The 57671-nt window shown below is 39.3% G+C and carries 53 protein-coding genes and 1 pseudogene (1 of these 54 cut by a window edge); 18 read left to right on the top strand and 36 right to left on the bottom strand.

The features are described from left to right. The 5 genes from COE25_RS15640 to COE25_RS15620 all read right to left on the bottom strand — a co-directional run. Positions 1-1603, bottom strand: the 5' portion of a protein-coding gene (locus COE25_RS15640; RefSeq protein ID WP_098933255.1) for a glycoside hydrolase family 3 protein. Its footprint begins 422 nt before the window's first position; only the first 1603 of its 2025 coding nucleotides appear in the window; it begins with the start codon at positions 1601-1603; its stop codon lies beyond the left edge, outside the window. Positions 1604-2142: 539 nt separating this feature from the next. Beyond that, positions 2143-3093, bottom strand: a complete 951-nt coding sequence (locus COE25_RS15635) for a sugar ABC transporter substrate-binding protein (RefSeq protein WP_098933254.1) — start codon at positions 3091-3093, stop codon at positions 2143-2145. A gap of 39 nt (positions 3094-3132) precedes the next feature. Then, positions 3133-5196: a PAS domain S-box protein gene (locus COE25_RS15630; RefSeq protein ID WP_180247511.1), complete on the bottom strand. Its 2064-nt coding sequence runs from the start codon at positions 5194-5196 to the stop codon at positions 3133-3135. After that, a complete protein-coding gene (locus tag COE25_RS15625) occupies positions 5138-5983 on the bottom strand; it encodes a CheR family methyltransferase (RefSeq protein ID WP_256942423.1) in 846 nt (281 codons plus the stop codon). Before COE25_RS15625 ends, COE25_RS15630 begins: the two co-directional genes overlap by 59 nt. Positions 5984-5988: 5 nt before the next feature. After that, positions 5989-8727 carry an ATP-binding protein gene (locus COE25_RS15620; protein WP_088088282.1) on the bottom strand — a complete coding sequence of 913 codons (2739 nt, stop codon included), beginning with the start codon at positions 8725-8727 and terminating at the stop codon, positions 5989-5991. 536 nt (positions 8728-9263) lie between these two features. On the opposite strand from COE25_RS15620, the gene ilvB reads away from it, so the two are divergent. Then, positions 9264-10934: a biosynthetic-type acetolactate synthase large subunit gene (gene ilvB / locus COE25_RS15615; RefSeq protein ID WP_098933253.1), complete on the top strand. Its 1671-nt coding sequence runs from the start codon at positions 9264-9266 to the stop codon at positions 10932-10934. 219 nt (positions 10935-11153) lie between these two features. On the opposite strand, the gene menC is transcribed toward ilvB, so the two are convergent. The 5 genes from menC to COE25_RS15590 form a co-directional block, all read right to left on the bottom strand. Then, positions 11154-12263 carry an o-succinylbenzoate synthase gene (gene menC, locus COE25_RS15610; RefSeq protein ID WP_088088284.1) on the bottom strand — a complete coding sequence of 370 codons (1110 nt, stop codon included), beginning with the start codon at positions 12261-12263 and terminating at the stop codon, positions 11154-11156. A gap of 20 nt (positions 12264-12283) precedes the next feature. Beyond that, on the bottom strand, positions 12284-13111 hold the full coding sequence (locus tag COE25_RS15605; protein WP_098933252.1) for a GNAT family N-acetyltransferase: 828 nt from the start codon (positions 13109-13111) through the stop codon (positions 12284-12286). Between the two features lie 135 nt (positions 13112-13246). After that, positions 13247-14398 (bottom strand): amidohydrolase, encoded by a 1152-nt coding sequence (locus tag COE25_RS15600; RefSeq protein WP_098933251.1) that lies wholly within the window; start codon positions 14396-14398, stop codon positions 13247-13249. Between the two features lie 24 nt (positions 14399-14422). Continuing rightward, complete coding sequence (locus COE25_RS15595; RefSeq protein ID WP_098933250.1) at positions 14423-15274, bottom strand: MurR/RpiR family transcriptional regulator; 852 nt, start codon at positions 15272-15274, stop codon at positions 14423-14425. 434 nt (positions 15275-15708) lie between these two features. After that, a complete protein-coding gene (locus COE25_RS15590; RefSeq protein ID WP_098933249.1) occupies positions 15709-15894 on the bottom strand; it encodes a Fur-regulated basic protein FbpA in 186 nt (61 codons plus the stop codon). Positions 15895-16185: 291 nt separating this feature from the next. On the opposite strand from COE25_RS15590, the gene COE25_RS15585 reads away from it, so the two are divergent. Both COE25_RS15585 and COE25_RS15580 read left to right on the top strand, forming a co-directional pair. After that, entirely contained in the window at positions 16186-16701 is a 516-nt protein-coding gene (locus tag COE25_RS15585; RefSeq protein ID WP_088088289.1) for a J domain-containing protein, read from the top strand. A gap of 213 nt (positions 16702-16914) precedes the next feature. Next, positions 16915-17100: a hypothetical protein gene (locus COE25_RS15580; protein ID WP_088088290.1), complete on the top strand. Its 186-nt coding sequence runs from the start codon at positions 16915-16917 to the stop codon at positions 17098-17100. A gap of 141 nt (positions 17101-17241) precedes the next feature. Here COE25_RS15580 and COE25_RS15575 read toward each other — a convergent pair whose 3' ends face one another. After that, entirely contained in the window at positions 17242-18312 is a 1071-nt protein-coding gene (locus COE25_RS15575) for a pyruvate kinase (RefSeq protein WP_098933248.1), read from the bottom strand. Between the two features lie 301 nt (positions 18313-18613). On the opposite strand from COE25_RS15575, the gene COE25_RS15570 reads away from it, so the two are divergent. Then, positions 18614-18829 carry a DUF1540 domain-containing protein gene (locus COE25_RS15570; RefSeq protein ID WP_088088292.1) on the top strand — a complete coding sequence of 72 codons (216 nt, stop codon included), beginning with the start codon at positions 18614-18616 and terminating at the stop codon, positions 18827-18829. Positions 18830-19012: 183 nt separating this feature from the next. Here COE25_RS15570 and COE25_RS15565 read toward each other — a convergent pair whose 3' ends face one another. The 5 genes from COE25_RS15565 to COE25_RS15545 all read right to left on the bottom strand — a co-directional run bounded on the left by COE25_RS15565 (position 19013) and on the right by COE25_RS15545 (position 23600). Next, positions 19013-19675 (bottom strand): amino acid ABC transporter permease, encoded by a 663-nt coding sequence (locus COE25_RS15565; protein WP_098933247.1) that lies wholly within the window; start codon positions 19673-19675, stop codon positions 19013-19015. Positions 19676-19687: 12 nt separating this feature from the next. After that, positions 19688-20326: an amino acid ABC transporter permease gene (locus tag COE25_RS15560; RefSeq protein ID WP_098933246.1), complete on the bottom strand. Its 639-nt coding sequence runs from the start codon at positions 20324-20326 to the stop codon at positions 19688-19690. Between the two features lie 90 nt (positions 20327-20416). Then, positions 20417-21223 carry a transporter substrate-binding domain-containing protein gene (locus COE25_RS15555; RefSeq protein ID WP_098933245.1) on the bottom strand — a complete coding sequence of 269 codons (807 nt, stop codon included), beginning with the start codon at positions 21221-21223 and terminating at the stop codon, positions 20417-20419. A 15-nt stretch (positions 21224-21238) separates the two neighbouring features. Continuing rightward, the gene (locus tag COE25_RS15550) at positions 21239-21967 is read right to left on the bottom strand and encodes an amino acid ABC transporter ATP-binding protein (RefSeq protein WP_098933244.1); all 729 of its coding nucleotides are present in this window, start codon (positions 21965-21967) and stop codon (positions 21239-21241) included. Positions 21968-22241: 274 nt separating this feature from the next. Beyond that, complete coding sequence (locus COE25_RS15545) at positions 22242-23600, bottom strand: amino acid permease (protein ID WP_098933269.1); 1359 nt, start codon at positions 23598-23600, stop codon at positions 22242-22244. A gap of 313 nt (positions 23601-23913) precedes the next feature. On the opposite strand from COE25_RS15545, the gene COE25_RS15540 reads away from it, so the two are divergent. After that, complete coding sequence (locus COE25_RS15540) at positions 23914-24591, top strand: cell wall hydrolase (RefSeq protein WP_098933243.1); 678 nt, start codon at positions 23914-23916, stop codon at positions 24589-24591. Between the two features lie 74 nt (positions 24592-24665). Here COE25_RS15540 and ypfJ read toward each other — a convergent pair whose 3' ends face one another. After that, positions 24666-25505 (bottom strand): KPN_02809 family neutral zinc metallopeptidase, encoded by an 840-nt coding sequence (gene ypfJ, locus COE25_RS15535; RefSeq protein WP_088088298.1) that lies wholly within the window; start codon positions 25503-25505, stop codon positions 24666-24668. A 205-nt stretch (positions 25506-25710) separates the two neighbouring features. Between ypfJ and COE25_RS15530 the strand changes: the two genes are divergently transcribed. From COE25_RS15530 to COE25_RS15515, 4 genes are read left to right on the top strand one after another with little or no spacing between them, the layout of a single operon-like run. Next, positions 25711-26751, top strand: coding sequence for a LacI family DNA-binding transcriptional regulator (locus tag COE25_RS15530; RefSeq protein WP_098933242.1), 1041 nt, complete (start codon positions 25711-25713; stop codon positions 26749-26751). Between the two features lie 58 nt (positions 26752-26809). Next, positions 26810-27970 carry a Gfo/Idh/MocA family protein gene (locus tag COE25_RS15525; protein ID WP_098933241.1) on the top strand — a complete coding sequence of 387 codons (1161 nt, stop codon included), beginning with the start codon at positions 26810-26812 and terminating at the stop codon, positions 27968-27970. A gap of 30 nt (positions 27971-28000) precedes the next feature. Further along, complete coding sequence (locus tag COE25_RS15520; RefSeq protein WP_098933240.1) at positions 28001-28738, top strand: ThuA domain-containing protein; 738 nt, start codon at positions 28001-28003, stop codon at positions 28736-28738. 49 nt (positions 28739-28787) lie between these two features. Next, positions 28788-29885, top strand: coding sequence for a Gfo/Idh/MocA family protein (locus COE25_RS15515; protein WP_180247510.1), 1098 nt, complete (start codon positions 28788-28790; stop codon positions 29883-29885). Between the two features lie 234 nt (positions 29886-30119). On the opposite strand, the gene COE25_RS15510 is transcribed toward COE25_RS15515, so the two are convergent. From COE25_RS15510 to COE25_RS15490, 5 genes are all read right to left on the bottom strand, one after another. Then, a complete protein-coding gene (locus COE25_RS15510) occupies positions 30120-31919 on the bottom strand; it encodes a S9 family peptidase (protein ID WP_098933239.1) in 1800 nt (599 codons plus the stop codon). A 331-nt stretch (positions 31920-32250) separates the two neighbouring features. Continuing rightward, positions 32251-33828 (bottom strand): SagB family peptide dehydrogenase, encoded by a 1578-nt coding sequence (locus COE25_RS15505; protein ID WP_098933238.1) that lies wholly within the window; start codon positions 33826-33828, stop codon positions 32251-32253. Positions 33829-33852: 24 nt separating this feature from the next. Then, on the bottom strand, positions 33853-35799 hold the full coding sequence (locus tag COE25_RS15500) for a TOMM precursor leader peptide-binding protein (protein ID WP_098933237.1): 1947 nt from the start codon (positions 35797-35799) through the stop codon (positions 33853-33855). Then, positions 35796-37760 carry a putative thiazole-containing bacteriocin maturation protein gene (locus tag COE25_RS15495; protein ID WP_098933236.1) on the bottom strand — a complete coding sequence of 655 codons (1965 nt, stop codon included), beginning with the start codon at positions 37758-37760 and terminating at the stop codon, positions 35796-35798. The genes COE25_RS15500 and COE25_RS15495 overlap by 4 nt, the downstream gene beginning before the upstream one ends. Before the next feature lie 175 nt (positions 37761-37935). Next, positions 37936-38235, bottom strand: coding sequence for a heterocycloanthracin/sonorensin family bacteriocin (locus COE25_RS15490; protein WP_257208849.1), 300 nt, complete (start codon positions 38233-38235; stop codon positions 37936-37938). Between the two features lie 387 nt (positions 38236-38622). On the opposite strand from COE25_RS15490, the gene COE25_RS15485 reads away from it, so the two are divergent. Next, complete coding sequence (locus COE25_RS15485) at positions 38623-38880, top strand: HPr family phosphocarrier protein (protein WP_098933234.1); 258 nt, start codon at positions 38623-38625, stop codon at positions 38878-38880. 82 nt (positions 38881-38962) lie between these two features. On the opposite strand, the gene COE25_RS15480 is transcribed toward COE25_RS15485, so the two are convergent. Together COE25_RS15480 and COE25_RS15475 are read right to left on the bottom strand one after the other, a co-directional pair. Next, positions 38963-39658 carry a YoaK family protein gene (locus tag COE25_RS15480; protein WP_098933233.1) on the bottom strand — a complete coding sequence of 232 codons (696 nt, stop codon included), beginning with the start codon at positions 39656-39658 and terminating at the stop codon, positions 38963-38965. A gap of 401 nt (positions 39659-40059) precedes the next feature. Continuing rightward, positions 40060-40365: a hypothetical protein gene (locus COE25_RS15475; protein ID WP_088088308.1), complete on the bottom strand. Its 306-nt coding sequence runs from the start codon at positions 40363-40365 to the stop codon at positions 40060-40062. 143 nt (positions 40366-40508) lie between these two features. On the opposite strand from COE25_RS15475, the gene COE25_RS15470 reads away from it, so the two are divergent. Next, on the top strand, positions 40509-40769 hold the full coding sequence (locus COE25_RS15470) for a hypothetical protein (protein ID WP_098933232.1): 261 nt from the start codon (positions 40509-40511) through the stop codon (positions 40767-40769). A gap of 72 nt (positions 40770-40841) precedes the next feature. Here COE25_RS15470 and COE25_RS15465 read toward each other — a convergent pair whose 3' ends face one another. The 3 genes from COE25_RS15465 to COE25_RS15455 all read right to left on the bottom strand — a co-directional run bounded on the left by COE25_RS15465 (position 40842) and on the right by COE25_RS15455 (position 43485). Then, positions 40842-41081 carry a hypothetical protein gene (locus tag COE25_RS15465; protein WP_098933231.1) on the bottom strand — a complete coding sequence of 80 codons (240 nt, stop codon included), beginning with the start codon at positions 41079-41081 and terminating at the stop codon, positions 40842-40844. A 236-nt stretch (positions 41082-41317) separates the two neighbouring features. Further along, on the bottom strand, positions 41318-42307 hold the full coding sequence (locus tag COE25_RS15460; RefSeq protein WP_098933230.1) for a Gfo/Idh/MocA family protein: 990 nt from the start codon (positions 42305-42307) through the stop codon (positions 41318-41320). 14 nt (positions 42308-42321) lie between these two features. Next, positions 42322-43485, bottom strand: coding sequence for an SEC-C metal-binding domain-containing protein (locus COE25_RS15455; protein ID WP_098933229.1), 1164 nt, complete (start codon positions 43483-43485; stop codon positions 42322-42324). Positions 43486-43740: 255 nt separating this feature from the next. Between COE25_RS15455 and COE25_RS15450 the strand changes: the two genes are divergently transcribed. Both COE25_RS15450 and COE25_RS15445 read left to right on the top strand, forming a co-directional pair. Next, a complete protein-coding gene (locus COE25_RS15450; protein WP_098933228.1) occupies positions 43741-44265 on the top strand; it encodes a YsnF/AvaK domain-containing protein in 525 nt (174 codons plus the stop codon). Positions 44266-44490: 225 nt separating this feature from the next. Further along, a complete protein-coding gene (locus COE25_RS15445; protein ID WP_180247509.1) occupies positions 44491-44895 on the top strand; it encodes a YsnF/AvaK domain-containing protein in 405 nt (134 codons plus the stop codon). 169 nt (positions 44896-45064) lie between these two features. Here the strand turns inward: COE25_RS15445 and COE25_RS15440 are convergent, their stop codons facing one another. The 6 genes and pseudogenes from COE25_RS15440 to COE25_RS15415 form a co-directional block, all read right to left on the bottom strand. After that, positions 45065-47188, bottom strand: a complete 2124-nt coding sequence (locus COE25_RS15440; protein ID WP_098933226.1) for a glycoside hydrolase family 3 protein — start codon at positions 47186-47188, stop codon at positions 45065-45067. A gap of 219 nt (positions 47189-47407) precedes the next feature. Next, positions 47408-48631, bottom strand: a complete 1224-nt coding sequence (locus tag COE25_RS15435; RefSeq protein ID WP_098933225.1) for an AraC family transcriptional regulator — start codon at positions 48629-48631, stop codon at positions 47408-47410. Positions 48632-49029: 398 nt separating this feature from the next. After that, the gene (fsa, locus tag COE25_RS15430) at positions 49030-49692 is read right to left on the bottom strand and encodes a fructose-6-phosphate aldolase (RefSeq protein WP_088088317.1); all 663 of its coding nucleotides are present in this window, start codon (positions 49690-49692) and stop codon (positions 49030-49032) included. A gap of 39 nt (positions 49693-49731) precedes the next feature. Continuing rightward, a pseudogene (locus COE25_RS15425) lies at positions 49732-49932 on the bottom strand (phosphogluconate dehydrogenase (NAD(+)-dependent, decarboxylating)); the annotation flags it as partial. A gap of 72 nt (positions 49933-50004) precedes the next feature. After that, a complete protein-coding gene (locus COE25_RS15420) occupies positions 50005-51168 on the bottom strand; it encodes an iron-containing alcohol dehydrogenase (RefSeq protein ID WP_098933224.1) in 1164 nt (387 codons plus the stop codon). Positions 51169-51276: 108 nt separating this feature from the next. Next, positions 51277-51846, bottom strand: a complete 570-nt coding sequence (locus COE25_RS15415; protein WP_098933223.1) for a class I SAM-dependent methyltransferase — start codon at positions 51844-51846, stop codon at positions 51277-51279. Positions 51847-52077: 231 nt separating this feature from the next. Between COE25_RS15415 and COE25_RS15410 the strand changes: the two genes are divergently transcribed. The 5 genes from COE25_RS15410 (at position 52078) to COE25_RS15390 (ending at position 55327) form a co-directional block, all read left to right on the top strand. Continuing rightward, positions 52078-52269 (top strand): hypothetical protein, encoded by a 192-nt coding sequence (locus COE25_RS15410; RefSeq protein WP_088088320.1) that lies wholly within the window; start codon positions 52078-52080, stop codon positions 52267-52269. A gap of 127 nt (positions 52270-52396) precedes the next feature. After that, positions 52397-52678: a hypothetical protein gene (locus tag COE25_RS15405; RefSeq protein ID WP_088088321.1), complete on the top strand. Its 282-nt coding sequence runs from the start codon at positions 52397-52399 to the stop codon at positions 52676-52678. A gap of 182 nt (positions 52679-52860) precedes the next feature. Continuing rightward, complete coding sequence (locus COE25_RS15400) at positions 52861-53541, top strand: zinc metallopeptidase (RefSeq protein ID WP_098933222.1); 681 nt, start codon at positions 52861-52863, stop codon at positions 53539-53541. 401 nt (positions 53542-53942) lie between these two features. Beyond that, positions 53943-54722 carry a Cof-type HAD-IIB family hydrolase gene (locus COE25_RS15395; RefSeq protein ID WP_088088323.1) on the top strand — a complete coding sequence of 260 codons (780 nt, stop codon included), beginning with the start codon at positions 53943-53945 and terminating at the stop codon, positions 54720-54722. Between the two features lie 74 nt (positions 54723-54796). Beyond that, positions 54797-55327 carry a GNAT family N-acetyltransferase gene (locus COE25_RS15390; protein WP_088088324.1) on the top strand — a complete coding sequence of 177 codons (531 nt, stop codon included), beginning with the start codon at positions 54797-54799 and terminating at the stop codon, positions 55325-55327. A gap of 220 nt (positions 55328-55547) precedes the next feature. Here COE25_RS15390 and COE25_RS15385 read toward each other — a convergent pair whose 3' ends face one another. The 3 genes from COE25_RS15385 to COE25_RS31595 form a co-directional block, all read right to left on the bottom strand. Beyond that, positions 55548-56330: a putative protein N(5)-glutamine methyltransferase gene (locus COE25_RS15385; protein ID WP_098933267.1), complete on the bottom strand. Its 783-nt coding sequence runs from the start codon at positions 56328-56330 to the stop codon at positions 55548-55550. A gap of 62 nt (positions 56331-56392) precedes the next feature. After that, positions 56393-56503 carry a DinB family protein gene (locus tag COE25_RS15380; RefSeq protein ID WP_088090489.1) on the bottom strand — a complete coding sequence of 37 codons (111 nt, stop codon included), beginning with the start codon at positions 56501-56503 and terminating at the stop codon, positions 56393-56395. A 523-nt stretch (positions 56504-57026) separates the two neighbouring features. After that, the coding region (locus tag COE25_RS31595) for a transposase (protein WP_257208848.1) at positions 57027-57671 on the bottom strand (645 nt) is incomplete at its 5' end.

Raw genomic sequence — 57671 nt, 5'->3', positions numbered from 1 at the left:
CACCAAGTGTGTCAACGATCGTTACTGTTGGGTCTTCCTTCGCAATCATCTTCTTCATTGCCTCTGTACGACTGGCACTGTTGGAACCGCTAAACACTTCTACGTATAGCTTTGTATGTGCGATTTTTTCATCAGTCAGCGGCAGCATTCCCTGATTGTTGCGGAGAAGCGTAACGGACTTAAGATGCGCTTCGTCTGCTCTGGCCTGTGATTTTTCTGAGCTGGCAATGGCCTGAGCTTCTGCAGGGTCGGTATATGGATCCTCGAAAAGTCCAAGGTTGAATATTTCAGTAAGTAGCTGGGACACGGAAGGACCTAGGTCCTTCTCTTTAATTAAGCCTTTATTTACAGCAGAGATAAGGCCGCTTGGGTCGTTGTTGTCAGAGAAAATGTTTGTTCCTGCATCGATTGCCTTCGCAAATTTCTCTTCAATCGTTAGGTTATGCACGCCCCAGTCGCGGTTGGTCAGCACACCGCTATCGCTGTTGACGTATCCTTTAAAGCCCATCCGGTCACGGAGCAGGTCAGTGAGGAGGGTCTTGTTGTAAGCACCGGCTACCTCTTCGAACTGCTGTGTCTCCGATTGCCAAAGCTCACGTGGAAGCTGTGCAGCGCTGCCCTCATTTTTAGGGACATTGTAGTATGACATGACCGAGCTCACTCCAGCATCGATGGCAGCTTGGAACGGAGGCAGCTGGTATTTGTAAAGGCTGCCAGGCGTTGGATAGGTCGCAAACTGACCAGCCTCATTGTGCGGGTCGAGGCCACGGACGACAGCTCCGTCACCAGGGAAATGCTTAACGGTCTGGGCGACAGACTTGCTGCTGAGCTCCTCACCTTGGAAACCAAGGACGAGTTCTTTTGCAATTTTTGCGTTCAACGTTGGGTCTTCCCCAAAGGTACCGGAAATGCGGCGCCAGCGTGGTTCAGTCGCAGTTTCAATCTGGTATCCGTAATTCTTTTGGATGCCGGCAGCGCGCCACTCGTCGGCTGCAATCTCGGCGAAGTCGCGAATGAGGCTGAGGTCACGCGTTGCCGCAAGACCCAGGGTTCCAGGCCAGGTGGAGAATTGACCGGAGGCCTCGCTGATGCCGAACTCGTTCTGTTCATTTATGTTATTCCTCGGATTAGAGGTGAAAACGATCGGAATACCCAGTGGTGAAGCCTCGGCAATCTCCTGATATTGGTTCGCTCGTTCAGCTAGTGCTGCAGCTGAAGGATTATCTCGGATGATAAGGTAGCGAATGTGGCGTTTATTGATGTAATCGTTGATAGCGGTAGTGCTAAGTGATGTGATTTGCATGATGCCTGCTTTCTCCTCCATGCTCATTCGCGGCAGGAGATCGGCTACACGCTTTTCGGTGGACAAGCGCCAGTCCTCGTAAGGATCAAGCTTGCCATTAGCATTGAGATCTTTGAATAGACGTTGACCAATCTTAATAGTGGGCTTAACATGTGCTTCAACCGATGGCGCCTTTTTCCCACCAGCATTTGAATGGTCCAGTGGTGAGGCAAATGCCCCGCCAGCAAGTGTGGCAGCCGCCACACTTGTGATAAGAGAAGACATAACCATTTTTCTTAACCGTTTCGATTTTTTTGCCAATTTTGCTACCCCCTTGAAATTTTGTTAAGAGTGAATCATAAAAGCGTTTGCATAAAAATATCTATATTTTCCCTCCTTTGCCCCCAAGAGCTTGACGTTCAATATTTGTAACCGGATACAAAATGGGACAATTTAATTATACGAAAATTAAGATAATTAACCGTTGTATTAATTTTAGGTTTTTTTGTGTTATTTTTATTTTTTATCTTCATAGTTAAATTCCGGTGACACACGGGCTTTTTTATAACGACCTTTTATGACTATTAATCACTGTAACGGGCCTTATGAACGGTTTATAACGACCTTTTCCTCTTATTTATCTCTGAAACGGGCTTTATGAAATGGTTTTCTTCCCAATGTTCACTTGCATCATTGCTAAAAAACCTATTAAGCCATTTCTTTTCCTCTTCCAATAAGGAATTAAAAGGACATGGTCAGGAACAAGAAATTATTAATATTTCGTGATCATCAAAAAAAGTGTCAGGCACCATCCAATTATCTGGTTGGTGCCTGACACTCATTTATTCGTTACCTATTATTCATTTTAACAATGTATTCAGGAAGTCTAGTCTCTGTTTTGCATTCTCTTTAATAATGATATCTACACCCGTATCAACAACTTTTTCAACATTTTCTCCCTTTGTTACTTTCAATGCTGTTTCAACGCTTAAATATCCCATATCATAAGGATTTTGTGCTACTGTACTAGATATCGTTCCATCCTTGATTAACTTCAGCATATCAGGAATTCCGTCTGCTCCGATGACTGGTATCGTAACACCTTGTTCCTCCAATACCTTAATTACAAGTAAAGCAGAAATGTCATTTGTAGCAAAGACTCCCTTAATATCCTGATGATCACGCAATATCTTTGTCATTTCTTTCTTTACTGTTTTGGGATCATCCGATATCCCTATTTTTTCAGCCGCCAAGATGATCCCCGCATCTTTTAAAGCCATTTTAGCGCCATTCATCCGTTCTCTAAATACTGAAATGGACAAATCGCCACCGATAATGGCCACTTTATTTCCAGGTTGAAGCTGCGAGGCTAGAAGTGAGCCTGCTTTTTTTCCTAAATCCACGTTATCGGTACCGATATAAGAAGTTTTATTTTCCAATGGAAAATCATTATCTACTAGTAATACAGGAGTTTTTTTGATATCAGTAAACTTTTCCAGTAAAGGAAGAACCGTTGAATCCGTCGGTGCGACAATTAATACATCTGGATTTTCTTGATAGGTCTTCTCTAATAATCTACGTTGTTCTTCAGCAGATTCATTACGTGGTGCGATAACCTTCCCATCGATGCCAAAATCACTGAACCCTTTTTCAGCGCCTGCTTTAATGATTTTCCAATATTGTATGTCTAAACTTTTTAAAACAACGACCACTTTCGGTTTTTCATCTACAAATGAATTAGAAATAAAACTTATAATGATGACAGAAATAACCGCTCCTACAAAATAAACTAGTTTTCTATTTTTTAACAATACATCCTCCCCTCTCTCTTATTTTAAGAATAGTAACGATCAGTTATTAAGAATGGGATTTAATTGAAAGCAAATCGAGAAAATGGTCCCCTCATCCCCCGTTGTTATATCAATTTCAGCGTGGTGTCGTTTTGCTACACTGTAGCAAATAGCCAAACCTAATCCTGTTCCCGTTTCCTTCGTTGTAAAGAAAGGTGTTCCTAATTTTTGGAGAACGTCCGGGCTGATGCCATGACCCTGATCTTTTATTTCTAAAATGACGGCTTGGTTTTTTGTATATGTTTTTATCGTAAGTTTTCCATTCGACGACATGGCATCGAGTCCATTAAGGGCGATATTTAAGATTAGCTGACGGATTTCTTTTTGATCGAGATAAATATCCGGACACTTATTTAAATCAAGCTTAACTTGTTTATTTGACCGAAAAGCCTCCGCTTGAATTAGGGGAGATAATGCTTCTAGTATCGTATTTAAGTTTTGCTTTTTCTTCACACTGACCTTGTTTTTGGCTAAATTAAGAAATTCAGTAATAATCGCGTTCGCCCTACGTAATTCATCTAACATCAAATCAATAATCTCTGCTGATAAATTAGCACTGTTATTCCTTGATAATTGTAAAAACCCTTGAACAGTTGTCATCGGATTTCTAATTTCATGGGCAATTCCTGCTGCCATCTCACCGATTAAATTCAACCGATCTAATCGTGACATCTCCTTCTCCAGGTGAACGGTATCGGTAATATCTGTTAAAACAATTAGCGTACATGGTTCTGGATCGATATCAATCATTTCAGTCGATAATAATCCGTCTCGAATATCTCCGTTTTTCGTTTTATAGCTAATTTTCTTATTACGAATTTTCCGATCAAGATTAATAGGTTTCCCCGTTGATTCATCGACAAAATTCTTCAAATTTATTTTGTGTTTTTCCAACTCATCTTGCCTATAACCAGTAAATTTTATCCAACTAGTATTTACTTCAATAAAGGTTAAGTTCTTCTGCGAAAAAATCGCCATTAGGCAGGGACTAGATTCAAAAATTTTACGAAATCTTTCTTGGGAACGGTAGAGATGATTGGCGATTCTTTCTCGTTCCTCTATCTCTTCTTGTAGTTTCTCGTTAGCCCTTATCAGTTCTAGTGTGCGTTCTTCAACTATTTGTTCCATATTATTGAATTGGAGTTTTTTAATTTCTTCTATCTGCTTTCTTTCTGTAACGTCTCGAATCGAACAAACAAAAAGCTGTTGATTTTCAACTGTGGTTTCACCAATTAGAATGTCCGCATGAAAGTGACTTTCATCTTTCCGAATAGCGACCGATTCTATCACCTTTCCGACAGATTGCTTGATTGAGGAAAAGAATGAAAACGAAGAATCCTGGACGTCGTTACCCATCCATTTTAGAAAAAGCATTACCACATGTTTACCGATTAATTCCTCAGCCTTGTAACCAAACATGCTTTTTATAGCTGGATTCACTGATAGAATAGAACATTGATCGTCAAACGTAAGGATCGTGTCGACAATGGTTTCACCAATAACTTTGGATAATGCCTCTGTCCGCCGTAAATTTAACGTTGTTCTATCTAACTTTTTATTCACTTTATTCAGTTCAACCTTCCGTTCTCGATCGGATTGAATGATATTTTCATTGTGATTTTGATATATCTTAACAAATTGTTCGATTTTCTGCTTCAATGTTTTTGGATTAAAGGGTTTAAAAATATAATCAATGGCCCCTACTGCATACCCTTGATGCACATGTTCCATATCTTGACTTATGGCTGTGATAAAAATGATCGGGATGTGTCTTGTTTTTTCTCGAGCCTTAATAAGCTTCGCCGTTTCAAATCCATTTAGACCAGGCATCTGTACGTCCAGTAAAATTACAGCAAAATCTTGTTTTAACATACATTTTAACGCTTCTTTTCCTGAATTCGCACTTACTAAGTGATAATTGGGTGAAGTAAGTACAGCTCTCAATGCTAATAGATTTTCGGGATGATCATCCACCATTAAAATATTTACCTTTTTGGAATGGGGACTATTTAACTTTTCGATAGATTTTTTCTGATGCGTCAAATTCTCCGTAACAGTGTTCATAACTAGTAAATTTTATCCCCTCTCTTTTACCCAACCCAAGAAAACCTGAAGGGCTTAGGCTATTATATAATAACGTATGGACATGATTTTGAAGATCCTTATTAAAATAGATAAATACATTTCGGCATATAATGATATCAAACTCGTTAAATGATTGATCCGTTACTAAATCATGCTGGGCAAACACAACATTTTTTTGCAAAAAGGGATGGAAAAAAACCTTATCATCCACTGCCTTATAGTATTCTGAAAAGGCCCTCTTACCGCCTGCCTCGATATAGTTTTTGGTAAAGAGCTGCATCCGATCTAATGGAAAGGTACCTTGCTTTGCCTTTTCTAGAACACCTTTGTTTATATCGGTGGCAAACATTCTCGTTTTATCGTAAATCCCTTCTTCATGTAAGAGAATAGACATAGAATAGACCTCTTCCCCTGAAGAGCAGCCAACATGCCAAATTCGAATTTCAGGATAATCTCTTACTAAAGGGATGACCTTGGTTCGGAATGACTTAAAAAATGAAGGATCCCGGAACATCTCTGTCACATTAATCGAGAATTCAGAAAGCAATTCCCCCATGACTACTGAATCGCGTAGTACCTTTTCTTGAAGAGCCGAAATACTTGTAAGATTCTCCTTACAAACACGATGGCGAATTCTCCTTTGGATAAACGGAAAGGCGTAGTTTCGAAAATCATAACCATAATAACGAAATACGGCCTCTAGCAGTAATTCTATTTCAATTCTTTCTATCTCTTCTGACTGTAGAATATCAGGTGTCTTTATCAAATTTTCTAGCCCTCCTTACTATACAGCCATACTTGCATTAAGGAAAATAACTGGTCTAAGTTAATCGGCTTACTGATATAATCCGTTGCTCCAGCATCTAAACATTCTTCTCTACTGCGTTTCATTGCCTTGGCTGTAAGGGCGATGATTGGTACTGCTTGAAATTCTGTTATTTGGCGAATTTGTCGCATGGCTTCAAACCCATCCATCTCCGGCATCATAATGTCCATTAAAATTAAGTCTGTATCTGGGTTGTCCTTTAATACCTCAATCCCTTCACGGCCATTTTCTGCTATAATAATATTCATTTCATATTTTTCAAGCGCAATTGTTAAGGCATAGACATTCCGTATATCATCATCTACAATGAGTATTTTCTTGTTTTTCAAAGAAGAAATGCCGTATTGAATTTCTTGATCTTTTATATCATTAAGTGGATCATCCTCATAAAGACTTATGGCTACTTCTTCCAAAGCGGTATTTCCTACTGTTTTGTTGATCGTTTGAAAGTATGGCAAGTATAAAGTGAAGGTGCTTCCTTTCCCTTTCTTACTCGTTACCTCTATAAATCCACCTAGTAACTGAGCCATTTCTCGACTAATGGAAAGTCCTAATCCAGTGCCGCCATATTGACGACTTGTCGTTCCATCTGCTTGTTTAAAGGCATCAAATATCGTTTCTTGTTTGTCTTTATCAATGCCAATTCCCGTATCGATAACGGAAAATTCAAGCATCGATTGCTCTCGAATTCCTCCTACAAACAGGTTGCCACTGACATCTTTTATAACCTTCCGAACCTTTAATGACACACTACCACGTTCAGTAAACTTAAACGCATTTGAAAGGAGATTTTTTAAAATTTGCTGTAAACGCTGTTCATCTGTATTGAATGACCCTGATAAACTTTCTTCCATTTTGATAGTGAACTGTACATTTTTTTGAATCGAAATCGGAGTAAATTGTCGTTCGATAAAATCATGTATATCCTGTAGCTCTACCTCTGTAGGGTTTACATCTAATTTCCCTGACTCCACTTTGGCTATATCTAAAACATCGTTTATTAAATGAAGTAAATCATTACCTGATGAGTAAATCGTCTGAATATACTCTTCCTGGTCAGCGGTAAGATTTCCATCCCCGTTTTCAGCGAGTATTTGTGCTAAAATTAGTAAACTATTAAGTGGTGTTCTTAACTCATGGGACATATTCGCTAGAAACTCCGTTTTATATTGAGAGCTAAGCTCCAATTGTTGAGCTTTCTCTTCAAGCGCCTCCCTAACCTTTTCGATTTCCTTGTTCTTTTGTTCAGAGGCTATATACTGCTCTTCTAGTTTTTCATTCGTCGTTCTTAACTCCTCTTGTTGTAACTGCAGTTCTTCTGATTGAGCTTGAAGTTCTTCTGTCAAGGCTTGTGAATCTTGCAATAATCTTTCTGCTTTCATATGGCTGACAATACTGTTTATCTTAATACCAATATTATGAGTTACGGCTTCCAATAGTTTAACTTGAAGGGGACTAAAGGACTCAAATGATGCAATTTCAATGACAGCTTGTACATCATTTTCAAATTGAATCGGTAAAATAATAATATTTTTCGGTGAACCTACTCCAAGGCCTGATCTAATTTTTACGTAGTGATCAGGGACATTGGTTAGTAAGATTGAACGTTTTTCAAGTGCGCATTGTCCGATCAGACCATCTCCAAAACGAAAACGCATATAATCTTTATTATCATCTAAAGAGGCATAGGCAGAAATCTTTTTTAGATACTTCTCTCGCTCTTCCACTTCCTTAACATAAAAAACTCCATAACTAGCTCCTACCATTGGTACAAGTTTTGTAATTAACAATTCTGCTAACATCGAAACATTTTCAACCTCAGGATAAATGGTAGCAATCTCGGCAATTTTCCTATTCAGCCAACTTTGCTCTTCTGCTACTTCTTTTAATTGTTTCTCTAGCTTACTTTGTTCCTCTAGTGCATGTGCCATTTTATTAAAGGAAACTGCGATTTCACCCAACTCACCCTTAGTGGAAAGCTCAATTCGGGGCAATGAACTAAAATCACTAGTGGTAGCACTTTTCATAACAGCTGTTATTTTGTTCAGGTTATTGGTCATACCTCTAATAATCCAAAACGTGAAAGCAATTCCAATACATAAGGCAATGGCAAGATAAATGTAAATAATGGTAACAGCCATATTGTATGTATCTTTCGACCTTAAGAGCTCATTTTTCATCTTTTGTTCTTGCAATCCATAAAGAAGGTCGGCAATTTGATTCATTCTTTGTCTTAAAAGTTCAGCATCAGTCCAAAAGACAGCAGGAATTTCATACTCACTATTTAGTTTTTTTGCTGTCAAAGCTTGCTGACCCATATTTAGATATTGTTCATGCAATGTATTAAATTTTGCGATTAGTTCTTGAGATTTCTCTTCCTTATCCATTTCTTCTAGTGATTCAATCGCAGCTTGCAAATTGGTATGGGAATCTTCCCAAGAATTCGTCGCCATTAAATCGATTTCATCTCTACGTTCCGATAACACCGAATTTAACTCTAAACCTATTCTAGAAGTCTCATATTTAATATCGGAAGCCATTTTGATTCGCTCATTTAAATCATTAACAACAATATTCATATTTACTGTCGATTGTTCGAGCATGTTCATTAAAATGATTGCGATAATAAAAAACAATAGCAGTAATGAACCGATGCTCGTATAGAGCTTTGTTTTAAATTTCATAAGACCTCCATATTTCCTATCGTTTCTTAACAGGTTAATCTATTAAACTTAAATCATAGTTGTCACAAAAAATAGAATATTCAAAATGATAAAACTTCCCATTTATCAATTATCTTTCATATTTTTTTATTTTACTTTAAGTCAATATTATCGTCTACATAATATTTTATATTAATGAAGGAAAGTGGCTAATAAAAAGGATGCACATCCTTCCACCCATAATTAATAGAAAGTACATCAATAGCCTGTTAAAAATGTCCAATTTTAGAGGGTTATGAAGAATTATAGTAAATCTGAAGGTTTCACTCTTTATTGTTTTATTATTTCAATATAACAAACTTACGAGTCACTAATACCTGACGATTAACCCCCTGCTTCCATTCAATCACCTTCACTATAATACTACTACAGTTACCGTTTTTTTTCTTCACTGAGAATGGAGACAATCAAAAATTATAGGAAACATGATTTATTTCACATACAAATGAATCCAAATATTTTAGAATATTCTTTAAAAATAGAAATCAGGTGAGGGTATGACATTGTTAAAAGAATTTTCAGATTTAGAAATGTTTATAAATTCATTAAGTTCGCTAGGTGTGGACTGCTTCTTTGGCTGTGACGAACAAGAGTTAATGCTTTTGAAAGATACAAATCTCCGTTATGTACGGATGCAGCATGAGCAAGCGGCGGTTCATGCTGCAGATGGTTTCGCTCGTGCTACAGGCAAACCTGGAGTAGTCCTGCTAACCACTGCTTCAGGAATAACCAATAGCACTACTGGGATCGCAACTGCTTATAGTGACTCGGTGCCGTTAGTCATTATAGCAGGACAAATACAGGATGATCCGCTCCATACCAATCATGAAGCGTTTCTTGAATTAAACATTTCAGGACTTACAATGGCCATTACGAAGCACGCCTTAAAAATAAATAACATCGAAGGCATCCAAGAAGCTCTTAAAAATTGCCTTACGATGGCGACTAACGGGAGACCAGGACCTGTTTTGCTTGAACTCACAACAGATACAACGATGAATGTTACCCAGAACCACCGTTTAGGTCGACCACAGCTTAAAAGGAGGAATAGGATAGAAAATTCTATTAAAATGGCAAAGAGTTTAATGGAAACAGCAAGAAAGCCAGTGTTATTCATTGGGGGCGGGACCATCGCTTCAGGAGCTGCCGATTATTTAAGAGAGGTTGTAAAGCAAACTCGAATCCCTGTCGTAAGCTCCCTTATGGGGATTGGTTCTATGGAAGCAGGAAACCCGTTGTACCTGGGGATGCTCGGGATGCATGGGACGTTTGCCGCTAATAAAGCCGTCCATCATTGTGACCTTTTAATTAGTATTGGGGTTCGTTTCAGTGACCGAGTGACAGGAAGAATCAGTGGTTTTTCGCCTTCATCGAAAAAGATCCATGTGGATATAGATCCTGCTGAAATCAATAAAATCATCCCTATCGACTTGCCGATTGTCAGCGATGCAAAAGAGTTTCTATCTACATTGAAAAATCAATTAGATTATCAAAAAATTAATGAAAATACTGGAATTTGGTCAAATGAGGTGGTCGAATGGAAACGTACGGTCCCTCGTTTTGATCAATCCAACAGTGTGTTGAACCCTCAGATGGTAATTCGGCTGTTAAGTGACTCTTCCACTCAGGATACTGTTGTGGTAACGGACGTGGGTCAGCATCAAATATGGACTGCTCATCATTATGCTTTTACCAGGCCGCGGACACTGATTACATCCGGCGGATTGGAGACCATGGGCTACGGACTGCCTGCAGCAATTGGAGCAGCTGCTGCTTGTCCGGGAAGGTCTGTCATTTGTGTCTCAGGCGATGGCAGCTTTCAGATGAATCTTCAGGAATTGGTCACAGCTGTGAAGTATCAACTTCCGCTAAAAATCGCTATCTTGAATAATGGCTATCTTGGCATGGTGCGCCAATGGCAGGAACTGTTTTATCAGGGTCGGTATTCCCAAGTCAAAATGACTTCACCGAATTTCGCCCAATTGGCTCAGGCATACGGTGTAACCGGATTTAGGGCCCAGACCGAAGAAGAATCTAAGCAGATTATTGGGGAAGCATTTCAGTGTACCGGGCCAGTTCTCATGGAGTTTAATATAATGGAGGAAGAAAAGGTCTATCCGATGGTACCGCCAAACCATAACAACCATCAAACCATCCTATCTCGTTAAAAAACGCCAAACCATTGTGGAATTCAAAGGTTTGGCGTTTTTTTTAGGAAGAAATCGTCCAGGAGTGTAAAAATGAGCGAATTTTTACATTTTATGAGCGAATTTTCGATTCCAATAGGTGAGAATAGATTCTATCAGCGAATCTTTAAGTTCTATCAGCGAATTTGTACTTTCTTTCAGCGAATCCAGGAAGTTTAGGTCTATATTAATATACATTAGTTATGAATGAAAAGTACGGCTATACAACGTGTACTTGTCAATACGCTCCCGGTTCGGTTCATACCCGATACCGGGTTGTTTTGGAATTGTAATCATCCCGTCTTCCACTGTTACTTCGGGATCAATAATATCCTCCTTCCAATACCGGGCAGAAGCAGCTGTATCACCTGGGAGAGTAAAATTAGACAGGCTTGTTATTGCAATATTATGTGCCCTGCCAACTCCAGCCTCAAGCATGCCGCCACACCAGACGGGAATCCCATTCGCCTCACATAAATCATGGATTTTTTTAGATTCTGTTAAGCCTCCGACACGCCCAATTTTAATATTAATAATTTTACAACTGCCAAGTTGAATGGCTTTTCGCACATCATCCACATTATGGATACTTTCATCCAGACAAATTGGTGTCTCGATTTGCGCTTGAAGCTGCGCATGATCAATGATATCATCAAAGCCCAATGGCTGCTCGATCATCATTAAATTGAACTGATCCATCGCCTTAAGCGTTTCGATATCCTCTAAAGTATAAGCGGTATTTGCATCCGCCATTAATGGAATATCTGGGTAGTGTTTTCGAATCTCTGCTAAAATGTTTAAATCCCATCCTGGTTGAATTTTCACTTTGATCCGTTTGTATCCTTCTTGTAGATGCCCCTCAATCAAAGCTAATAATTCTTCGACCGTATCCTGGATCCCAATACTGACGCCGACCTCAATCTTTTCTAATGTTCCTCCAAGGGCACTCGATAGACTAACTCCTTGCTGTTTAGCATAAGCATCCCAAATGGCCCCTTCAAGGGCAGCCTTTGCCATATAATTCCCACGGACATGATGAAAGCGCTCGGAGACCTCATCTGGATGAGAAATTGGCTCTTTCAGAAGAAGTGGAATCAGAAAATCCTCCATCATATGCCAATTGGTTTTGACAGTTTCTTCTTTATATGTGGCATCAATCGCAGCAACGGATTCAGCCCATCCCGTAATGCCATCCTTCGTTCTGACTTCGACCAAAATAAAATCTTTATCATATTCGGTCCCTACAGCGGTCGTAAAGGGGTGTAATAGATCCATTTTCATATGTCTTAACACAATTCGTTGTAATTCCATACTATTTATACCTCTCTCCGTTAAGTATATTTCTTGGTTAATACATAATGATGAAGGTAAGGCTGATCACTTTTCCGTAATGCCGTAACCGTCCACCCTTTGCTCAAATAATGGGTAAAAACCTTGCGCGTTTTCATTCTCCATTCTAATGCGGCTTTTAAATTATTCGCTTTAATCGTTTGGAATTGATTTGGAACCGGAACATAGAGGAGATTGGCCCAGACATCCCCCTCGCTATCTAGAAAAATATCCTTCGGTACCGGCAACCCCTCGGCAGCCTCTTCCACTTGAATCAAGAGGGGGACTTCATGGTTATCAACGAAATCTTCCATCCGCTTAGACGTTTCCTCAGCTATGTTCCATTCCACTAAAAAGCGATCAGATGGCAACCCTGCATTAAGAATATCAGGCATTTCACCATAACAATTCTCAATATACTGCGTACACGCTCCGCCTAGTTTGCTTAAATTAAGATATCCATTGACCGTTTCCAGTGGGTCATATGTCCACGTGATGAGTTGATAGCCCATCTTTCGTGCTTCTTCACGCTGCTTTAATTTTAATTTTTCACCGATTCCCATTTTTCGAAAATCTGGATGAATCCCCATACTATGCGAACATAGATAGACTTTTGTCCCATCAAATCCTGGAAAGCTATACTGAAAGCCAATTAATCGAGTTCCAGAAAAAGCGCCTATCACCATCCCGCCATTTTTAACAACGGCAATGCTATGGTTAACGGGTACTGGATCCTCATCAGCCCAAATAAGACTTTCTAAATCTCTCACAGCAGTCAATTCTTCTGCCGTATGTAACATGCGTATCGTAATCAGTTTTTGTAAGTCCATATTGAGTAACTATCCTCCTGACACTTGATTAGATGACATTTTTAAGAAAGCTTTTTAAACCACCGCAGGTTGCCATATCGGGACTAGACATGCTACACACAAACCAACCATATACTTTTTCATAATGATCCACCATTAATGGTTATTTTCATTATTTTTTGAAGCGGCATTATAAAGTAGACTTGTTAATATTTTCGTTCCATACAGCAGTGCCTTTTCATTAAATTGCATGTCCGGGTGGTGGAGACCAGGACGCAAGTCACAGCCTAATCCAATCATGGTCGCCTTTACTTCCGGTTTTTGCAGGGTATAGAAGTGAAAATCTTCTCCTCCTTGTGAAATACAATTGTCTACTACATTTTCTTCTCCCAAGACAGAGGCAGCGGCCATCTTTGCTAGTTTTATAGCTTCCGTATTTAAACTTGCAGCAGGAACAAATTCTTTCACGGTTCCGGTTATACTTGTCCCAGTCAAAGTACCGACCTTCTCTAGCAAATCCACTGCTCTAGACTGCAGTTCATCCATTGCTCCATTTGTACTTGCACGTAAGTCCAAAATAAAATTTGCGGTTTCCGGTATGACATTGGAGGAATCTCCTCCAGCAAGTAAGCCTGTCATTTTAATTGAAAAGGAGTCCGGGCTTTTTAAACGAATGTTTTGCAAGGCCTGAATTAGGTACGAAGCGGCTTCGATTGGATTATTTCCATCCTGAGGCCGCGATGCATGTGCTTGCTTGCCCTTGATGACCCCGTAAATGGTTGCACAGGAACTATGAACAATAGCAGGAGCCACTTTCCCCATTGGAACTTCCATCCATGGACGAAGATGAACACCAAATAAGTATTGAACACCTTCCAAAGCACCTTCTTGCATCATTCGCAGCGCCCCCTCCCCCTTCTCCTCTGCTGGTTGAAAAATAAACCGGATCGGCTTAGTGTGAAAAGATTTATTAGCAGCTATGGCTAAGGCAGTATGTAATACCATGGTGCTGTGGGCATCGTGCCCGCAGGAATGATTGGGTTGAACCTTCCCTTTCACTTCTTGTAATAGGGCATCCATATCGGCACGTAAGGCAACGATCTCGTTGCCTTCTCCTGGAATATCGGCAACAATACCAAAATGCCCTTCGTATGTTTTAAATGAGATCCCTGCTTTCGCTAATTCTTCCTGAATATATTGTGAAGTTTTCTGTTCCTGCCAGCTTGGCTCCGCCAATTGGTGCAGATCAGTATAAGTCTTTAGAATCGCTTGTTCCTGCTCGTTCATAAAATTGATAAGCTGGCTCATAGTGGAACTCCTTTCCTAATTTGTTCATTCCACAAACACACCATAGTTTGAGTAAAGTTCTTCTAATTTCTGCTGTCGAACTTGGATTTCATCCGAATTTTTCACCTTCATCCCAGCAATGATAAAATCCAACAAAATGATCGCAGGTGTAATGGAATGGGCGGCCGATTCGGAATCTTCTTCTGTTGTCAGCGTATAATCGGCGATTCGACCAATCGGAGACAATAAACGATCGGTAACGCAAATGATTGGAACCCCTTGTTTTTTGGCACATTCTGCAATATGCAGGGTTTCCTTCGAATAACGAGGAAACGAGATAATAAATAGAACAGAGCGATCACTTAAATCGGCTAACCGCTCATAGATTTCTCCTGTTGACGGACAAAGTGTGACTTGATCTCGCAGTGTATGGAGCTGAAAAGAAAACCAGTGAGCTGGTGCATAGGATGCACCCATTCCCAAAATGAAGATCCGATCTGCTTTGATTAAAACATCAACGACCTTCCAAAGTTCGGTTTCATTGAGCTGGTGATTGGTTTGTCGCTGGGAAAGAATTTCCTTTTCCATGATTTCCGTAAAAAGAGAAGTGTGCTCTTCCTCTTTATTTTCGATTTTGGAATCTGTACTGAATGGATTCAAACTTTTGTTTACAATCTGCTGTTGGATGTAGTGCAGCATTTCGCTAAAACCATTGAATCCCAAAGCATATGAGAGTCGGATGACGGTGGTTTCACTAACATCTACCTTTCGTCCAATCATAGTTGCCGTGTCAAAAGCTGATTCATCCAGTTTTTCGATTAAATGTTTAGCCACTTTTTTTTGCCCAGGAGACAAAGTACCATATTTTTCCTTAATAATTGTTTCAAAGTTTTTCATATGTCCTCCAATTCATGCAGGAAATGCTTCATATTTTATAAATGTTGCAGTAACTTCTTTATTGTTTTTTATTATACCCTATTTGTTGAATATTTAGAAATCTTTTTTTATAAAAAATTTCTAGTTTCTTTAAAATCCACTTATAAACAAAAAAGTGTCAGGCACCATCCAGTAAATGGGTGGTGCCTGACACCTAGCTTTTATGATGCATCCTTTATTGGAAAAAACAAAAAAGCCGCCAAAGCAGCTAGATCTTCAACTATTATTTCCCTTTAATTTAATAATTGGTACCTATGTACACAATTTTTAAGAAATCAAATTCGTAAACCTACGATTATCACTTTCCTACTTCATACTTCAAATTAAATGAAAATATAGTACTCCGCCCCGATTATCATTACATTCTAAGATTATTTCAGTTGAAGAATGCTTATTTATCTTATTGTTTTTGTACTTGAATCCAAACCATTTGTTTCAATATATTGGTACTCAGTTTCTAGTTCACCCAAAGTCCATTCATACAAATGTTTATTATTTTTTTTAAATATTCCCGATCTAATTAGTTCATTTATTAAAAATTGCCTTTTTTGGTGGACAGCTTTTCGTTGGTTATTTTTCATTAAGAAGGGTTCCACTCCTTTCATAAAGGCAATTATAAATGAGATTTTTTAAGAATTTGTCGATTGAACGGGTATTTAATGACTTTTAAAGGAATTGTTAACCTTCTTTAACAAAAGAAAATGTCTTTCTAAAAATTTAATCTAAAAGTTAATTTTGAAAATAATTCTTAATAAAACTTAATATTATCGTAAACCTGAAAAGTTTTTATGTATGATACATTGAATTTAACTTTAAAAACAAAAAGTACATAGAAATGTAAAAAAAATTAGAAACAAGAATGAGTGGATCACATGTTAAATGTAAAAGAGGTTACTGAACTGCTAAGGGATGAAGGGATAACAGCTAGTGAACAAATCGTCATACGTTGGATCCTCGAAGGGAAAATAAAAGCGAAAAGGACCAAACATTTTAATATTGACTTCTTGATCCAACCAAAAGATCTAGTAGCATTCATATTAGAAAAGAAAATTGAGGACAAGATTAAACAATTTGGTATGGATTATCTGCACTGGGAAAAGACGTTACAAGAGAACCAGAAATTAAAAGAGGAAATCGAAGAGGTAAAAACTACTATTCGGATCGAACAAGCAAAAGTTAGTGGCTTAAAAAAAATGTTAAAAGCAGAATATGCTCTTTCCGATCATCCCCCACTTACCTTTAATTCATTATTTGGTTTAGATGCGGAGGCTGACAAAGCAATGTTGAAGAAAGAGTTTAAGAAACTACTTAAAGCCCTTCATCCCGATCGAGCTGGTGACGAAAGACTTTTTAAAGTGTTTTTTGAACATTACAAAAAGACCATTTAAATTTAATATTTTTCTACAAACAGGAGAAGTACCCTTTGATTTACCGTCTTAATTTGTCCGATTAAGAAGTAATTTAACTATTCATTATAAAATATGGAGATTAATGTAGATAAGTTTTAAAACGTGATAGCAGGAAAAAATCATCTCGTTACAAAAATAGTTAAGAAGACGTAACAGATGTCTAATGAATAAGTTGAAAGGTGGTCATTTTCCTTGAGTATGGATTTATCCCTACAACAAATCGTCGAAGGTCTACCGAAGTCCTTATTAAATGCATCTGATAGAGATTTGGAAGGATTCCAAAAAATTATCGAAGAAACAATAAAATTAAGAGAAGGTCATAGAAACTTGCAAAAAATGGTTAAAAACTTCTCAACCACTACGATTCAGCGAGCTTAAAATTTAATTAGAAAAAATATTAGGAAGGTGAAATTCACCTTCCTTCCTTTTTGCTGTTAGGGAATGGATGTTGTTTTTTTCCTAGGAATTACGTTTTATGGATATCGGATGTCTATAAAAAACGAAAACAGCTTTTCTTTTTTAACAACTAATTGTATTATTCAAGAGTTTTAGCATATCCGCAAAATCAAAAGGTGCTTCTTTCCTCACGGAGTCTGCAAATTGGGACACAAGCTTCAATGTTTCAATGCTCTGTACAGGATAATTTCCTGCAGCACTTTCAGCAGACAACATCACAGCGTTTGTCCCATCCATTACGGATTGGAATATATCTGTGACTTCCGCTCTTGTTGGCAGAGGATTCTCTACCATTGATTGCAGCATTTGGGTTGCTGTTATGACATACGTATCCAGCCGGTTGCATTCGCTAATCATCGCTTTTTGTAACAATGGAATCCATTGATAGGGCAGCTCTACACCAAGGTCGCCCCGGGCAATCATTACGGCATCAGTTTCCGAACAAATTTTCTGGAAATTTTGAATGGCCTCAACCGTTTCAATTTTGGCCACCAGCTTAGGCGTATGTCCCTCCACACTTTCCATAAAGCTGCGAACTTCTTTAATATGCGCTGCCCTGCGGACAAATGAGCAAGCTATGAAATCCACTTCTTCTTGTAAAAGGAATTGAATATCTTGTTTATCTTTTTCAGTAAGGGCTGGTAAACTGGTAACAACACCTGGAAGATTTACTCCTTTATGGGAAGATATTTCCCCTCCTGATTTAACTGTGGTAACAACTTTAGTTTGCTCTACCTTCGTAACTTCCAACTCCACGGCGCCATCATTAATTAAAATTCGATTTCCTAATTTTACATCTTTAATTAAACCTTCATAATCGACACTTGCTTGTTTATCGTTACCTACTACTTGATCGATGTGAAGGGAAAAGGACTGTCCTGTGTTAAGAGTGATTTTTTCACCTTCCACTTCGCCCAGTCGTATTTTTGGACCTTGGAGATCACCCAATACTTTAATTGGATGTCCTTTCTCTCCGCTAAGTGTTTTTAATAATCGAATGACATTCCTGTGGCTGTCGTGAGTCCCATGAGAAAAATTCAATCGTGCAATCGTCATCCCATGATTAATCAACTCAGTGAGAACTTTTTTATCATTACTTGCCGGTCCAATGGTACATATACGATCAACAGACATGGTATCACCTCAATTTTATGGTCGGAATTATTGTGCCCAAAGTAGCTTTTATTAGGAATAAATAAAAGAAGTAGGATAAATCCTAAAAGTTTTATGTTTCAAACAGAGCGTATATCTTCAATTGTTAGCTCCATTCCAACATAAATTATGATGAAGAACTTTCTTTTAAATGGCTTACATTGGCACTATGTTATCTGGTATGTAAAAGAGTTGCGTGATTAACACTAAGGTTGTCCTCCTCTGGACTAACATAAATTTTCAAAAGAATGTTTGTAAGGAAACTTAAAGGAGGTATAGAGCAATGCCAAAAGTAGAGGTTTCATGTGCTATCTCAAACTGTACGTTCTATGGCTCAGGTAATGTATGTACCGCTGAAAAAATTATGGTTGAAATGGATAGTCATGCAAGATATGATACAGAAATGTCTGCTGAGTTAGGTGAAAAGAACCATACTGATGAAGTGAGCCGTTCAGCCGAAACCTGTTGTAAAACATTTAAGTCTAAAAAAAGAAAATAATATTCATTTAAATAGAAATTCCTCTTGTGGGCAGCAAAGGAGATAAGGTCAATAACCTTCACTCCTTTTCTGTCCTTTAAATATTTAAAACTGCTTATCGTGTAATGATCTTCAATTTTTTATCAAATAAAGCATTTGGATTTTTAAGTAAAAAAATCCGGCCCCATTTATGAGCCGGATTTCTTACGTCTGCTTTAATTCTAACCTTCGTGCAACTAGTGACAAAGCATAATTAACAATAAAGTACATCAACGCAACAATGACAAAAACAGGTATCACATACGATCCCTTTTGCGCATAAACAATTTGTCCGTTGTGCAATAAATCCGGTAAGGCGATGACGACAGCTAACGATGTATCTTTAAGCAGAGAAATAAATTGACTCACAATCGGAGGAACCATTCTTCTCAGCGCTTGGGGCATGATGATATAGCGTAATGTCTGGATGTAGGTCAGGCCAGACGCACGTCCTGCTTCCACCTGTCCTTTTTCGATGGAGTTTAAACCGCTTCGGATAATTTCCGATATCATCGCCGATTCAAAAACCGTCAATGCTGCAATAGCCGCTGAAGTTATTTCCATTTCAATTCCGATTTCGGGCAATGCGAAATAAGTGAAGAAAATGATCAGCAGCAAAGGAAGGTTTCGAATCGTCTCAACAATCACGGCAAGTAATTTAGAAACAACGGGAATCCTCGCATATCTGAGCGTTCCTGTGAGACCGCCAATAATGAAGCTAAGCACAATTGAAATGGCAGCGACCTTAAGAGTGACCCCAAACCCTTCCAGTAAAAATTTAATATTGTCCAGTGTATACACTTCAATGAACGGTGCTAGAAAATCCATCTACACAGCTCCTTAATTACTTCTAGCCATGCGTTTTTCTAAAAATCCTACGCCAAGACTTAAAGGTATTGTTAAAATTAAATAAAATAAGGCCACAAAAATATAGGTATCAAAAGTTATGTATGTCTTTGCCGAAATTAAATCCCCCTGATACATTAAATCCCCACCTGCGACTACGGCTAACAATGATGAATTTTTAACTAAATTGATAAATTGGTTGCCAAGAGGAGGGATGACGATCTTAATAGCCTGAGGGAGTATAACCATTCTCATTGCCTGGCCGTAACTCAATCCTGTCGAGCGGGCAGCTTCCATTTGCCCTTTTGGAACAGACATAATTCCGGCACGGATTGCTTCAGCAATGAAAGCGGCTGTATAGATGGTCAATCCGATGGTTCCTGCAGTAATCCCGCCAAAATTTCCAGCTAAGTAAGTGAAAAACACGATAACTAGTACAGGTATATTACGGATAAATTCAACATATGCCGAACCGAGAAAGTTAAGAGGTTTAAATGGGGCAATTCGCATGATTGCAATAAGTGTTCCCAAAATAAAACTGCATATTAATGCTATTAAACTGGCAATAATCGTTATTTTTAATCCTTCCAAAAATGAATCGATATTATTTGTTAGTATCGAGAAATCCAGCAAACGATCTCCTCCTAATTCATCGGAATGAGCAGGTCCGCAAACTTGCCTGCGGACTGCTGCCCAACCTGACGAGAAACCCGATATAAATAATTAATGTTTAATCCATTTATCCTTAATTTCATCGTACTTCCCTGAATCCTTCAGGCTTTTTAATGCTTTATTCAACTCATCGACAAGCTCTTTATTGCCTTTTTTAACAGCTATCCCATAAGGCTCTTCTGTGAAAGTTCCTCCGACCAATTCAAAGGACGGATCTTCTTCTGCCATACCATAAAGGATCGCATCATCTGTGGTCAGGGCATCACCCTTACCTGACTTTAAGGCTGTAAAAGCTTCAGCATAGTTTTCAAATTCAAGTACGGTTGTTTCAGGAGCTTTCTCACGAATATTTACGGATGAGGTCGAGCCTTTAACAGCAAGCACCTTCGTTCCTTTTTTCAAGTCTTCAATGCCTTTAACCTTGCTTCCTTTTTTCACTAGCAATGATTGCCCGGCATCAAAATATACATCCGTAAAATCGACTTCTTTTTTACGTTCTTCATTGATGGTCATAGTGGCGACAACCGCATCAACCTTACCATTATTTAAGAGTCCTACCCTCGTTTTCGAAGTAACCTCTACATACTCAGGCTTAACCTCTTTGCCAAACATTTCTTCGGCCAGTGCTTTAGAAAGATCAATGTCAAACCCTTCCACCTCACCTGTCGAAGGATTTTTCAATCCAAACAAACGAGTATCATGTTTTACACCAAATACGATTTTTTTCTCTTCTTTAATCTGAGCAAGTACATCCTTACTGCTTTCTTTCGAGGCCTTGTCCCCTCCGCATCCTGCAAGTAGGATGGCAGCCATAGTTGCCACTACCGCCAATTTTACGAAATTTCTTGTTTTGAACATTCCATTTCCTCCCTATTAATGATTTAATATACGGCTGAGAAATAAGCGAGCCCGTTCTTCACGCGGATTCTCATAAAATTCAGCCGGAACTGCTTCTTCTAATATTCGCCCCTCATCCATAAAAACAATTCGGTCAGCAACCTCCTTGGCAAAGCCCATTTCGTGGGTTACGACCACCATCGTCATACCTTCTTTGGCCAAGGCTTTCATTACATCCAGTACCTCGCCGATCATTTCAGGATCAAGTGCTGAGGTTGGTTCATCGAAAAGCATGATCTCCGGGTTCATTGCAAGGCCACGGGCGATGGCTACACGCTGCTGCTGACCTCCGGAAAGCTGTGAAGGATAAGATTCAGCCTTATCTAATATCCCTACCTTGGTAAGATAATGACGGGCTGTTTCCTTAGCTTCTTTTTCGGATTGGCCCAATACTTTCATCGGCGCAAGAGTGATATTTTCAAGCACTGTTTTATGCGGATATAAATAGAAGTGCTGAAAAACCATGCCAATATTGCGCCTCAGCTTATTGATATCTGTTTTTTTATCCCCTACTGATATCCCATTTACGGAAAGTGTCCCGTCAGAGATGGTTTCCAGATGATTGATACAGCGCAACAAGGTACTTTTCCCTGATCCAGATGGACCGATTACTACAACTACTTCACCTTGATTGATTGTAAGATTAATATCTTTTAAGACATGAAAATCCCCATAAAACTTATGTACCTGATTAAATACAATCATTCTTGACCTCCTGATTTAAAACCTATTACACGTGAAAATTCCATTATTAGTAATTTTCAGAATATCTTAAATTATATTTATATTTTGTCGAATTGTCAAATCATTACAATTTACCTAGAATTTTCCCTTATTTAACACTTTCTCGGATTATAGATGTCTAAAGCAAAAAGGTGCCAGGCACCATCCATAAAATTGGATGGTGCCTGACACCTTTTAATGGAGGATTGTCGGCTTCCATTTATCTTACTTTTTCTTTGTCAATCGAGCTCTTTGATTATTCATTCTTTTTCAATCTATATCCTATATAAAGGACTATAAACCATATAGGTGCTACAACTAAGGCTCCTCGCATGCCCTCAATAAAGGCCATTAAGACCACAACAAGTGCTAAAAAAGCAAGGGCTAAGTAGCTTGAAACTGGATATAGCGGCATTTTAAATGCTAGTTTTTTTACTTCTTCTGACGTTTTTGATTGTCTGAACTTTATTTGTGTAATCAGTATTATGGTCCAGCTAGTAATAACTGCAACCGTTGCAACAGAAGAAATATAGATAAAAACTTTTTCAGGAACAATATAATTTAAAAATACTGCCACTAATAAAAAAGATGACGAAAATAGGATTCCACGTCGTGGTGTAGAATGCTTGTTGAGCTTTCCAAAATATTTCGGACCATTATTTTGTAGTGATAAATTGTATAGCATTCTTCCAGTACTGAATAAACCACTATTAAAAGCAGACAATGCTGCTGTTAACACGACAAAGTTAATAATATGGGCGGCCCCAGGAATTCCGATTTTATCAAAAATTAACACAAACGGGCTGCCATTCGTCCCTACTTCATTCCAAGGATATAAACTCATCATTATGCCTAGTGCAGCAATATAAAAAATTAAAATCCTCCAGACCACATTGTTTATTGCAGATGGAATTGATTTTCGAGGATTTTTAGCCTCCCCTGCGGTAATCCCGACTAGTTCTACCCCGCCAAATGAAAACATCACTAGAACCAATGACATGAAAATACCTTTTATCCCATTTGGCATAAATCCTCCATGAGTCCAAAGATTGTTAAAACCGATGGGCTGGCCTTCGTTGCCGATACCTAAGAGGATCATACCTAATCCAACAACAATCATTCCAATAATCGCAACCACTTTAATCATCGCGAACCAGAATTCAAACTCTCCAAATGCTTTAACACTTGTAAGGTTAACCATTGTGATTACAACAAGTGTAGCAAGTGCTGTCAGCCATTGTGGAATTTCCGGAAACCAGTAATTTACATAGACACCGACAACTGTAATTTCCGCCATCCCAACGACAACCCACATAAACCAATAGGTCCAACCGGTTAAGTAACCAGCAAACGGCCCTAAATAACGATTTGCGTATGAACTAAATGAGCCGGAAACCGGCTCATCTACAGCCATTTCCCCTAATGCTCTCATAATGGTAAAAATAACTAAGCCTCCCACTAAGTATGAGAGCAAAATTGACGGACCAGCCATTTGAATCGTTGCACTTGAACCATAGAACAGACCTACTCCAATCGCACCTCCAAGTGCAATTAGCTGGATGTGCCTGTTGTCTAGACCTCGTTGTAGTTGCTCACTTTCGTGATTTTTGCCCAACACTAAAATTCCACCCTTCTTAATTATTCTTTTACAATAACTAAGATCGATATTCCTTTCCACATGAAAGAAAATTCAATAAATTCATCCTTCACCGAATACTTCTATTATATTACAATAAATTTCAAGTAAAATATTCCTCTATTTCGTATTATTGGATTGAATATGTCATTTATATAGGAAAATTGTCATAAATCTATTTTACCTGTAATGTTGTTCATCTAATTAAAAAGAAATGTAACAGTAGCGTTCTGTAAATCGTGTACTAGCACATGATAAAGTAATACCATACGAATTTACAGGAGGTAGCCACATGAAAAACAATTACATGAAAAAATTAGTTGTAGCTTGTGTAGCTACATTTGCACTTATAGGATTGCAAATTAATACGGCCGAGGCTATTACCCAATCTCCAGTTGTAAAAGGAGATAGCCCTTGGGAACTAGGACAACAATATGGATTAGACACTGATAAAATAGAACAAGTTAATAATCAACCGAACGATTGGGTTTATATAGAAGAAATGTTGCAAAATCCTGATCAACCGAAAGTAAAAGCAATAAAATCATCAAAACCTGCAATAGAAACGCCAGAAAAAAAACAAGAGGAACCAGCAGTGGCAATATCAAATGAAGAGAAAGATTTATTTGCCAGATTAGTAGAGGCTGAAGCAAAAGGTGAATCTTATGAAGGAAAAGTTGCAGTTGCGACTGTTGTATTGAATCGAGTTGATTCTCCTCATTTCCCAAATACAGTGACCGCTGTAATTAAACAAGTAGTAGGCAATAGCTATGCCTTTTCTCCGGTTCAAAATGGTGAAATCAAAAAACCAGCATCAGATGAGTCGAAACGAGCAGTCGAAGAAGCACTAACGAGAAATGATCGCTTAAATGATTGTATTTATTTTTATAACCCAGAAATTGCAACGGATGATTGGATTCGTACGCGTGAAGTAGTAAAGACGATTGGTGATCATGTATTTGCAAAATAATGAAGCAAGAGCCGTTGATGACGGCTCTTTTTGCTTGAAAAAAACGTTCTTATTCATCTTTACGGGGAAACCATTCAAAGGTTCGCTGCTTTAAAGGTATCTCCTCCCTCAATGGTGCCGTTTTTAAATCCTTTATTAAACCATCTTTTTCTCTGTTCGGAAGTTCCGTGAGTAAAGCTTTCAGGAACCACATAGCCTTGTGCTTTTTTCTGGATATTATCATCACCTACAGCATTTGCGGCATTCTGTGCCTCTTCCAGGTCGCCTTTTTCTAGGTACCCCTTCCCTTGCGCGTAGTGGGCCCAAACACCCGCCAAGTAGTCAGCCTGCAATTCAAATCTGACCGAATAATCATTGGAACTTTTTTGGGCTTGTGATGCTTGGTCTCCGCTATGTAAAAGGGTCTGGACGTGGTGTCCTACCTCATGGGCAATGACATACGCCATCGCAAAGTCACCAGGTGCTTGGAATCTTTGTTTCAATTCCTCATAAAAACTTAAGTCAATGTAAAGCTTGTGGTCACCCGGACAATAAAAAGGTCCTACAGCCGAACTAGCCGACCCGCAGGCAGACTGAACACTATCCCGGTACAAAACGAGCCTAGGATTCTCGTATTGCAGCCCTTTCTTCTTGAATTCGTCTGACCATACGTCCTCTGTATCAGCAAGGACAACAGAAACAAAGTCGGCTAATTCCTTCTCTTGAGCAGATTCTTGATAAGGAGGAGTTTGTGAATCCAAATCATTTGTCGATGTGTTATTGCCAAGTAAATCTCCTGGGTTCACTCCGAGCATCGTAAAGAGGAGAACAATAATAATACTGCCTATACCGCCTCCAATCACTGTTTTACCACCCATGCCCATTCCTCTTCGGTCTTCAACGTTTGCGCTTTGCCGTCTTCCCTTCCATTTCATTTTTATGCCTCCTTCAAATATGGATAAAGAATAATTAACCAATTTACTATTACCATAATGTTATACCCACAATACAGATAATTAATATTGTATATCTTCAAAATTATCAACTTTAACAATAGATAATAACGAATTTTAATATTGACAATTATCAGATAATAAGAGAGAATGAACGCGTGTACATTATAAGTTTAGAGGTGATATCTTGGCTAACCGGAAAGATGTTGCAAAATTAGCCGGCGTTTCTGAAGCCACCGTTTCACGAGTATTTAATAATATCGGTCCCTTACGTGAAGAAACCAAACAAAAGGTTTTGCAAGCCGCCCAACATCTGAACTACCACCCTAATGCCATTGCCCAAAGCTTTGCACGTGGGAAAAGTAACAACATTGGGGTCATTGTTCCTTATTTTCAAAGAGTAAACTTGATGACTACCCATTATTTTTCGGAACTTTTAAGTGGAATTGGCGCAAAGCTTGGTGAGTTTGGATATGGTTTGCTACTTTTATTTCAATCCCCTGATGAGCCGAAAGATTATGTGAAGCTTTTTCATACTCAGAAGGTAGATGGATGCATCATCCTAGGTTCCAAGGATGTTCCTGGTGAAGTGGAAGCACTTGAAAATTTACACCAATTGCAACTCCCCTATTGTCTTGTGAATCAAACTTTTTCGGGCTATCCCTTTCATTCCATTGACGCAGAACATTTTGATGGTAGTTTACAAGCCGTATCCTCTCTGCTAATGAATGGGAATGAACAAATTATCTTTTTAAATGGACCAAATGAATTTTCAAATAGTATCGAACGGTTACACGGTTATGAAACTGCCCTTTTGAATGCGGGTATTCCCTACAATCCTCAGTTCGTTTTTCAAGGGAATTATAGCCGTAAAAGTGGTTTTCAAGCGGCTGCCGGTATAGCTTCTTTACTGCCAGAGATCCATGCTATTTTTGCCGGGAATGATCGAATGGCAATTGGTCTTATGCAGGGTTTAGGTGAACAAGGCTACCAAGCAGGTCATGATTATGCTCTCATTGGGTATGATAACTCTGAAATTTCAAGGATGACCTCCCCGCCACTTAGCACCGTTCATGTACCGCTTTTTGATATGGGGCAATTGGCAGCTGAAAAAGTTCTCCAATTAATCACTCAAGGTACCATGACAGAAATTAATGAACGATTGCCAGTTACCTTTATAGAACGGGCATCTTCACAACTTAAGACAACTTACACCAAACAATCTTAATAAAAATCGATTAATATTTTATTCTTTTTCATTCTTAAATAAGAAAAGGAGATTCGTTATGGAAACCGTAAAAATTGGAATGATTGGCTACAAATTTATGGGCAAAGCCCACAGTCATGCCTATCGAGATCTTCCCCTGTTTTTCCCTAAGATCATTCATCCTGAAATGAAAGTGATTTGTGGTCGTGACCATAACGCTGTCGCGGCTGCAGCTAAGCAATTCGGTTGGGAGGAACATACAACCGACTGGAAAACTCTTTTACAAAGAGAAGATATTGACCTTATCGATATCAATGCACCGAGTGATGTACATAAAGAAATAACAATTGCAGCAGCAAAAGCAGGCAAGCATGTTTTTTGCGAAAAACCGTTAGCGCTTACACTTGAGGATTCTAGAGAAATGCTTAAAGTCGTTGAATCTGCTGGGGTTAAACATATGGTCGGCTTTAACTATCGCTTTGCCCCTGCTGTGATGCTGGCTAAAAAGCTTCTCGACGAAGGTAAGCTAGGAGAAATCTATCATTTCCGCGCCTGGTTTTTACAGGATTGGCTCGTAGATCCGAACTTCCCGCTAGCCTGGAGACTGCAAAAAGATATTGCTGGTTCAGGGTCTCATGGAGATCTGGGGGCCCATCTTGTCGATTTGTCTCATTATCTAATCGGTGATATTACTGAGGTTATTGGAATGAATGAAACATTTATTAAAGAAAGACCAATTCCTTCTCAAATGACTGGTTTATCTGCTAAAGGCAGCGATAGTGATGGAAAAGGCGAAGTAACGGTTGATGATGCTACCCTATTTTTAGCCCGTTTTGCTAACGGAGCTTTAGGAAGCTTTGAGGCTACACGATTTGCTACAGGGCACCGCTGTAAGAATTCTTTTGAAATCAACGGCAGTAAAGGAAGCGTCATCTTTGACTTTGAACGCATGAATGAACTTCAGGTTTATTTTGCTGATGATAGAGATGATGTCCAAGGCTTCCGCCGCGTCTTAGCGACTGACCCTTCCCACGCTTTTGCGGAAGCATGGTGGCCGCCAGGACATACGATTGGATATGAACATACGTTTATTCACGAAGTAGTTGAACTTATGGAGTCATTCCGAGAAGGTCGCCAGCCCGTTCCAAACTTCCGTGATGGCGTAAAGTGCCAAGAAGTTTTGGAGGCGGTTGATTTATCGATAGAAAAACGTCAATGGATTCGTATATCTGAAGTATAAAAAAATAAAAATTAAAGGAGTGCTCTAATTATGAAAAAAAAGGCATTAATCGTCTGGGGCGGATGGGATGGCCATCAACCAGATCAGGTAGCAGAAATCTTTAGAGGGATACTTGAGGAAGAAAACTTTCAAGTTGAGGTTTCCAATACACTTGACGCTTATGCAGACACGGAAAAGCTGAAATCCTTTGATCTAATTATTCCCCACTGGACAATGGGTAAGATTGAAAATAAATATGCCTTAAATATTTCCGAAGCGGTTATGTCTGGTGTTGGTTTAGCAGGATGCCACGGTGGAATGTGTGACTCCTTCCGCAACAATGTGGATTGGCAATTCATGACAGGCGGGAACTGGGTAGCACATCCTGGAAATGATGGTGTGGAATATATGGTAAACATCAAGCATTCTACAAGTCCGTTATTAGAGGGAATCTCCGATTTTAAAGTTGTCAGTGAGCAGTATTACCTTCATTTTGATCCAGCCGTTGAAGTGTTAGCGACCACTCGCTTCCCAGTTGTTCACGGTCCTCATGCTGCCAATAAAGCAGTTGATATGCCTGTTGTTTGGACAAAACGCTGGGGTCTTGGAAATGTTTTTTATAGTTCATTAGGACACCAAGCTAATATCATTACAATACCAGAAGTTACGCTTATTATGCGCCGTGGATTTTTATGGGCTTCGGAAGGAAAGAAACGAGCTGAAGGTGTGGACGTAGCCGCACTTTATGGAAATGGCCGTGTTTATACAGGTATGGGAGACAGTCAATAATAATTAGATTTTTACATTGACCAAGTATATTAAACCGGAGGAACCAATAATGAAAAGGCTTAAAATCGGTATCATTGGATGCGGAAATATTAGTTCTATATATATGGAAAATTGTCAGAAATTCTCTAACCTTGAGCTTGTTGCCTGTGCAGATTTAGATTTACAGCGTGCACAAGCTCAGGCTGAGAAATTCGGGATTCCAAAAGCTTGTTCTGTCGTGGAACTGCTTTCAGACCCTGAAATTGAACTAGTCATTAATTTAACGATTCCAAAGGCTCATGCCTTTGTTTGTATTCAAGCACTCGAAGCAGGAAAACATGTTTATATGGAAAAACCGCTTGCTGTTACATGTGAGGAAGGTAAACAAATTCTAGCAACAGCCAAGAAGCATCATCTATTAGTTGGGAGTGCACCTGACACCTTCCTGGGTGCTGGTATTCAAACAGCAATCCAATTAATTGAACAAGGAGAAATTGGTGTCCCTGTTGGTGCTTCAGCCTTCATGATTTGCCGTGGACATGAACATTGGCACCCAGACCCTGCCTTTTATTATGAGACCGGCGGCGGACCAATGTTTGATATGGGTCCTTATTATTTAACAGCATTAATAGCACTGTTAGGACCTATTAACCGAATTTCTGGATCCGCTCGTATTAGTTATCCAAAACGAACCGTGATTAGTAAACCTAAAGCAGGAACAGAGATTCAAGTCTCTACCCCTACCCATCTTTCCGGTGTGATTGATTTTACCTCAGGTGTCATCGGGACCATTACAACCAGCTTTGACGCCTTTGGCGGAACATCGCTGCCACCTATTGAAATCTATGGAAGTCAAGGTACGATACTCGTTCCAGATCCAAATACATTTGGCGGTCCTGTTCGGGTAAGAAAACGTGACGAAAAAGAATTTGTGGAGGTCCCGCTGACTTCTGGGTACGATCAAAACTGCAGAGGGCTTGGTGTCGCAGATATGGCCAAGGCGATCCTCGAAGGCGGAAACTATCGAGCCAATGGCGAATTAGCGTACCATGTCCTAGAAGCAATGCACGGACTCCATGAATCATCAGAAAATGGAAAACACTATTTCATGAAAAGTACCTGTGACAAACCTGAATCTGTGTCTGAAGAACTACAGTTTTCTAAGTAATATAGATTACATTTTTCATAGATAAATAAGAGTCTCCCTGTGTTGGGGAGACTCTTCCCTATTTTCTGTGATCAAGTAATTAAATCCTCTCAATTTCCTTAAGTAAATTAGTTCCATTGTTGCGTGTTTTACTGATTAATTCTCATCCATTCAATAAGTTCTGCGATGACAACTTCGAAATCAACAACTGCCGTGCCACTAATCTTGGGCTAATCTCCATATCCCTCACCCGAGTTAGGATCCATTACCAATATATCGATCAAGAAAATTTACCATTGCCTTATAGGCAGTAATTTTATTTTTTTGTTTGTCAATGGAATGGCCTTCGTCTTCAAAGCAAATAAAGTCAACTGCGTGTTGCCGTTCCTTTAGTTTGTTGACCATTTGCTCAGATTCTCTTATGTGGACACGCGGATCGCCCTTCCCGTGAATTACTAATAATGGGGTGGTAATTCGATCTGAATAATTCAATGGATCAATTCTATCAAAAAATTCTCCGTCTCTTTCTATTGTTCCGTATTCACTCTCCCTGTGCTTCTTACGCCATGGACTTGTTGTTTGAAGGAATGTTCTAAGGCTGGACATTCCCACAATATCAATAGCAGCAGACCAAAGCTGTGGATAGTGACTGATGGCAGCAAGAACCATAAACCCGCCATAGCTCCCGCCCATGATCCCGATTTTTTTAGGATCTACGTTCCCCTTCGCCTTTAGCCATTCCACTAAATAAATGAGATCCTTTAAAGCGTCCATTCTTTTTCGGACATCATCCAAATGTGTAAATGTTTTTCCGTAACCTGTACTTCCTCGAATGTTTGGTGTACACACGGCATAACCCTGGTTTAGTAAATACTGCTGAATTGGGTTGTATACCACACGTGCTTGACTCTCTGGCCCGCCATGAATGTATATAACAACAGGATGTTTTTCAGTGGAAACTCTCGGCTTCGAATAAAAGGCAGGAATCTCGAGGTTATCAAAAGAACGAAAGGATATAAGCTCCGGCTCAACTAATTTATGTTCCAGGACTGGTGAACGGGAAACATACGTAAGCCTCTCAGCCTGAATGGTCTTTAGGTCAAGTTCCCATATATCTGAGGGATATGTCGGTCCCTTAAACACATACGCTAGTTTTTGGCTATCTGGGGAAAACTTTAGATTTGATATGACTCCAATGGGAGTTTCCCATGTATAAAGGTAACTTCGATTTATGTCTAAAAGTACTCCCTTTGAAATTCCTCCCACATTTATCGAATAAGCTAACAAATTTTTATCACTATTCATTGCCAAATTCTCAAAATCCCACTTTCCCAGCTCTAGCCACTCGAGATTTTTGGTATTTAAATTTATAAGAGCAAGCCCATAGAATTCTTTGTTTTTATTCGTTAATACATATATATGGTCCGCATCTTTATTAAAATGGGCATCTTTAAAACTTGCTTCCCCTGTATGATCTGTTAACCAGTTCATAGCTCCTGTTGAAAGGTCGATTATGCCCAAATCATTATCTAGAGGGGAATTTATTTTCTGGACCAAAATGGATTTACCGTCAGGAGACCATTTAACCGCTGAAAATATTCCATCACCAGAATTCAAAAGACGAATATCCAACGATTCCAGATTTTGAATATAGATATCAAAAAAGGCTGGATTACGGCGATTACTCGACCAGGCAATCCATTTTCCATCTGGAGAGCTTCCGCCGTAACGGTGTATATGGTCTGGTGAGTTTGTCAACTCGATTAGTTTCCCTTCTCCCTTAAGTAAGTACAATTGCTGATTTTCATTTCCGCCAACATCCATACCAATAATCAAATTAGATTTGCCATTAAGATAGCTAATAAAGGTGATTCTTTCCTTTGTAAAGGAAGTTTGGACAGGCCATCCTTCACACCCTTCCCCTATATTAAGTTCCCAAACCTGTGGCAAACCAGTATAATCTGCGATAAAGCTTAACTTGTGGCCAATTGGATCGTATACTGGATTTTTGGCAAAACGAACATGCAAATACGGTTCTATACCAATGGCAGCCAAAAACATCCCCCCCATCCAATTAAGTTATTTTTTGAATCACTCAGGTGAATATGAAAAAGTGTCATTAAGAAGGATTCATGAACATCTTTTATCAGAATCATAAATATAAGACAGAGATTTATCCTTCCTGATAGAATTGTTCAAATCCACTCGAAGCAATTAGGAAAGCCGTCACCATTCATTGGAAGTGAAGGCATTTTAATATTAATCCTCATGAATACTTGCCTATTCCGCTTCTGGACTAAACCCGTTTTTTGAAACCATAGGATTAACTGGCTCATCATGAAGTTCTTCCTTCAATAACCTTAGAACTAAAGTAACCCTATTAATCCTAACTATGCAAACTTCCCTTCAACCAAGGTCGATGTCGATAGGGACCATTTGGAATTTGGATTAGACTAGTTTTTCCTAGTGGTTCCATCTTGTAAATCTGATCACTCAAGTTTGCATCAAAACCAAGGAGTGGGTGCCCCCCCATTCCGAGGGCTGACGCCGCTAACAGTAATCGTTGTACTAGCATGCCTGCTTCCATTTGTTGGATCCGGTATCCTCTGTAACCCAGTGCCGTTCTGAATGATTCCCTGTCTCCTGCCACATGTAAGCAGAGAGGTATTTGGAGCAAATTCACATTATCTAGAGACATTCCAGATTGCAATTGGAGTCGATAATCACCGAGATCCACCAGTCGTAACGCATGAGCAGCACTGTCATAATGATAGGCACCATTTGGAATACCTTCTACATTATATAAACAGCCATACAAAGAGAGACGAGGCTCGCTCTTCCTATGTGCTTCATCCAAATCATTACGATACGAGAAGGAAGCTATCGCCTCCTGAAGCAGAGCGGCCAGCTGAGGTTGACTTACCTTCCCCAAAACAAAATCCATGTCTGGAGAAAATCGCTTGCGGCAGACCGACGCCAGATCATATGACAACCGGTTCACGTGAGGAAGCTCTTCCGCATGACCGTCACCATTCAAACTCCCTTTCGCCTCGATCAGCCGAAACGCTTGCGTTGAATCAAGCATGGACGCTTCATTCAACATTGTTAACATTGGATACTCTTTAACCCTCCGTGACCGGATGTAATGATGGGGCTGAATCGCTGTTAACTCTCGGCACAATTCGGCGGCAGAGACAAAACCTTCTTTTTCACTCCCTTTAGTAGACCAAATTGTAGGTTCTACTGAAAGCGGGATAACCGCATAAACACTCTCGTCCTGTTCGGAAAGCCCAACTAGATGGTTAATGGCCCGATCTAGAAACTGAAAGTAAACCCCTGATGCAAAGCCAAAACGTTTTGCTACTTCCAGTAACTGTCCGATAACCACACCAGCATCTAACCCTTGCAGACGGTAAGAAAAGTTATTGTATTTAAAGAAATTTTTCCAAAACATGGTTGACACAAATACAGTTCCAAAGCAGGAAGATATATCACAGCGGTTACCAAGAGCACGGGCGATATATGAATCGAAATTTCCTTCTCGCAACAATACCAAGCGGTGATGGGCGACATCATAATGGTACATCCCAACAGGCGAATCCTCTACCTTTAGATAAACGTATAATTCGTTTGGATACAATGCCCCGCCGGAAGGAGCGAATCGCCGATATGACTGTACTAGATTCGCCGTTTTATCTTTGGAATCCAAGGGAAAGACTGACTGGCTAACTTGAGTAAGGCCGTATACATACCAGAGGAAATGACCGAACTTACGAAGATCAGGCTTTGCGGGTGGTTCTTGTCCTTCAAGTGTCAGCGGTACTTCTAGAGAAAATGGTACCTCAGGTAAACCACTGTAGAGCTTATAAGAAAGTGGCGCATCTTCCCAATCCACTTCCCAGTTAGGCACACTTGCCTTATCAATGTCAAAATGCAGATTGTGTAAAAACTCGTCTAGACTCATCCTCCTTGCCTCCTAGTTCGCCTCTTATGGAAACGGATGCGGATGTGGGTTTAATTGTTCAAGTGTCAGCGGTTGTTTTGAAAATCCGAGTTCCATCGGTACCCTGAGAACACGCTCCAGCCCAGTTACACGGGTAAGATGTTGTCCGAATGTCATCGGCAGCATCCCCGGAATCAGCACTTTCACGCAATACAATCCGTTCCGTTTCAATTCTGGTGCCGTCTGGTCCACCACAATCACATCAAGATTTAATGGGCGAAAAACTTTAAGTATGTCCAGCAGATCATCTGTAAGGTCCGTATGCCCCGATTTCCACTTGAATTCCTCGGCAAATGTTCGCAATGGACGATTATCTTCAAGTAAAAAATCCAGGCGATCTTCCGCTTGCGGCAAACCGTACAGCATTCCATGATCATCCATCTGTTGCACCAGAGATGAATCTTGCAGCATTCGGCTATACTCTTCCTGGTTAGACTCCAATTTCTCATCAAGCGTCAGCATCATGCCTGCCAACTCATGAACCGCACTTTTTACCGCCCTTACTGGGTCGAGATGTGCGCCAGCGGCACAGATGAGATTCACTCCCTTTTGCTTCCTGTTTTTTGCAATCGCACAAATACTTGGTATTCCGTGCTCCATCGTCGAGTTATACAAATAAAGATCATATCCCGCGACCGACCGCATACGTTCGATCATTAACTGCAATTCTTGGTCATTTGCTGAGGATGGGTCAAGACGCGGCAGGTTCAGCTGCGCGTACCAAGTCATTAGAAATGAATCACGCTCCACCACTTCCATAATTCCGTAAAAAATAGACTCCTCCAAACTTCCGCCTAATGCACATCCGTTGGAAGTTTCATAGACAAATCCACGCTGGCCGCAGCCCAAGCTGTAATAGGCTAGCAATTCTGGCACAAGAATCGGACGCTCCTCCAAAAACGAATAACCCCATACCCAATTCATTGGTCGTTCAGGATTAAACGGTTGAAAAGGAAAACCATGCTGCTCATACTGTTCCTTTGCATGCACACCTACTTTCAAAGGATTGAGTGCATTATTTTTCAAATTGCTGAAACTATCAAAGACGACTGTACGTTTCCCGCGTGGCTCCAGACCGCAGTACCGCTCGAGGCCTTCTAAAATGGCAGTCAACTCACTTACCTCATATGAATTTGTCCTGCCTGCTGTTCCCTCATCCCCCTCGAACAAAGGAAGATTCACACTGACATCAGCAAATGGCGGCAAGAGGTCAACCATTTTACCATTCAAAAGGCCCGTTCGATGATCTAGGTAGTCTTTAACTAAAACTTTATTCAGATCATCCAACGAACGGCAGCGGTAACTGTCCAGGCTGATCTTCGGACTTGGCTGCAATGAGATTTGAGCAGCGTCCTCCGAATCGTCTGGTAGATGGCTGCAAACCGGACACAGCGGGTCAGGAAGAAAGGAATGCCATGAACTCTTTAATGTTTTCAAATTAATTAAACATACCTGTTCTTCCGAAAATGCTTGATCCCCCTGCAAAATTCGCTGTACCTCTGCCCTGATCTGGTATGACAGCTGCAAGAGTCCTGTGGAGGATGCCCAGCCTTCAGGCTGCATACCTCTGTATTCCTTCAGTCTCTGCTTCATCTCCCACATCTCTTTACGGTCGCGTCCAGCCATGAGACGTCTCATATCCGCACACTGAGAACACCCGGGCGTCCCTGGTCGAATTAGCGGCCCCACTAAACCCTTTCCATATGAAACGAAGCCTCGCAGCCAGGGTGTGCCTGTTAGTCGAAATATCTCTTCTGCCTTTTGATGAACAGAAGGATTCCAGGCATCCTGAAGCACCAGTGCCAAATCAGTTTTTTTCGGTACAACTGCCTCGAATTCGGTCTGGCGAACTACATGGTAATGAGCGAACAGTTCTTCGCATACACTGTCCGCCACCACCCCTTCTCCAACAACCAACACGACAGCGCTCACCTAGATTCCTCCTCTCGAAGCAACACACCAAACACCCCTGCCAATCCTTCTTTCAAAAATGGTTCTATTTCTTGTTCGAACACCGAAAGCCGCTTATGATCTCGTTCCAAGACTTCCATAGCGGACTGCAAGTTCTCGGATTTTATCCTCTCTTCACAAGCAGGGATTACTAAGCTTAGCGGCACCATTTCTTCCAGAAGCAAGGAAGATACATCAAACACTTGCGCCGTTAGGCAAGCTTCTGGGTTTTGGACTTTGGTAAGTGCCTGTAGTAACGTATTGCGTAACGCCATTGTTATATTTAAATCTACACTACGATACCATCCCTGACTCGTACCGAGCCATATCACAGGGAAACCTGACACTTCCTCACCTAAACCGATAACTGGTGCCCCCTGCATTGTAGTCAGCGCATGCAAATAAAACCGGCAGCGCTCATCTTCTACAGCACTCAACTGCACCCGAGAGACAGTTATCTTCTGATTACGCTGTTGATTGTTAAGCTCTTCGGCCAAACACTTTTGCAACCCGCGGCAAACTCCTTCCGCAAACGTTTCCCCAGTCCCAACCCCAACAAATTCCTGCAAATCTAGCATTCTACCCTCTACTTCCTGATGTGGAAGTAGCCTCGTAGCGAGCAAATCGACCATTCGTGACGCATAGGCTTCAATCCCAGCAAAACCGGCTTCCCTTCGAGCCTCCTCATGTGTCAGTCCTGAACAGACAATGTCTCCTAACAGCTTAGCCGGTCCGTCAGATAAAGGGTCGACTGCCTGAACACGACACTGAGCTAACGGAAGTTGCTTTAAATTTCCCTCCTCCCAAATATGGAAAATCCCTGACTCTTTTGATGTCAATTGGTGGAAAAAAAGTAGCAATTCACTCGGCTCACCACTGCTTAATCCCTGTTCAATCCGCCTATCGAAATCTTCTACCCATTCAGTCGATATTCGTCCAGTCACCAGTGGATGGGGAATAAACGAGTGCCAGTGTCCTTCCAACGTATCAAGATCAAGCAAATAGAATTGATTCTTTTGTTCCAGTTCTGTTACTCCTGTAACCTCTTTAAACAATTCAAATACGATTACATTGGCCAACATTGCTCCGGCAGTGGAAGAGAAAGCAGTAATTTGCTGGTCCTTGAATATCACAGATTGGTGCAAGCGGCGCCAAGCAGACTCCCAGCTCGCCTCAGAGTCTGGATTCACTAACGGACCCGCTATTCCCACCTGCTGTAAGCAAATAGCAGGGAGGAATGCCTTTTTCTCTTCCCCACAAACCGTATGAAGAAGCCGCAACTCCTCTAAATTGCCTTCCTGTGACACATACAAAATCGAATCAAACGGCTGCACACACTCCCGCCAAAAACTTACCCCATCGTCCTTCAGGCTGACCTCCTCTACCTCCACCTCAGGGTCTGTCTTACGGGCATGTGCCACGAGTTCCGTTAACCGCCGTCTATTAGTCGGTACCGTGTCAGTGATTAACAATTTGAACTTGGGCAATCCGGATTCAATTAACGAAGAAACTAACGAAACAAAAAAAGGACCTGAGCCAACTGCCAACACTTTGGCCTGACGATAGGTTTGAAAACGGTACGCTCCCGAATCGACAAAACTGTCGACAAATTCAATTTGAAAAGCATGCCTTTTAAGAACCTGATCCTCCAATTGATGCGAATGATCTTGACTTACATCACGGACAAACCCATTTCGATACAGCACTTCTGCAATTTCATATACTCGATCTCGGTATGGGCCCGGCAATCCCTCTGTTAAATTCCCCAAAGTATATTCCCCGTTGAACATCGGTATCAGCTTTTCAACCCACTGATTGATCGTACTGCCTTCCATACGGAACGAGCTAATGTTGTTCCGAAAATACACACCGTTGTTTGAATCGGGGAGAAAAAACGTGTCCCTTTTCACTTTCAGACGCATAGAAGGGTTCAAACTTGTCATTTCGCTCCTCCTTAGCCGTAGCTTTACTCCATTCTGTAACATCACTTCACTATAATTCTATGTACCGCAATTTGTCCCTTATGTCTAACCTAAAAGAGAAGAGCCCCTACAAAAACTCATGCAGGGACTGTCTCTTCTCCTTAACAATCAGTTTTACATCAGAAAAATCGAACGATTAACCGCCGCACCGACCTCCACCGCAACGATGGCCGCCGCCACAATTAGAGCAATGAGAGCAATTAGAACACCTAAAGCAACTAGAGCAACGGAAACAACTAGAGCAGTTAAAGCAGTTAAAACAGTTAAAACAGCTAAAGCAACTAAAACAACTAAAACAGCGGCCAAAACCACCAATACCCCCAATACCACCAATACCGCCAAAACCGCCGAATTGTCGGGACTGATCATCAATGTAGTATTGGTTATAGTCAAAAGGAACTGCCTGACTCGCTTGGAAATCGCCAACATTCAACATTTGGAGATCATTTTGGAAAGGATTCATTTTCATACCTCCGTCTATTTTAAATCAACAATTTGTGCCATCACATGAAAAGGGGAACAGAACAAATCAGAAAAATAGTGTGTTACAGGTGAATTCACCGATGCTTCAAGTACTCTCTCCATCAAAATATGAAAAATGGGTGGGTATTGCCACTGATTCAAAAGCCTATTTTTATGGGACATCCATTCAAATTACTAGATTTAAACTAAAGTACTAGGGAACTCAATAGGCAGCGCAGAAGGACTACCACACAAAATGGCCCATATTGAGTCAATGGTGCATTTTTAGTGACGTAGTTTCATACATAAGAAAAGTGCATTATTTACAGATGCTATAACATCGTGTCCAAGGAGGAAAATCATGATACAACAAACAGTAACAATCAACAGAAATGCAGGTTTATATGCTCAGCCGGTCAATCAATTAGTTCAAAATGCTTCTCGATTTAATGCTGATATCTTTCTTACTTATAAAGGACGGAAGGTTAATGTAAAATCGGTACTCGGTGTTTTATCGTTAGCGATCCCTAAACAGGCAGAAATTATATTAGAAGTTTCCGGGGACGATGAAATAGAAGCACTAAGAGAGGTAATTCATACGTTGGAAATGGTTGAGTAGGAAGATTTCAATTGGAAGACAGGAAGAGGCTGGTTCTCCTTTGTTCCAGCCTCTTCTACATAAGTACCAGGCACCTAACATACTATCTTAACGTTAAGGACTTGCTTATATACCCTCGATCCCGGTGATACAAAATAATTGCAATCACTAAGATTCCAGAATCAATCCAAATAGAGGTGTTCCCTAAGTAGGTGGTGGAAAATGTCCCTGTTAATGCTCCAAATAAAAAAGAAAGAATGATCACAAAAAATTCTTTGAATTGTTTTCTGGCTTCATCATTATCTTCTTTTAAGGCCAAATAGGCTGCTTGGGTTGCCGTCCGAAGATTTCCTGTTGTCATGGTTGAATTGTAAGCCCATTTGTCGATTTTATTAAAAGTAGAAATTTGTAAAGAAGATACAAATGCGATACATACAGTTACTACGATGTTCGGCACACTTCGTGGTAATAGACCTACAATAATTAATACAAGGCATTCTAAGATAAGAATTGACCTTCTATAGCTGTGTAGAACTTGTCTAACACGAGGAATTTTAGCCATTTCTGAAACCAAAACACCTAAGATAAATGCTAATATGGGCGGGATATAAAGTAGCGAGCCAAGCCAATCCCTGTTCGCTGCTTTTACAGCGAGCAGGACCATATTTCCTGTTTGGGCATTGGCAAATACGCCGTCTCTGCTGATAAAAGTATAGGCATCTAAAAAACCTCCAACGACCGCTAACAAAATACCCAAATAAAATGAGTTGGACGATAATGAGGGGATTTTATCTTTCACTATACGATCTCCTTGTTTCAATTTACTAACCTCAATAGTATTTCCTAGATGGTTTGAGAAAACGGCAATATTAAATCCTGATTTTCTTAAAATATCATGAATTATAATGAAAAGTTCCCGCATTTTTGACAATAAACGAAAATTTAATTGTTCAACACGGGAATTTGAGGTGAAATTTTTATTATTTTCCTAAAAAAATTCAGGCGTTTTTGCAGTTTTAGAATTTATGAGCGAATTTTTATAGTTAATGGGCGAATTTTTGCATTTTATGAGCGAATTTTCGCATTCAATGGGCGAATCGCGAAATTTATCAAAGTTTGGAATTTCTATCAGCGAATAGAAGGATTCCAAAGAAAAAGGGGCTAACCCAATTAGTTAGTCCCCGGTTTTACAACCCATTATTATTGATTATTCCTCATCCAATCGATAAGTTCTGCAATCGCATCCTCAAAATCGACAGCCGCCGTCCCGTCTTCTGGAATTTGCTCCATGCAATTATCGTATTCATCCAGCCTGACTATTAGTTCCTCCATACTTTCATCTGTGCTTTGTTTCTTTGAATGATATTTTTTGGCTTTATTTAAAAGGTCATTGAACTGATCATCCTCACCAATTTCGTCAACCAAACTCCATACCTCTTGTAACACCGACTCCAATCTTTGTACCGATTCGTGCAACTTTTGTAATTTCTCAATTGAGTTTTCCATTATAGTACTTCCTTTCTTTCTAAAAATGCAGCTCGTCTGTTTTATCCGATCCTTAACTCAAACATATTATTTTCATATCCAATAACAACTATGAAAAAACATTCGATCATCCTTCCACAGCATTTTTACCATAAGAATGATTAATGCGGAGAATAGAAAAAGAAATTTTTGGCACTGGACCCGAGCACGATGCTAGAGGAAATACAAATGTTTTCGAGTATCACGAAAGCTTGGCGGATATTGCCACCATCCTTGCTTTTCTTGTCGTCGCATTCCGTGTTTTCTTTATATTTAAAAAGAAAGAGTTTCATAAGGCTTCACTTGTGATGTATTGTCTGCTTACCTTAATTTGTTCTGCCAAGCATCCTTGCGGTTGGGTACTTTGGCGGGAAAATGGTCTATGATCAGGGTGTTGGTGTCAAAATGGATGGAAAATATGTAAATCCTCCTAAAACAGAAGCATTCAATCACGATAATTAATAAATTTTTTTCATACCTTCATACATTAAAAAAGCTTGGTATCTCAAAAATCCAAGCTTTTTTATTTGACCATTTGATATTATCAGGTTTCCCCTGTCTAAAAAAAAACGCCTTAGGCGTTTAATAATTGCACTTTGGACATGGTTGAAACCGATTTTTCCCATGTCCGCATTGTCTGCACTTGTCTGAGTATTGTTTACTATTTTTAAATTTCCATTGTTCATACGTGATGCCATGTGAACCTTCATCGTTTAAGTACTTAATATAATCATTCCCATAAGGATAGATCAACAACATCACCTCCAGTGCTTACTATAAATGTATGCGCTTACATCGACTAAAAACACTGAAAATAAATAAAAAAAAGTGTCAGGCACCAACCATTTTCTGAAAGGGCCAAACACTTTCGCTGCATAAGATGACGGACCTAAAAAATTAGGACCAACCGTGTTAGGTTGATCCTAGTCCCATACTACTGATAATAATTCTTCACCATTTCTCCCATGACCCAGTTCGTTCTGGCACCTGTCACTCCACTGCTAGGGCAATGAAGGCTACCACTTGTTAAGTCAGCTACAATCGCTTCGACAAGTGGTTGATGGACGTGCTCTGGTCGCTCGAAACTCCATTGCTCCGTTCCGCTCGCTGTAGTTAAAACAATGGGCTCGTTTCCGAAAGTGGAAAAGGTGATTTTCCCTCGGCTCCCCACGATTTCATTTCTATCGACATTTTCAAAAGCAGTAAAACACCAATTTCCGACACCATGGACGCCAGATTCAAACCGATATGTACCTGTTACAATATCTTCGGCACGATAATAGCCTGCTTGATTGGAAGCAAATCCTTGCACAGACGTAATCGGTCCAAGTAAAAAATCTAATAGATCAAGCGTATGGCTGGCTAGATCAAAAAATAGTCCCCCGCCTGCCAATTCCGGTTGAACTCGCCATGGAAGATGTTGTGGGTCCAACACATCTTCCGTAGCTTTTTGATATTGTGTTGATGATACAAACCGTACATCACCAACTGCCCCATTCTCCAACAGCTCTTTTATTTTTAAAAATCGCTGTTGTGCCCTCCGATAGTAAGCTACATATAATGGGACTCCTGCCTCCTCACAAGCACCAATCATTTCCTGGCATTCATCGAAATTGCGGGCCATTGGCTTTTCTACATAAACAGGTTTCCCTGCCTTTGCTGCCTTGATTGTATACTCCTTATGGGATCCTGGCGGTGTTGCAATATAGATAGCATCTATCTCAGGATCGTTTATAAGTTCATCCGCATTATCATACCACTTTGGTACATCGTGCCGGTTTGCATAATCTTTGGCAAGTCCCCCCGTTCTTCTCATAACGGCAACCAACTCAGAATTATTAATTTTTTGGAATGCTGGACCGCTTTTCACTTCTGTTACATCACCGCATCCAATGATCCCCCAACGAACTTTATCAAACTTCATCGCACTTAATCTCCTTATTTGCCACAGCACTTTTTATATTTTCTCCCGCTTCCACACGGGCACGGATCATTTCGCCCTACTTTATTTTCCGTTAAAATTGGACCGTTTTGGGAAATTCCACTCTGCTTGCTTTCATTTCTAAATTCTATTTCTCTTCCAAGTGCTGCAAGCTTCCAATCCATTAATTCAGGATGTGGCTCGCCTAAAATGGAATAATAACTATAAACCGTCTGTTCAATATCTACGAGGCTTGAGAAGTATTCCTTTTTCATATGATCTCTAATTTCAGGAAGAGCATCTATAGAAAGCTGATGACAGAGTGCTTCGATCAGCATATCCTGGTCTTCAAGTTCATCTGAATATTGATAGGCTTCTCTCAAAACCTGAACCGCGAGGTCTGATTTAATATTTTCGATAACGGAACTAGCAAAAATAATCGAATCCGATTGCTTTAAATAAGGACTAACCCCTTCGACCACCTCATCGGATTGAAACCGAATTAACGCCGATGCAACTTCTTCTAACAAGATATCTTCATCACAGTCTAATAAACTGGATAGAAATGGGATATGCTTGTCTAGTTTCAGCAATCCAATCATATACACCGTCAAGATTCCATTAAATGAAAACCAATCCTCTTTTAATTCTTCTTGGATAATCACATCGATTTTCTCTTCGGTAATCCAGCCATTTTGAACGATGCATGCAGCCATTTTTTTAGCTTGTATGTAAAGTGGATGTTGATAAGAATCGACTTGGTCAAGAGTATTTATTGTATTTGCATATTTATTCCAAACTTCTTCTTCCATTCCGTTTACGATTAGCTCATAAAATGACCAACGATCCTCACCAATGTATCTTTGCAGTTGCTCTCTATATTTTAGAGCGAGCTTTGGATCAATACGCTCAAACAAATTCACCGCTAAGTGGATCTTGGACTTGTCCATTTTGGGAATATTTTCTAGTAAAACTTTGACAGCGTCTTCATTGATTTTCATGTTTTCTATGTAGATTAAAATAGAGGATTGCTTGTCCTGGTTTTTAAAAGCTTCCGTCAATAATTCGATTGTCCATTCTTCTGGAACGTTTGGATAATCGTGTAATGCATGAAGCACCGTTTCTTGAATTAATATATCATTGCTAATCAAGTGTGGTTTAATTTTTTCTAAAAATGTCAAAATGTAATCCCCTCCACTATACATTTGATCAAACTCAATTTAATTATATTCTTTTTAGTCACCAGCTCCAAACAAGATTGTTTCTTAATTAAACAAAAATTATGCCATGAAAATATTTCATACAAAGTGAATCTTACATCAGCTCGAATTTCATCTTTTCATACCTTTTATTCTAATGATTTTAAAGAATAAAGAACCCTCATGAGTACATTATAAAAAAGGCTTGACCATAAACAACTTACAAGGGGGATTTTTATGAGCGACTTTTTAGGATTATTCGGTAATGATAAATCACAAAACACTGAAAGTGAAAATAGCCAAACCACTATGAGCAATCAAGGGAACGATCCCAGTACAAGTACCCAAGATACTAAAACTGACGGCTCTCTCCAGCTTCATAAAGAAGAGTTAGACATTGTAAAGAATAATGTCGATGCTGGACAAGTAGTTATTTCTAAAGATGTTGTTGAAGAACAAAGAACTGTCGACGTTCCTGTAATGCACGAGGAAGTTGTCATAAAAAGAACACCGTTGAATAACGAACGTAGCGATGGATCCACTTTATCTCAGGAAACCATTACGATTCCTGTTACCCAGGAGCAAGTTGAGGTAAACAAGTATACGGTTGCGACCGAGGAGATTTCTGCTTCGAAACGTCAAATTGAGGATACTCAGAAAGTCCAAGAGACACTCAGACACGAAGAGGCTCATGTTGATACAACCGGAGGTGTCGATATCGTATCCGACGGGTCAAGCTTTAACGATATAAATAATAGCTAAGAAGAAAATCGCAAGCGCCCGTTTAGCGGCGTATGGACTGGAGCACTTTGACTGAGATAAAGGAAACACGGAGAGCGCTAGCGATCCGATGTTGACTTATCGTAGGGAAAAGGGCGAAGTACACTAGCCGCTGGGCCGCTTGTGCTAGACAATTATCTAGGTTCAAAAACTTATACTTTCTTATTCTGAAACAAAAACACCTTTTCAATGGAGGGAGAGATTAAGTTGACTGAAAAGAAGAACGACCATCGAGAAGATAAAACGCTTCAACTACATAAGGAAGAATTGCAGGTCAACAAGAAGTGGGTTAAGACGGCTGATGTTAGAGTATATAAGAAAACGTATACTGTGGAGAAACAAATTGTCGTCCCTATAATCCGTGAAGAGCTAATTATTGAGAAAAAGATATTAAATCCAGAAAGTGGACCAACTACACAAATTGAAACCATTCATATTCCTCTAAGCGAAGAGCATATTGAGGTCATATTAAACCAAACTATCCTTAATGATGTAGAAATTTTTAGGAATCAGTATGAAGAGATTATTCAGATTAACGAAAATGTGAAAGAAGAAAAAGTCCAAATAGATACAATTGGAGATGTAAAAGTAGTGGTTGATGATAAATTGTAGAAAGGTATAATAATGAAAAAACTCGCTAAATTTTTCTTCTACAGAATAGGACCTTTTAGACATAATAAATACTCCCCAATAAGTAGCCAGATTTTTTATTTTTAATCTGTCTACCTATTGGGGAGCATATCAGTATTGGCGAGTTTTTTCATTATGATTCTATGTTAAATTAATATGTTAATCCATGACCAAGTTTATAGATATTCCCATCGCTATCTTTATAAGCATAGTTAAGTCCTTCAGGCATATATTCGTCCTTGACATAACCCGGTACATCATTTCTTGACACGCACTCACCATTTTCATCAACCGCAATGACCGCTTCACTCGCTGGCAATGTCAACGGTAACACACCTACTGGTGAGCTATTGCCCGCCATAACCTCATACTGTGCCTTAAAGTAGGTATCATATCCAGCGATCAATGCATCTGCCAATGGTTCAACATTTCCAAGGATCCATGGCAGAATGACATTAACACTCATGATTACTTTTCCACCACGAATATGGATACTGTCGGCCACTTCCTTTAAATGATTCATCCCACTCAATGTCGTTTCTTGATAGGATGTACCATCCAAAGCAGTTACCGTTTTATCTTCGCATATTTCAAGTTCCAATAGTCCTGGTGTCGCATTGAAATAAGCTCCAGATTTTGGACTTAAAAACAATATAGCTACATCAGCTTCTTCATAGTTATCGGTCAAAGTAAATTGACCAAGCTCTTGACATTCCTGTCTAGCTTTTTCAGTATATGAAGTTGCTCGTTCTGTCTCCTTATGGAAAACTTCCACATAAACCTTCTTACCCTCAAGCTTTTCAGTTGTTAAAGGTAATGTCTGCTTCTGATTCTTAAGCACAGTTACCGATTTTTTATGCGCTTCATAAGCAGCTTCCCAGTTTGCTGGATTTTTCACCGCTTCAGATGCATGGTCCGGTGAAACATACGTACGGTCATCAAATAGTCCTAAAGCAAACATTTCTGTAAGCAGTCGTACATTGGCTTCATTAATCCGCTTCTCACTGATCCATCCCTTTTCGATCGCTTTTTTTAGGTTTTCAATATCATTAGTGTCAGAAATAAGATCTGTCCCCGCATTAATCGCTTTAGCAAAACGTTCCGCCTCGCTTAAAGTTTCAACGCCCCAGCTCATTTTACTTGTGACGCCGCTGTCGCTATTAATATAACCCTTGAACCCTAGTTTTTCTCTAAGGATCGTATTTAAGAAATAATGATTAAATGTAAATCCAACCTCTTCGAAAGGAATGTCTTCTCCTTCGAATTCTTGAACCACACTTTTCTTGATACTAGGAATCGAATAATATGGCATCATGGATGAAGTCCCATGTTCTACCGCTGCACGAAACGGAGGCAGGTGGTACTTTTCTAGGCTTCCTGGAGTTGGGTACAGGTTCCATTTACCCTCTTCATAATGTGGATCAAATCCATTTTCCCTTGGTCCACCGCCAGGAAAATGCTTGGTCGTCATAGCAATACTATGATTACCGAGGGTCTTCCCTTGAAAGCCGTCAATGACGCGGCCGATAACATCAGAAATAAATTCTGGGTCTTCACCGAATGTACCATATATCCGCTGCCATCTCGGGTCCGTAACAGTATCCGCCATATACATATATCCTTTTCTTATTCCAACCGCATCCCACTCATCATGTGCGATTTGGGCGAATTGGCTAATAAGTGAGGCATCACCGCCATTTTTCATATCTCCTTTTGCCGCTGCAGCAAGTCCTAACGTTCCAGGCCAAGTGGAAAAAATCCCAGCTGCATCATTCATACCAAAGATGAATTCAGTATTTTCGTTTCTTGAATTCGATGCGATTAAACATGGAATACCAAGACGTGACCCCTCACATACTTCATTCATGGTATTCACCCATTCTGCCATTTCGGATGGGCTCCAATTGTCTCTTAGAATAAAGTGGCGCAAATGCATGTTTTCAATCGTATGCGTGGTACCATATACTTTTGCCAAAGCAAAAATAGTTTCTCCCTTTTCAACAATTCCTTCATCTAACACGCCATCATGGCTTGTCTTACTCTTATCTTTTTGAGAAAGACCCATCTGACGAGAATTAATAAGCATCATGCCGACCTTTTCATCGGTATTCATCAATGAGACTAGGTTCTCTGCACGTTCTTTCGGACTCAAGCGCCAATCCTTATAAGGTTCTAATTTCCCGCTGTTATTCAGATCTTTAAATTTTAATCCATCAACTTCAATAATGTTCTTGACTCTAACTTCTAAATTCGGTTGTTTATGGTTAACTTCCATTTGAATGCCTCCTTAACTTGTTCATCCCCATCTTTCGAGAATAGTTGGGACAAGTGATAGATTCATGTTAGCAATTTGAGTTCGTTTCCACATCCATTATTGTTAACTTTTATATAAAATTGCACACTATTTTAAAATATTTTTTATAAAAAAAATTTATTTAGTAATTTGAATCCAATTTATGAAATTAAAAAGATAACGTTAGAAGAGGCAATGATTTTAATTATGCTCCTTTTTTTCTAATGGTTTGCTCCCTTTATACTCTGTAGCTGTCATTCCATTTATTTCTTTAAATACTTTACAAAAATAATTATAGCTGCTAAAACCCACTTGAATACCAATATCTGTAATAGATAAATGACCCTGTTCCATAAGAAAAATTGCCTCTTCGATCCGCTTTTTATGAATATAATCAATGACACTTATATTCAATTCTTTTTTAAATTTCTTCGCAAGATATGCTCGATTAAATCCAATTTCAGCTGCTACAGATTGCACATTTATAGTTTCCTTGAAGTGGATATTTATATACATTAATGCTTTCCTTACAACTGAACTATATCCATTAACAGCAAAATTCTTAACCGCATCACAATATTCTTCAATCATACTGAAATTTATCGCATCTAAATCGGACATTGCTACCGCTGCCTCAATCTTAAGTGCGAATTTTTCCGAAATAGCATGTAAATATTGAGGTTCAACCCCTCCCTTAGCAGCAGCCAATCTATTCATAGTATTACTTGAAAAGCTAAGATTTTTTTTCGCCCGTAAAGGATTCCCTGGAACTCTATAGGAAAAATCACCTGTGAATTCAATCAAAGCTTTCATTGCATTTTCTTTATCCCCAGTTTCGATAAAATGTAAAAATTTCTTTTCTGCCTCATACCTTAGCTTAACTTCTAAACCATCTTGGCCATAATCCTGCGGCTGTACATCCGGTTGATTTTGCCCACTATGCTTTTTTGTCGTACTGAAATGGGAGTCAACTCGCGGATTCGCTAATAGATTCACTAACAAATCGCCAATTGCTATGTATGATTGTCCCAAATAGGGTAAGGATTTATAAAAATTCTCCAATGGTTTTACCCAATTATTTTCAAGATGATTTTCCCTCATCGCATTCCAGATAAAATGGTCAGTGACCCGCTCATTCAAGAAAGGCCCAACCAAAACCATTCCTTGAAACAGTTCTTCCTCGTTTATAGGCATCGCCATATACGATAGTTGGAATGAATCTGTATGAATACAAAAACTGTTTTTATTTGCCTTTTCTAAAGCTTTTTTAAGATCCAAATAGATTTTCTTTCGAGCTTCTGCAAAAATTAGGGGTTCACTATCATCAGATATGTGCAAAATCGTTTGAAATTGATGATCGACCGCTTGTACATCAATATTAAAGGCATTTTTAATTAGCCAACATTTACTTATCAGTTCATCCACTAATATCACCCTTCAGAATCCTTTAAAACTATGTAATAAAATCAAAGTAAGAATGTAATCCACTGAAAATCCAGCAAAATTTAAATACTATAAATTCATTGCTTAGACTAACTATCTCTCCGGAAATCACGAAACTATCTTGATTTCAGAGGATTTTCTTTTTGTTTTATTATAGAAGATTATGCAAAATTATCAAACTTGAACGATCTCTTAAGACTCTTGAGGCATGGGCAGATAAATGGTTATAGATTAAAGAACCTCTCCATAATTTTATTATGGAGAGGTTTTTTACTGTTGCTGAATGCTCTTGAATATTAAAAAAAAAACACCTTTATCATTTAACTAAGATAAAGGTGCTTAAATAACTCTATTTAAAAATACGTATTAATAATCTGTTTTTAAACAGTCGTTTTCCAGTCCGCAGCAAATTTTTCAATCCCTTGATCTGTTAATGGATGTTTTGATAATTGCTCAATTACCTTGAATGGAATCGTTGCAATATGCGCACCTGCCATTGCTACACGGGTTACATGATCTGGATGACGAACAGATGCAGCAATGATTTGTGAATCCAAGTTTTGAATCTGGAACATCTTAGCAATTTTTGCGACTAATTCTACACCATCTTCGTTAATATCATCCAAACGGCCTAAGAATGGTGAAACATAAGTTGCACCTGCTCGTGCAGCGAGCAATGCTTGGTTCACACTAAAAATCAAGGTAACGTTGGTTTTTACACCTTTTTTCGTTAGATAACGGCAAGCCTCTAATCCATCTAACGTCATTGGAAGTTTAATGGTGATATTTTTATCGCCACCGTTAATTTTAATAAGTTCGTTTGCTTCCGCAATCATTTGATCAGCAGTTAAAGCATTAGGCGTTACCTCGGCAGATACAGACTCAACCTCAGGTACAGCATTAAGGATTTCAGCAATACGGTCTTCGAATTTTACTCCCTCTTTCGCCACTAAAGAAGGGTTGGTTGTTACTCCTGATAACACACCAATTTTATAGGCCTTTTTGATATCCTCTAGGTTTGCAGTATCGATAAAAAATTTCATAATCTTTTTCCTCCAATATTAATAAAATAAATACTTTTTTTAAATCTTTTCGACAGCATGTCCACCAAACTCATTTCTTAATGCTGCTACAACTTTACCTGTAAAGGTATCATCCTCTAGAGAACGATAGCGCATTATTAATGACATTGCAATGACTGGTGTTGCTGTTTTTAGATCTAAATCTTCTTCTACTATCTATTTTCCTTCACCTGAGGAATGCTTAATCCCTTTAATTTCTTCTTAATTTGGATATTTCAAAAAGCATTTTCAGTCAATTCCATCAGTCAGGAACGAATAATCGAAGGTTTTTTCTTATTTAGCCAAATGTAAAATCTGTATAACATCTTCTTCATGTAACTTAACAAAATTGCCTAGTGGTCCTCTTTCTGTTCCCTTTTTAGCCATTTCCTCCAAGTGCTCTTCACCAATACCAGCTTCTTTCAATGTTACTGGCATACCGATGGAGCTAAAGAATTGTTCTATTTTCTTGATTCCTGCTAAAGCGGTTTTTTCTAAATTGTTTAAGTCAATTTCTACATCCCAGACTCGATTAGCAAATTGAACAAATTTATTTACATCATGTTTATATACATGCTTCATCCAGGCTGGGAATACAATCGCCAAACCTGCTCCATGTGCAATATCATAAATGCCGCTGATCTCATGTTCAATATCGTGGCTTCCCCAATCACCAACTCTTCCTGTCCCTAACAAATCATTATGTGCAATTGTGCCTGACCACATAATCTCAGCTCTTGCATCGTAATTGGTTGGGTCCTCGATTACTGTATGTGCATTATTTATAATGGCTCGTAATGCCCCTTCACACAATCGATCTGTTAATTCTACATTCTTTTCATTGGTGAAATATCTTTCTAAAATATGCGCCATCATATCTGTGATCCCGCATGCTGTTTGATAAGATGGTAAGGTGTATGTAAGAACAGGATTTAGAATGGAAAACTTAGGACGCATGGTCGAATGACCTGTCGATCGCTTATACCATCCATCTTCGTTCGTAATAACCGTGCCCGAGCTAGATTCACTTCCCGCTGCAGGTATGGTTAACACAACTCCGATTGGCAGACAGTCTTGAACTGTAGATTTCCCTTCAAAGAAATCCCATACATCCCTATCATATTTCGCCCCAGCAGCGATCGCTTTGGCTGAATCAATTACACTTCCTCCACCTACAGCAAGAATAAAGTCAATGTTATGTTCCTTACAAAGGGCAACTCCTTCTCTAACAAGGCTGACTCGAGGGTTCGGCTTTACACCGCCCAATTCAAATATTTCTATGCCCTGTTCAAGCAATGACTGCAGAATCCTATCATATAGTCCGTTAGTCTTGATACTTCCTCCGCCATAATGCAAGAGAAGTTTTTTCCCATAAACAACGGCCTCTTGACCTACTAATTGCTCCTGATCTTTACCAAATATTAACTTTGTACTATTTTGAAAAACAAAATCTATCATGGTGATCCCTCCCACACAATATAGTAAACTTATAAGAGATTAAAAACAATCGATTTCATTCCTATTCTTATGGAAAGTTCCTCACACTTAGGGACTGTTCTAATGGTTTCAGACGATTTTTTGTTTCTGACAAAAAATCGTCTGTCGTCCCTCATGTTCATTTTCCTCATAAAAAAGAACTTTCCAATCACTAAACTCAGCCAATAATTCTTCAGGTTGCAGTTTATATTGATCGGATACTCCCTGACTCTCTTTTTTTGGAGACTTATAAAAGGTTTCCATAAAGAAATATCCATTGTCTTTAACGATTGATTTAACCAGCGGAAATAGTGATCGATCAAGATAATACGTGATGACAATCAAACTAAAAGAACTATTATTCAAATTAAGGTGGGTCATATCCGTCATATCGCACAAACGAGGAAAAATAGCAAGCTTTTGCTTTCCTGCTATTTCCTCGAGATAGTTGACAGCTACATCTGATATATCAATCGCTTGTACTTGAAAATTTAATCGTGCCAGAAACAGACTGTTTCCACCAAGCCCACATGCAAGATCGAGCGCAGACCCTCCGGTAAAATAAGGTGACAGGATTGCTAATCTCTCATTCGGCATTGGTGCTTCCAATTGATTTATACGTTCTTTATATTTGCGATTCCATTTATTTTTCAGATTCATTTGGAACTCCTTAACTGTGACTGGATAATAATTCGAGTTAGAGTGATCAATAAGTCAAAAGTGGATGGTCAAATTTTTTGTAAATTGGATGGTTATTTTCTATATCATAAACCTTAATATAAGAATCATACATTGAAACTTTAATGAAAAGTCCATAATTTTGGCAAACAAATATTTATTATTAAATAATTCAGTTTCTTTTGATTATTAATCTTAGTGAGGATGAAACATATGAAGTTTGGTATGACTCTTATTATTATCGTTTTAGTAGCTGCCCTGATTGGTACACTTGCACTAACAGGAAAACCTGATGAGGACTATAAAGGTTCAACAAAACAAAACACAGTACGGTTGACGGCTATTTATGTTATTGTCATCTTAGGTGCAATCGGAGGATTGGCTTGGTATATTACGCTGAACTAAACATTTATGAGTATCCCCATAGCTGAAGCTAGGGGTTTTTCTCTGCTTTTTGATAACTTTTCCTATAATAGTGATTAATAAATCTATGCCATTTGCACATATTAACTAAAAAAAGGTGTGATTGCCGATGGATTTTCCCACTATTAAAACGAATTTTTGGGATGCAATATTTGCGATTCCAATCATTATACTGTTAACTCAACTAATTAAGGTTTTTTTCAAAATACCGAAATGGTTTGTACCGACGATTGCACTTATTTTTGGGCTGGGAATCTCAATTTTTATTAGTCACAAGCACAACACCCTTGGCGGAATATTTATGGGTTGGTTTTATGGATATGCAGCGATCGGAACATACGCTTCATTAAAAACAAATATTATTGCTTTCAGAAATAAACAAAGGAAATAGTATAAATCGCTTATCTCTCCATAAAAAAAGCACTTTAGTCTTCTTTCACTTCAATTATTATCTTTCTCCATATCTCGTGACATCTTTAGGCCTTAATGAAACAAGCACATTAATACTAAAAAAGTGCACTATAAAGTATAATATTGTATGTAAATTAGACATCTAAAGAAGGAGCATCTTTCATGGGTTTTATTGTTTATTTTGTTCTAATTATGTTCATTCCACTATTAGTGCAAATGTACTTAAGAAATACCTATTCTAAATTTTTAAAAGTAGGAGCTTCCTCGGGTTTAACTGGAGCCCAGGCGGCTAGAAGAATCTTGGATCAAAATGGTTTGTATGATGTGTCGGTCGAACAAGTGTCTGGTCATTTATCCGATCACTATGATCCAAAAAGTAGAAGTGTTAGACTTTCCTCCACTAATTACAATGGTACTTCGATTGCATCGATTTCCGTTGCGATTCACGAGGTGGGTCACTGTTTACAGCAAAGGGACCGATATGTACCTTTACGCGTGAGACATGCATTAGTGCCTGTGGCTAATATCGGCTCTAATTTTTCGTTTATCTTAATTTTAATAGGGTTACTTCTTTCTTCAGCCAACCTTTTATTACTAGGAATCATAGCAATGGCTGCGGCCGTGTTATTTCAGGTTGTTACATTACCTGTGGAATTCAATGCAAGTTCAAGAGCACTGAATGTAATGATTGGTTCTGGTTTGATTAGAAATGAAGAAGAGTATCGGGCGAGGAAAGTACTAAATGCTGCGGCATTAACATATGTGGCTGCGACTGTAGTAGCTGTAGCTGAATTACTTCGTTTTGTTCTAATGTTTACAGGAATGCGGAATGATGAGGACTAATAAGATAATTGATGTTGTGGATAGTCCTAGTAAATTTTAATCAAGCTTATAGTATCACTTGTCCGATCTCTTGCATACGATATATTAAGACGAAAGGAAGCACCTTTCGTCACCTTAGATTGACTATTTTTAGTCAGTCTTTTTTTAGGTCTACCATCCCAAAACAATAAATGATTTTTTTCTAAGCCTAATAAGAGTTAGTTTACATAATATTATTACAGAAATAATGAATTGAATAATTCTAGCCAAAACAATTTCCATCTATATATACCCATCTGATCAAATTACCTATTGCATTTTAAAATATATAAGCGTTGCTTTTATAGGTTTTTTATTCAATATGTTATACTTTGCAGTATACCTGCGTAACAAAGCAAGATTGCATTGTAGGAGTGTGTTATATGAATTACAAGGTTGTCATCCTAGATATTGACGGAACGATCGTCCCGCATGGAAAAACGCTAAGTCCTGCCACAAAGGATGCGATTCAGCGGTTAAGAGAGAAAAAAATAAACGTGGTTATAGCAACGGGGAGAGCTCCCTATTTTTCAGAGTCCATCCTTTCGGAAACTGGGGTCGACTCGATGGTCTTTTTTAATGGATCGTATGCCTATCATGAAGGAAAAGAAATATACAAGAATGCGATTGAAAAACATGTTTTAGAAAGAGTACATCTTTTGTCCAATGATTATAAACATCCACTGACTTTTTTGGGAGGTACGAGCTTTAAAACTACCGATCTAAGCCATCCATTCGTCGTGGAAGCGTACCAACATGATCCGTGGAAGCCCGAACTTGCCCCGCCTCAATTTTGGACCGAACAGGATATTTATCAAATGTTCCTTCATTGCGACGTGGAGGAAGAAGCTTCTTATCAAACAAAGATTCCGGAATTAGATTTCAGAAGATGGAGTTCAGGAGCAAGAACCTGTGACGTGAATTTGTCCAATTCCAATAAAGCAGTTGGTTTGACTAAATTGTTGGAAAGGTTCGGCATTGCACCTGATGAAGCTGTTGCCTTTGGAGATGGTTTAAATGATATGGAAATGCTGTCATTGGTCGGAATGGGAGTAGCCATGGGAAATGCTCGTGATGAATTGAAACAAGTAGCCGATATGGTCACACTCTCCGCCGAAGAAGACGGAGTTCGCTACGGATTAAAGCGCCTCGGTTTAATTTAATCGTCGCGCCCTTTTATTTCCAAGTAGACCTTAGAAGAAATACATACGGCTAATAGGAACCAAGGAGTGAAAAAATGAATTTGGCCTATGAAGTGATCCCCGAAGAAAAAATTGAGTATTGTAGAGATTTATGTAATGAACTCATGGCCTTTCAAAAATCAAAAGCATACATAACACCGGAATTGTTTGACAGCATGAATTTTGACACACGAATGATTCCTTCTATAAAAAGCGCCTTACACAATTACATTGTGGTAGTGAAAGATGATGAGAAAATCGTCGGTTATGTCTATTCCAATATTTCTCCCAAAGAGGCTTATTCAAATGACTTTGCCACTTTTTTTGACCTTTCTTCTGTTTATAGAAATAATGTTGGATGTTTATCGCAATTTTATATTAAAGATGAGTACCGACAATTAGGGGTTGGTTCTAAACTTTTCAATATGTCTATGGAATGGTTGAAACATTTTGATGATATCGAAGATTATTTTATCTTTGTCTCAAATGGCAATGCTGACGCCTTAGAATTCTATAAACGTAAAGGATTTTCTGTTAGTCATGAGATTTTGGATGGTTTTATTACTGTTTTACGAAGTAAAGAATAATAATGAAACTTCCCTATTTAGGAAGATTCTCTGTAACGTATTTTGCATCAAATTTTGTATTTAAAAAATGGCTCAGTTCACTGTTCTGAGCCATTCCTTATTTTAATCTTTTAAAGCTTAATGAACTAAAGCACTTGCACTCTTATGTTGAAGAGGATTTTTCATTGTGTATCGTACCAAGTAATGATCATATTAGGTTAAGTCTAGTTGTCTATTTACTTTAGAGGCTAGGTTTAGTACCGATGATCACCGTGGCGTCCAATTCATCATTTCTGGCTACTTTAGGGATAAGCCCCATACTAGAAAAAATTTCAAAGGTTTGGTATGCTTGCTGTTCGCTCGTTTCTAACAAAAGGTGCCCTCCCGGAGCTAACCAGAGAGGTGCCTCTTTCGCTACCATACGCTGTAGGTCAAGTCCGTCCTTCCCTCCGTCAAGGGCCAGTTTTGGTTCATACAGGCGAGCCTCCCGGGGAAGCAGCTTGATCGCCTCGGTAGGTACGTAAGGAGCATTAGCAACTACGATGTTCACACGGCCTTGAAGGGAGTGGGGTAGGGCTGTAAACAAGTCCCCTTGAAAAACGTGGCCACCAAAAGCTGTTATGTTGCCGCCAGCACAGCTTACTGCAGCGGGGTCGAGGTCAACAGAGTACAAGGCTACCCGTCCTAAAGTTGCTGCAAGAGCTGCTCCTACAGCTCCTGACCCGCAACACATATCAACAACGATATCCCCTAAACAAGTTAGGGTTTCTGCCTGACGGACAAGAAACTCTGTTCGTTTGCGAGGCACGAAGACCTCAGAGTCTATCTTTATCCTCAGACCACAGAACTCTGTGTACCCAATGACGTGTTCAAGAGGTATCCCCTCGGTTCGCATTTCGACCATTTTCATAAGGTCATCCAATGTCGGTGCTTCAGATATAAGTAGCAGTGCCTCTTCTTCTGCAAAAACACTACCAGAAGTCCGAAGCTTATGGATGATAATTTCTTCAGTTTGGTCATCCATATAAAATTTAATTTGCTTTACTATTGATACCACCCAATCTTTCCTTATAAGTTGGCTTTTATTTATTCCTTTAAATTCGCAAGAATCTGGAAAATCTGTCCTCTATGATGTGATTCGTGTTCAATGAGATGGTAGATAATCCACTCAGTTGTTACATCGTATTGATTAAGAATCCTCGGTTTACATTTTTCTCCTTTCTTTTAATTCATATATTCTCTGTGAAAGTTAATGTTCCTTCTTAAACTCCCTCAGTTTAATACGATTTTCTCGCGAATACTCGCTTATTCGTAGGATTTCATAACCCTTGATATGGATTTAACGATTAAATGAAATGAGTTCAGATCATTATGGCTCCGTGAAGGCATAGTTAAATAAAGGAGTGAAATCCAACTCCACATTTTACCATATGATGTACATTCTCCACACCGCCCCTGGAGGCTTTCCCTCCCATGTCTCAACGGGTCATTTGCCCTATCATTCCTTCGTCATGCCTATCCAAGGGGTGGAGGCCAGTTATGCTAACCTGATGGGTCAGTGCCCTTTTGTTGAATAAATCTGGTACTCCGTACATATTTGAAATCCTACGAATAAGCCAACATTCGTTAAGTGTAAAGCTAACAATCACTATTTATGATAATTTATTGGAGTTTACCCTTTCGGGGAAACTCGTAAGTGTTTTTAAGAATCTATAAGTTCTTATGCTGCTAAGGTAGTTAAAGGTTGTAATTTTTCTGGGCAATAGGATTCATTTCGTTTGGCTATTCCTACAAATACCCGAGCCAGTTTACCAACCAATTTCATAATTGATTTCATCTTCTTGATTTTTTTCACCTTAACATTAGTGGTGTGTATCGCTTTAAACTCAGGGTTGTTCATGACAAGGCTCATCGTCGCTAAGTAGAGGAAACGCCGCAGTCTAGACCTTCCACGTTTAGAAATGACAATTTGACCTTTCCACTTTCCCGAGCTTGCTTCAGCTAGGTGCAATCCTGCATGACGACGTAGTAAAGAATTACCGTGGGCAAAGCCACTTAAATCTCCAGCTTCCCCTAATATACTTGCCAATGAAATCTCACTAATTCCTTTAATGGTAAGCAATTGATTGGCATAAGGAATTTGTTTAAGTACTTCTGCGACTTGTTTTTCAACTCTTTCGAGTTGTGTTGTTGCGAGGTCATATTCCCCTAGTAATTGTTGTAGATGAAAATTATAATCATCAAGTGCTTGCCTAGTGCCGATCGAACGTTTAGCTAAATGAATAAGTAATTGGGCTTTTTTTAATCCAGGCTGTCTCTTCATCAGGGACTTCCATCCGATAACAACGTTTTGAGGTTGCATTGA

The organism is Bacillus sp. AFS031507 (assembly GCF_002584635.1).
Lineage (GTDB): Bacteria > Bacillota > Bacilli > Bacillales > Cytobacillaceae > Neobacillus.
This window is presented reverse-complemented; position numbering and strand designations above follow the sequence as displayed.

Bases quoted from the DNA above. Each gene is read 5' to 3' on its own strand.
- COE25_RS15630 (WP_180247511.1), bottom strand. From the start codon at position 5,196: ATGAACACTGTTACGGAGAATTTGACGCATCAGAAAAAATCTATCGAA.
- COE25_RS15620 (WP_088088282.1), bottom strand. From the start codon at position 8,727: ATGAAATTTAAAACAAAGCTCTATACGAGCATCGGTTCATTACTGCTA.
- ilvB (WP_098933253.1), top strand. From the start codon at position 9,264: ATGACATTGTTAAAAGAATTTTCAGATTTAGAAATGTTTATAAATTCA.
- menC (WP_088088284.1), bottom strand. From the start codon at position 12,263: ATGGAATTACAACGAATTGTGTTAAGACATATGAAAATGGATCTATTA.
- COE25_RS15605 (WP_098933252.1), bottom strand. From the start codon at position 13,111: ATGGACTTACAAAAACTGATTACGATACGCATGTTACATACGGCAGAA.
- COE25_RS15600 (WP_098933251.1), bottom strand. From the start codon at position 14,398: ATGAGCCAGCTTATCAATTTTATGAACGAGCAGGAACAAGCGATTCTA.
- COE25_RS15595 (WP_098933250.1), bottom strand. From the start codon at position 15,274: ATGAAAAACTTTGAAACAATTATTAAGGAAAAATATGGTACTTTGTCT.
- COE25_RS15590 (WP_098933249.1), bottom strand. From the start codon at position 15,894: ATGAAAAATAACCAACGAAAAGCTGTCCACCAAAAAAGGCAATTTTTA.
- COE25_RS15585 (WP_088088289.1), top strand. From the start codon at position 16,186: ATGTTAAATGTAAAAGAGGTTACTGAACTGCTAAGGGATGAAGGGATA.
- COE25_RS15575 (WP_098933248.1), bottom strand. From the start codon at position 18,312: ATGTCTGTTGATCGTATATGTACCATTGGACCGGCAAGTAATGATAAA.
- COE25_RS15570 (WP_088088292.1), top strand. From the start codon at position 18,614: ATGCCAAAAGTAGAGGTTTCATGTGCTATCTCAAACTGTACGTTCTAT.
- COE25_RS15565 (WP_098933247.1), bottom strand. From the start codon at position 19,675: ATGGATTTTCTAGCACCGTTCATTGAAGTGTATACACTGGACAATATT.
- COE25_RS15555 (WP_098933245.1), bottom strand. From the start codon at position 21,223: ATGTTCAAAACAAGAAATTTCGTAAAATTGGCGGTAGTGGCAACTATG.
- COE25_RS15550 (WP_098933244.1), bottom strand. From the start codon at position 21,967: ATGATTGTATTTAATCAGGTACATAAGTTTTATGGGGATTTTCATGTC.
- COE25_RS15540 (WP_098933243.1), top strand. From the start codon at position 23,914: ATGAAAAACAATTACATGAAAAAATTAGTTGTAGCTTGTGTAGCTACA.
- ypfJ (WP_088088298.1), bottom strand. From the start codon at position 25,505: ATGAAATGGAAGGGAAGACGGCAAAGCGCAAACGTTGAAGACCGAAGA.
- COE25_RS15525 (WP_098933241.1), top strand. From the start codon at position 26,810: ATGGAAACCGTAAAAATTGGAATGATTGGCTACAAATTTATGGGCAAA.
- COE25_RS15520 (WP_098933240.1), top strand. From the start codon at position 28,001: ATGAAAAAAAAGGCATTAATCGTCTGGGGCGGATGGGATGGCCATCAA.
- COE25_RS15515 (WP_180247510.1), top strand. From the start codon at position 28,788: ATGAAAAGGCTTAAAATCGGTATCATTGGATGCGGAAATATTAGTTCT.
- COE25_RS15505 (WP_098933238.1), bottom strand. From the start codon at position 33,828: ATGAGTCTAGACGAGTTTTTACACAATCTGCATTTTGACATTGATAAG.
- COE25_RS15495 (WP_098933236.1), bottom strand. From the start codon at position 37,760: ATGACAAGTTTGAACCCTTCTATGCGTCTGAAAGTGAAAAGGGACACG.
- COE25_RS15490 (WP_257208849.1), bottom strand. From the start codon at position 38,235: ATGTTGAATGTTGGCGATTTCCAAGCGAGTCAGGCAGTTCCTTTTGAC.
- COE25_RS15485 (WP_098933234.1), top strand. From the start codon at position 38,623: ATGATACAACAAACAGTAACAATCAACAGAAATGCAGGTTTATATGCT.
- COE25_RS15475 (WP_088088308.1), bottom strand. From the start codon at position 40,365: ATGGAAAACTCAATTGAGAAATTACAAAAGTTGCACGAATCGGTACAA.
- COE25_RS15470 (WP_098933232.1), top strand. From the start codon at position 40,509: ATGCGGAGAATAGAAAAAGAAATTTTTGGCACTGGACCCGAGCACGAT.
- COE25_RS15465 (WP_098933231.1), bottom strand. From the start codon at position 41,081: ATGGCATCACGTATGAACAATGGAAATTTAAAAATAGTAAACAATACT.
- COE25_RS15460 (WP_098933230.1), bottom strand. From the start codon at position 42,307: ATGAAGTTTGATAAAGTTCGTTGGGGGATCATTGGATGCGGTGATGTA.
- COE25_RS15450 (WP_098933228.1), top strand. From the start codon at position 43,741: ATGAGCGACTTTTTAGGATTATTCGGTAATGATAAATCACAAAACACT.
- COE25_RS15440 (WP_098933226.1), bottom strand. From the start codon at position 47,188: ATGGAAGTTAACCATAAACAACCGAATTTAGAAGTTAGAGTCAAGAAC.
- fsa (WP_088088317.1), bottom strand. From the start codon at position 49,692: ATGAAATTTTTTATCGATACTGCAAACCTAGAGGATATCAAAAAGGCC.
- COE25_RS15420 (WP_098933224.1), bottom strand. From the start codon at position 51,168: ATGATAGATTTTGTTTTTCAAAATAGTACAAAGTTAATATTTGGTAAA.
- COE25_RS15415 (WP_098933223.1), bottom strand. From the start codon at position 51,846: ATGAATCTGAAAAATAAATGGAATCGCAAATATAAAGAACGTATAAAT.
- COE25_RS15410 (WP_088088320.1), top strand. From the start codon at position 52,078: ATGAAGTTTGGTATGACTCTTATTATTATCGTTTTAGTAGCTGCCCTG.
- COE25_RS15405 (WP_088088321.1), top strand. From the start codon at position 52,397: ATGGATTTTCCCACTATTAAAACGAATTTTTGGGATGCAATATTTGCG.
- COE25_RS15400 (WP_098933222.1), top strand. From the start codon at position 52,861: ATGGGTTTTATTGTTTATTTTGTTCTAATTATGTTCATTCCACTATTA.
- COE25_RS15395 (WP_088088323.1), top strand. From the start codon at position 53,943: ATGAATTACAAGGTTGTCATCCTAGATATTGACGGAACGATCGTCCCG.
- COE25_RS15390 (WP_088088324.1), top strand. From the start codon at position 54,797: ATGAATTTGGCCTATGAAGTGATCCCCGAAGAAAAAATTGAGTATTGT.
- COE25_RS15385 (WP_098933267.1), bottom strand. From the start codon at position 56,330: ATGGATGACCAAACTGAAGAAATTATCATCCATAAGCTTCGGACTTCT.